The following is a 57,671-nucleotide window of genomic DNA, read 5'->3' as shown; positions in this document are numbered from 1 at the left end:
ATGCGCCAATTATCAGCGCGATCACCGCGCGTGGGATCAGGCCAAAGGCAAAGAAAATCTGCTCAGGCAAAAGGGCATCTGAATCTGCAAAGGGCAGAACCCATTGTGAAAAGGGCAGCGCGTTCAACGCCGCGATACCCCACAAGGCAGCCGAGCATAGAGCGGCAACAAGAAACAGACGGCTCATCTGTGTTCCAAAGCTGTCACAAGGTGATCGGCAAAGCGCAGTGCCGAGGGCGCGCCACCAAAGGGGGTCTTGTCATTCAGATGTAAAACACGTCCCGCGCGCACCGGTTTCAAAGCGGACCAGAGCGCGCTTTGCTCGATGGCCCGGCGTGCAGAGACAGGTAACGCGCCGACAACAACCAGTCGCGCCTCAGGAAAGGCGATAAGTTTCGACAGTGGCACGGGGGCGTTGAAGGCAAATTCAGTGCCGCCGTTCCACGCATTTGAGAGACCGATCCTGGTCAATGCCCCACCATAGATGCTGTCGGTCCCGTAGATTTGAACATGGCGGGCGTCTCCTACCGTCATGAGAATGCAAGGCCTGTCCGAATATTCAGCTGCCTGTTTTGCCAATTGATCGAATGCGGTTTCGTACTCGCCACGGATCTGTTGTCCGCGGGAGCCGAGGTTCAGATGCTCTGCCAAGGCTTCCATGGCGAATAGCACCTTGGGCAGGGTCGGTTCTTGGGGGACAAACAGCTGCCGCGTGTAAACCGGCGCGATACGCTCCAGCTGAGGCTCAACGAAACTGTAGAAATTAGAGGAGAGGATAAGCTCGGGGGCGACGAGGCTCAGCGCTTCGAGATTGGGGGTGCCACGAAGTCCGACGTCGGCGCAGTCCTTTGGGAGTGTGACGGAAGACGCCCGGACGAACTGACGCTTTTCTGCCAATGCCACCAAAGGCAGATGCAAAGCCGCCGCCGTTTCCGCCATCGCCCAATCGATTGCCGCGATGCGCGGCTGGTTGGTTGCCCGCGCAGATGATGCCACAAGAGCCGAAGCTCCTGTGGCAAGAAACGCACGACGCGTTAGGGTCATCAGAGGCTGTTTTACCACTTTTTGGAGAACGTCGCAGAGACCGTGCGACCGTCGCCGTAATAGGTGGAAAAATAGCCGACAGACGACACATAGGCCTCATCGGTAAGGTTGGTCACATTCAGTTGAAGCTCGCTGCCGTTGCCAAAATCATAGGATACGGCCGCATCAAGCAGGGTCACGGATGAAAGCGCATTGGAGTTGGCATTGAAAGCGTAGCGCTCTCCGATGTAGCGCGCCCCTGCCCCAACAGTAAGACCTGCAAGCGGGCCATTCTGGATCTCTTTAGAGGCCCACAGCTTGAACGTGTTTTTCGGCGTCAGGCCCAATTCATTGCCATTATTGTCACCGCCGATGATTTCGCTGTCCGTATAAGAGTAACCGCCGGTTAAGCTCCAGCCATTCACAAAATTGGCACGGCCTTCCAGCTCAAGGCCACGGACGCGGGATTTGCCGATCTGATCATAGACCCTTACCCCTGCACCATTCTGGACATAAACGGCACGGTTCTTTTCATCCAGTTGGTACAGCGACGCGGAGAGGTAGGCGTCGATGGTGGCGGGCAAGTATTTAGCCCCGACTTCCCATTGTTCACCTGTCGTTGGATCAAGCGCGGCACCGGTATCGCCAGGTTCGGCAAAGCTTTTGAACGAAGTGCCATAGGACATATAGGCCGAAACGCCGTTGTCCCAAACATAGCCAAGGCTCGCTTGACCTGTGGTGGCACTATCGTCGCGCGTCAGATTGGTACTGCCTGGATAGCTGCCGGAACCCGGAATGACGTACAGTGTTTCGGACTGACCCTCTGCCTTGTTTTGGTCGTGACGCAAGGCCAGACCTGCGCGCCAGTTCCCAAATTCCAGCTCATCGCCAATATAGACGCCAACTTGTTCCACAGTCACGTTTTTGTCCGCCGACCAGGTTGTGCCGTCCTGAACGGATGTGATGGGGGCATAATCAGGGTTGGTATAATCGATGGTATCCTGACCGTAGTAAAAGATACTCGACGCGGTTTCCTTAAACCGGCTTACATCAAAACCAAAGGTAAGGTTGTGCAGCACATTTCCGGTGTAGGCCTCGCCCTCAAGCCGCATGTCGGTGGCGTAGGTGGTGACATCCTCGTCTTGCAACAATTGCGTGCGTGCCACATCGTTACCTGTAACCGCACCCACCGAGAGGTTGGAATAGGACCAGTCGAATTTTGTGACCCCCGTGTTGCTTACAAGCCGCCAGCCATTGTCGAACTCGTGGGTGATCTGAGCGCCCAGATTGAATGTCTTGCGGTCGCCGTATTCCAGCGCTTCGTTGCCGAAATAGAAATCGCGCAACTGCTCGCTCGAACTGGTCCCCACCAGTGCATTCGGCACACCAGCAGGTGAATCCGGGTCGTCATTTTGGAAGGACCCCATGAATTCAATCGTCGTGGCATTTGTCGGAAGATACTTCGCGGCAAAGCCCAGATAGCCACCGGGGTTGTCATAATCCTTGATGCCCAACACACGGTTGCCTGCCTTACCAACAACGCGATAGGCAAACTGATCATTCACGACGCGATTGGCATCTCCGAACGCATAATAAGAGCCGTTGCTGTCGCCATGCAGCCCCGCCTCATTTGTATCCCCATCAAACTGCGCACGTTTTTGGATCAGGTTCACAAGGCCAGCCGGAGAGCCTGCACCGTAGAGAACGGAGTTCGGGCCACGCAAAAGCTCTACCCGCTCCATGCCATATAGATCCAACGACGGCGCGCCGTAATCCGGCTTGGTCGAGCGGCTGAAATGCACCCCGTTCAGATAGATCTCGTTTTGCAGGTCTGCCCCCCGAACCGAGATCGAGTCAAAGCGCGGGTCGGCACCGTAGGCCTCGGTCACGACGCCCGCAGAATAGCCAAGGGCCTCTGACAGGTTGTTGGCTGCAGTGTCCTCGATCTGGTCCGTGGTCACCACGGTGATCGACGAGGGTGTTTCCAACAAAGAGCGGCCGCTTTTTGTAGAGGCCGTCGTGCCAGCCGCATAGCCCACAACCGGGCCGGTTGGGTCTTCTTCGGACTGAATGACAATCACGCCAAGGTCGATGGCGTCCTGTGCCTGTGCAATGCCGGCTGTCAGGGCCAACGCACTTGTGCCGAGCATGAGGAAAAATGTGAATTTCATGTTAGTTTATCTCGCTGTTCATTTTTCCGAGTAATTAGATCAACTATTAAACGGCGTCTTGAACGTTTCCGCCGTCATTTGTGCCAATCCGTTGGAAACGTATCTCTTGTGTATCGCGCCGCCATTGCGAGGGCGGCAGGCCAACAGAGCGGCGAAACACCCGCGATAAATGGGCCTGATCGGAGAATCCGGTGGCCACCGCAATATCAGCCAGAGGGCGCTGCGGGTCTGCCATCATTTCCTTTGCGGCAGCAACGCGACACTCAGCGATCCAGCGTTGCGGCGAAACGCCAGCCGATTGTTTGAAGACGCGGCTGAACCAGCTCTCGGAAAGCCCCACCACCTTCGCAAGCTCGGCCACTCCGACAGATCGGGCTATGTTTTGTGTCATGTGATGCTCAATCGCGGTCATGTGCTGAGGCGGCAGACCCCCGGATGTTTGTGGATTGGCATTCAGTGGTGGCTCAATGACTGCCCCCAAAAGCGCCTGCAACAACCCTTCCAAGACAAGCGCGCCACGTTGGGGGGCCTCAACTTCGCGGGCGGCCAGCCGCGCCAGGGTCAGCAGCGCGCTGTCGTCAGGGGCAAACATCGCGCTTTGAGGAAGATCCTGTACACCAACCGCCATGAGCCGCGCCTGCAATGCAGAGGCATCAAAATGGAAATCGATATGGCTGAGGTTCTGCGTTTTCCCAAGCCTGGTCCAAAGCGGCACACCTGCCGGCACGAAAAACGCGCGCGTGCCCAGGCCACCAACAGCACCTTCCGCAGTCTTCAGCGCCATTGAGGGCGGGGTTTCATCTAGGAAAACGACCAGACGCGGATCAGGCGCGGTATAATAACCACCGCCGCCTTGATCCCCGGCGACATGCCAGACATCTGCAACCGCTCCGGAAAGCGGTCGGAACCTCAACGGTTTGAGCGTGCGTAAATCACGGGTCTGCGCCTCCATACGGGGGAGGAACGCCCGCGGGGCGCGCAGGGATGGCAGGGTGGCGGAGGGCATAATGATGACTTGGTAAGGCGTCTACTAGGATGAGATTTTTCTTTCCTGACAAAAACAATAAGATAAGTCAATGCCAGCAGTCATCATGGTAAACGCTTAAAGCAACTGACTTCTGAGAACGGCGGACAGCACGCCCCCTCCGCTCGGCACTGCCGCAGACAGTCGACTTTGTGATATCCGTTGCAGGCCCGCGAGTGACTTTGTGACCCGTGCCCCACGTTCCGTCCAGCTTGCGCGGGTCTGGGGCTGTAAATATTGCCATAACAACAATCAGTGCCGCGTCGCGCTCAAACGGCAGAATGCGGCCAAAAATAACCTGCCGAATAAAGGGCTCTACCAGGCCTAAGAGACGCGTACGTATTGCCGGATAAACCAGCTCGACATAGAGCGGTGTGAAGTTCCATAGCGTTTTTCCAAACCATGAAAATGGAACCTACTCCGCTTTCGGGTCTGCTTCTCCGGTCATGCCAAAAACACTCAGTCTACGAATGCCGGAGCACGTTCTGCAAACTCGAAACCCCCAGACCTTCCTCCAGCGTGCTTTGCCAAGAAATCTTCGATCAACCGTGCACGGCGCAATTCGTCGCGCCAATGACGGACACCGTGCCCTGCTTCAGGGAAGTAATAGACCTCGACCTGAGCCCCTAAAACTCCCCCAGATTTGTGTAGAGTCCGCCCAACAAAAGGACGGACAAATGAAGGCACGATTTACGGACGAACAAATCATACACTGCCCGGCAGGGTTATGCGAAGCATGATCCCGAGAGGGGCAATGATCAAGGAACAGGAAGCTGGTGAGAAGACCGCTGATGTATGTCGGCGGCACGGGATCAGTTCGGCGACGTTCTATAAATACAAATCGAAGTATGGCGGCATGGAGCCGTCTGACGCGAAGCAGCTGAGGGCTTTGGAAGACGAGAACGGCAAGTTGAAGAAGCTGTTGGCCGAACAGATGCTCCCCTTTCGCGACATCGCTCCGCGATACCCTATCGGGCATGAGACAATGCGATGTTGCGAGACATCAATTCAAAAAAATGGTGACGCCCTTGGGAAGCGGAAAGCGGTGGTGCATTTGATGGAAGTCCATCAGGTCAGCCATGCCATTGCCCGGCAGGCGATTGCAAAGCAATCTGCCGAGAGGGGACGGGCGTGTGATGTGCTGCAGATTGATCGGTCAACGGTGCGGTATCTGTCGCGCCGTGGCGATGATGCTGAACTGCGAGATGCAATCAAACGCGTGTCTCGTGAACGGCGGCGGTTTGGTTGCCGCCGTGTCCATGTGATGATTGCGCGGGATGGCTTTGAGGTGAACCACAAGAAAGTGAGGCGCATCTACCGTGAAGAGAAGCTTCAGGTGCGCCGCAGAGGGGGCAGAAAGCGGGCTTTGGACGCCCGCAAGCCAATGGTGCTGCCGGATGGCCCGAACCAGCGATGGAACTTGGATTTCGTGTCGGATGCACTGACAGACGGTCGCCGCTTTCGCGTTCTGGCGGTTGTCGATGACTTCAGCCGCGAGAATTTGGTGTTGGTCGCGGATACATCATTGTCAGGTCAACGCGTTGTCAGAGAGCTGGACCGCATAATCGCTGAGCGTGGCATGCCAAAGACGATTGTGTCCGACAATGGCACCGAGTTCACCAGCATGGCGATCCTTAAATGGGTTCAGGAGACTGGTGTTAATTGGCACTATATCGCATCAGGAAAACCTCAGCAGAACGGTTTCATCGAAAGCTTCAACGGCAAATTACGGGTCGAATGCCTCAATGAAACGCTTTTTGGCACATTAGGTGACGCACGCGAAACGCTCGAAGACTGGCATGAGGATTACAATTGGCGCAGGCCGCATTCAGCATTAGTCAATCTGACGCCAATGGAATTCTTGCAGAGAAAGACGATGGACAAAATGGCCGCCTAAGGTCACAGATTTAACCCCAAGGACTCCGCGCAAAGCTGGAGGGAACTTGGGGTTCAGGTCAGTTGCAATCGCGGCGAATGTCGGCTTGGAGCTCTTATTGACGGATGCTGCGAGATGATCGAATGGCGGCTTTCAGTTTAGAGTCCGCGATGCAAAGCCTGCTCCCAAAGGCCTCCAAGCAAGTAGAGCCAATATTGAGGCACCGCCTGCTGCGACTACAAATGGCATCGTAAGCGCTATATTGCGCGCCATAGCGGTTTCAGCACCACTCACTATCAAACCGGACAAGAGCAACCCGATTGGCATCATGCCCCATGCCAGAAGCCGATACACGCTATTAACTCATCCTAGCAGTTCATCAGGAATTGAGCCTACACATTCACCAATTCACTTCTCATCAAATTGTGCCGATTGGTTTAGCTTGAGTCAATAACCAACTGTTATCGTTTACTAATCATGATTTATGCTTGATGATTGACCTCAATGGATCGGAGGGTTAGGCGTAGCCTAATCCCTCCGCCCTCAAAATGCGGATGAATAGAAAAAATACCCACAAGAGTAATTATAAAATATCGCTGTACTTCTAACAATTACGGCCTCAACTAACTATGATAACCAGCTCTCAGAATTTCCCTGTATTCGGCAGTGTTTCGGGTAATCCTGAAGGGTGATCGAGGTTTTTGGTGTGGTGATTCGGCCTTCGCAATGTTAGATTTTTGCGCCATCCGCCCGAAATTGGACCGAAGGAAAGTTGCCCTGTGGTGGGTAAAAATTCCTTAGCGGACCGGAAATTCAGAGCCAACCTTGAAAAGGCCATGAGGCTGGAGCCCAAAAATGGGCCGTCCTTGCTTCTCTGATCGAGACATGCAAACTGAACAACATCGAACCACACTGCTATCTGACACAAACCTTGAGCGCCATCTCCACCCGGCCTAGGAAAAGCCGGATTGAAGAATTGCTGCCGTGGGAGTTGCGGCTTTAACATAAGGGCAAAAATGTCCAAGCAGCATTGCTTTTCCATCTCCAAGATGAACCCAGCACGAAGAAGTACTCTCAGACCTCTTCTGCAGACAAGTTGGTCAGAAACTTACGTGCCCGAGCTTGGGCAGGATATTGTAGCCGAACTTGTTGAGACACTGGCGCACGAAGATATTGGTGGGTTGATCCCGAACAACGACGAAACGGTTTTTGTCGCCAAGCATCAAAACCAGATTTGTGGATGCTCCGTATCAGCGGCTCGAAACGGCGTGACATATCTTTGGGGGTTCTACATTCTACGTGAATTCCAGAGAATGGGAATAGGTCAGAGGCTGCTGAAAAAGGCGGTTCTTGAGCATGATCATGCAAACTCTGCACAGCTCACAGTCCTAACAAGCAGCACTGCGGCAGTGAAATTCTACTCAACCGCAGGATTCAAGCCCCAGGGGAAAACAGAGTTCGAAATTTTTCCGGGGCAACAGCTTCCCGCCATACAGATGTCTGCAAGCGTGCGTGAAATCACTCACAAGTAAGTGGGGCTAGTGCATCCCTAACGGTGAGTGACCAGCAGGTGCCTTCGCATGGTCTACACGAAGGGCCGTTCATGTTCCTCGACACAAAGGGCGAATTCTGTTGAAAAACTCTTGCTTGATCGAGTGCCAATTCGCTGATTCAATTGTCTTTAGCAACGGGGGATAATTTCGATGTTGGGACCAAAGCAAGAAGCACAAGGCGCGCTGTTTTACGAGTTCTCGATTGACGATCATGTGCCCCAAAACCATCTGTTGCGGTCGATTGATCGGTTCGTCGATCTGAGTGACATCCGTCAGTATTTGGCCGAGTTTTACAGCCATACAGGCCGTCCATCGATTGATCCTGAGTTGCTGATCCGCATGCTACTCGTGGGCTATTGTTCTGGTATCCGTTCAGAGCGCCGCCTTTGCGAAGAGGTGCATTTGAACCTTGCCTATCGTTGGTTCTGCCGCCTCGATTTGTCTGATCCGATCCCAAACCATTCAACCTTTTCCAAGAACCGACACGGGCGCTTTCGGGAAAGCAAACTATTGCGTCATCTGTTCGAGAAGACCGTTGCGCGGTGCATCGCGGATGGCTTGGTGAGTGGGCAACGTCTTGCGGCAAACGCCAGTCTAATTGAAGCCGATGCCAACAAGCAAAACTCCTCGCCAAAGGAAGATTGGGATCACAGTGCCCTTGACCCAAACGATGCGCCGCGTGCTGTGAAGGAATATCTCGACGTCTTGGACGATGCGGCATTTGGGGCCGCATCGGAGGTCGAACCCAAGTTCACGTCCCATTCTGATCCGGCAAGCCAGTGGACGGCAGCCCGGAAAGGCCCTGCATTCTTCAGTTATTCGATCAACTACCTGATCGACACCGACCACAGTGTCATCGTGGACGTTGAAGGCACGCGGTCGATCCGACAGGCTGAAGTTGGGTCGGTGCGCACGATGCTGGATCGGATCAAGGTGCAGCATGGTATTGATCCGGAGCGGTTGATCGCAGACAGCGCCTATGGATCAGGCCCAATGCTGGGATGGCTCGTGGGTCGCGACATCAAACCCCACATTCCTGTGCTTGATAAGGCAGGTCGAACAGACGGCACATGGTCCCGCACCGACTTTGAATGGGATCCAGAGAATAACCAATACATCTGCCCCGAAGGTGAACCGCTCAAGCAGTTCCGGCGCAACTACTCGGACCCGAACCGTGGGCCCACTGGCAAGGGCGTGGCCAAGTATCAGGCACTGAAACACACCTGCCAAGCCTGCCCATCGAAGATGAAGTGCTGCCCGAAAGCCGATGCGCGAAAGATCACCCGTGAAGAACATGAAGATGCCCGACAGGTTGCCCGCGATATTGCCAAGACCAAGCAGTATGCGATCTCGATGCGGCGGCGAAAGAAAGTCGAAATGCTCTTCGCGCATCTCAAACGCATCCTTGGATTGGGACGATTGCGATTACGCGGGGCCATACGGTGCAAATGACGAATTCCTCCTCGCCGCAACCGCCCAAAACCTCCGCAAATTAGCCAAGATATTTCCTGCAGCGCAGCAATCGCGCAAAGCCTGATAGGAAAGGCTCTCGTGTTCTATCTGGAGCGCCGCTTTCTGCGGCTGCAACACGTTGTTTTTCCACAGAATCGGCGGAAACCGGACCTTCGCTGCGGTCGCGAGGCATGGGTTCACCGTATGAGAAAGCAGACGTTCGGCCGCTTGTGGAATTATCACCCGCAGCAAACGGCAGCAACGAGCCCAGAGTCCCCAATGCTGCACAGTGCACGAATGTCTGCTACACTATGCCCGAACAGCATCACGGACTGCCTTGATTGAACTTTCCAATTCAGTAGGCGCGAGGCCTCCAAATGCCAGTCTCAGAGCTTGTGGGATCGCTGTAGTTGTCGCAAACGCTTCTGCGCCAGATATTGAAATGCCTTTGGCTTTTAGACGTGCCACGACAGGTGACGCGCGCGAGCCCTCTTGCAATGGCAGCCAAGCAAAGCCCGCATTTGGGTGGGCAATAATAGGCAGACCATCCAGCGCTATCTGGCAAACTTCTTGACGCTTCGCACCGTCAATGCGGCGTCTATTTTCAGACTTTTCCAACGTGCCGTCCTTGATCCACCCCGTGACCAGACTGGAGATTAAGGCGGGCGCATTCCACGTTGTCGCGCGGGTCGCCTCAATCAGTTTCTCGACGTTTTCATCCGGCGCGACGACATACCCAAGGCGTAATCCTGTCGCAAGGCTTTTGGAGAACCCTCCGATATAAACCGTGCGTTCTGGTGCAAGCTGGATCAAAGTCGGTGGTGGATCGGGTTCCAGAAACGCATAGGCTGCGTCTTCGATGATCATCAGATTATGCTTTCGCGCAACGTCAACGATCCGGTCGCGCGTTTGCATGTCCATCACACTGCCAAGGGGGTTTTGCACTGTTGGCATCAGATAGACTGCACGTATTTTGCGGGAACGGCATCGTTTGTCGAGATCATCGGGGTCCATCACACCGTGCATGCCCTTGATCGGTACAAGGTCCAACCTGTGCATCACCGCGACCGATTTGAAACCCGGATAGGTCAGTGCATCCGTGGCGACGACATCGCCTTGTTGTAGCAAACCCAATGCGGTGATGGCCAAACCGTGTTGGCCGCCGGACGTGATCAGTAACCGATCAGGGTTAATCGCGCCAAGCGTTGGGGTGAGGTGGTCCGCGATTATCCTCCGTTCGTGGGGGCGACCGCTGTGTGGCTGATATCGCAGCAAGGCTTCAAGATCACCGCTGGCGGCCAAGCGCCGCAAGCCGTGGCGCAATAGGTCGCTGTCCCCCGCACCGCCGGGCATGTTGAATACCAGATCAATCTGGTCACTCTGTTCTGTTTGGTGAACGCCCAATGTCGGTGGAACGCCTGTGTCCCGCACGAATGTGCCACGACCCGCTTCACCAATGACAACGCCACGCCGTTCGAGTTCCTTGTAGATGCGGGTTGCTGTTGCAACGGCGATATCAAACTTTTCGGCAAAGGCCCGATGCGTCGGCATCTTCGATCCCGGCGCAAGCGTTCCGTCGAGGATCGTCTTTGCGATCATATCCGCAAGCTGCATGTATTTTGGTTCGCGCATGGCCAAACTGTATCTAGGACAATCTAAAAATTGTCATATCATATTGGTCATGCCATTCAAACCTCGAGTCAATAGATGAGGTTTATTCAATGTCGAAAACCCTGCCCGTCTTAATGCTGGCTCTGGGGCTGTTTACGGTTACCTTTGCCGTAAATCTGCAAGCCCCATTGTATGAGGTCTATGCAGCGCAAAGCAATGTGGGCGCGACCGCCGTGACCATTGCATTTGCCGCATATGTGGGTGGCTTAATGCCAACACTTTTGTTGCTTGGCGGGTTGTCAGACCGGATTGGGCGGCGCAGTCCCTTTGCCTTGGCAATACTTCTGGGCGTTGGCGCAACTGCGTTACTTGTCATAGTTCCGAGTTGGACCAGCCTCGTTATCGCAAGGCTCTTGCTTGGTGTCGGAACTGGATTAGCAGCGACCGCAGGCACCGCCTACATGACGGAAATTATAGGTACAGACCGATCAAAAAAGGCTGCGCTGATCGTAACATCAGCCACTTCTCTGGGATTTGGTGGTGGTGCCTTGGCGACGGGCATCAGTCTTGGCGTGCAGGGCCCGACACTGATACCCGCGAGCTACATCGCGTTGTTCATAGCCGGACCCGTTTTGGCGATGATCGCCCTGAAGCTGCCGCGTGTCGATCATCCCAAACCGGTATCGCTGATCCGACTTCCAGTTTTCCCAAAAGGTACATGGATATTTGGTGTCGCTATGGCTCTGGCATGGTCCACAACAGGCATGACGATTGCAGTGGTTCCGCTGGAGTTACAGGCAAACGGATTTGGGGGGTGGACTGGCCTTGTCATCTTTCTTGCCATCTTCGTCGGCTTTCTATGCCAACCGATTGCAAAGCGCATAACTAATACTCAAGCACTGGCTTTGGGCTTTGTTCTCATCCCACTTGGGTTCTTGGTATTGCTGGCTGGCGTCTGGCTAAAGCTCTTGCCGCTCGTCTTAATCGGCACCTGTATCACAAGTGCCGCAAGCTATGGATTCACTTACCTCGCATCCTTGGCAGAGGTGTCGGAGCGTGCGCCAGATGATCGCGCACGCGCGACAGCCGGGTTGTTCGTGTTTGCGTATTTTGGGTTTTCGTTACCAGTCATTGCCACCGGAGCCTTGGCGGATATGTTTGGGCTTTTGACCGCAATGGAAATCTTCGCTGTCATACAGATTCTAATCACAGCATTGATTTTTATCGTTTGGAAACGCTGCTCGCATTTACCCAAAGCCGCCCTTCACTGAGCATGGACTAAAGTCTTCTTCGTCCGCACTGCGGTCACTCGCCCTTCAAAGATGCTGCGCTGAGCATGAACGGCTGATCTGGTGAAGCTGCGGCGCAGCGAAAAGCGCATCGGCCAGTGGCGGCTTTGGGCCGAAAGTGGCGATGCTTTCGGAGCGGAAAAGGTAGCTGGGCTTTGGTCTGATGCAGGCCTATTATACGAGAACAATAAGAGGTCACATCATGCATCGCAGCACTATTCCGGTAATACTAATTCTCATGCTCGTCTCAGGTTGTAGCAATTTTTCCGCTGACCGCACTTCGGTCGTTGGCACTGGGCAGGACGAATTGCTGAAGTTGCGGACAGGTCCGGGGCTGGGCTTTAGCGTCATCTTGGGTCTGCCTGACGGAACCTCGCTCAATCGCCGTGATTGTGTAACCGAAATAGGTCAGCAGTGGTGCCGCGTTTCGCTCACGGCTGCGCCGCAGACCACGGGTTATGTCTCCGCCGATTACCTTTTGAAGCGTTGACTTGAACCTACTGGCGCTGACAGGAATTTTACCAAACAAAATGTCACGCCGCGTTGCACGTATGACTGCAATGAGGTGAGCGCGGCACTGACGTGACCGGTGCGCCGCAGCTTCGGTCCGCTCTTTTCGATGCTTATGAACTCTACTGCGGCGAAATGGCGCATCGTCTTCTGAACGGCGTTTCGTCCAACAAATTGCTGCACGATGCACGAATGGCCGCTCTGACGAACTGCGTCACAGCATTGATCTGTCTGGCAAAGGGCAGGTTTATGCCGGTCGCCTCTGTCGACTCAAGCGGGCGGAAAGCGCCGTTCGATTTTATGCCAAGGCGCGGGTTAAAACATCTCGCATCAGACTCGGATCACGACCTAGAATGCGTGCGAGCGTCGGATCAACGACGGCAAACTCCCCTGCTTGTGCGGCGCGATAATAGCCCAGAATGACGCTTTTGACAGGGGCGGACATGCCCGAGTTTTCTAAGTTCTGGAGCAGTGTGTTTTCGCTAATCAGCTCGCGGGTCACCATCCTGTTTGTTAATGTGCTCGCGATCTGCGCAAGGTCAGCTAGGTCAAGGGATTCACTGCCAGTGAGCGGTGGTGTCGCGCCCTCAAAAACCTCCTGCCCGGCTAGGAGACGTGCGTCAGCTTCGGCCAGGTCTTCGTGGGTCGCCCAAGCCACTTTGCCGTCCTCAGGGCCAACCAGTTTACCGCTCGCGAAGCCTTGTGCGTTCATGCCCATGGCACTCTCTGCGTAGAAGCCATGACGCAGCGCGGTCCAAGCAAGACCAGAGGCAGCCAGCATCGCCTCGGTTGCGGCGTGATCGCGTGCCGGTGGGAATTGGGATTGCGCGCTGCTTGAGGCTTGGCTGGTATAAAATATCCGTTCAGCTCCAAGCTCCTTTGCCACCGTTATGGCTGTTTCATGTTGCTTGAGCGGATCGGTGCCACTGGTCCGTGCATTGGATGAAACAAGCAAAACACGGCTCACGCCTTCCCACGCATGACGTAGGCTATCCGCATCTGTATAATCACCTTGCCGCACACGCACACCGCGCGCCGCGAGAGCTGTCAGCTTTTCGGGGTCGCGTACGCTGACCCCGACTTTCTCCGCAGGGACGAGACGCAAAAGCGCCTCCACCACGAGTGTACCTAGTTTTCCTGATGCACCAGTAACGATCAGCATTCTTCAGTCTCCTGACAAATATTGCGCACCACAGGGCGCAGTGGATGGTGATGCTTGATGGAATAACTGTTCGTTTTAGCGCGCATAACCCGCGCAAATTAGAGTAGGTTGTTCTGTATGAAGAACAGTGTTTCCCCAGATGATCTCTCTGTCTTACTGACTGTGCTGCGAGAAGGAGGCTTTCGTGCCGCGTCTCGCAGGCTGGGAATTGCCCCCTCTAATGTCAGTGCCACCATCACGCGGATTGAAGCACAACTTGGCACGCCTGTTTTGCGCCGCACGACACGAAGCCTGCACCTGACCGATGCCGGGCAGCTCTTGGTGGATCGCGTACGCCCTTTGTTGTCAGCGCTGGAGACAGCCTGTCATGAGGTGGCAACGCTTGGGGGGCAGGTGCAAGGTCGGCTGAAGCTAAACGTGCCGGGCGCGGTCATGCCCGACATCTTGCCATCGCTGCTCGCACAATATCGCGCCAGCCACCCAAACGTCGAGGTGGAAGTCGTCGTTGAAAGCGGCTTGATCGACATCGTTGCCGCAGGCTGTGATGCGGGCATTCGTTATGGCAGCGTACTAGAGCAAGACATGATCTCAATTCCTATTGGACCACCTCGACAGCAGGTGGTGCTCGCAGCGTCTCCCGCTTACTTAGAGACGCGCGGAGTGCCCCAGGCCCCAGAAGATCTCACCGGACATGATGCGATCCGTTATCGTCTGGACGATGGAACTATGTTGCCTTGGCTGTTGCAAAATAAAGGACAGTCTGTGCGTGTTGAACCAAACGACGCGCTCATTCTGAGCGTTGGTGCCCTCAACACGGGCCTGAAATATGCGCAAGCAGGATTGGGAATTATTCACACCTTTCACAATTGGCTGAGGGATGATTTTGATGCCAGACGCCTTGTGCCCGTTCTGCCAGACTGGCGGTCTGAAATAGAGGGGCCACGTCTTTATTACCCCAGCCGCTTCGCCCCAGCACCGTTGCGGGCGCTTATCGAGATATGTCAGAGGGAAACCAAGAAGCTTTAACTACCTGCCAGTGGGGCCTCACGACGTTCTTTTGTTTGGCATCACCAAAGAACCAACATTGAGACTATCACCTTCGTTCAGCAGTTTTGGCCCATACTCATTGGCAATCAAAGTGCGGGCTTTCACAGTTTTCACAGTGCAACAAGGCAATGACGGCGGTGTCCGCATAGGATCATAGATACAGACGGCAGCGAAGGTCGTAATAGCCGGCCATAGGGTTGAATGCCACGTCCTGCCTTTACGCGACTTTTAACGCTTTTTCTGACCAATCGATAAATGCCCGAACGCGTGCCGACTGGTGACGCGCCCGCGGATATAAGATCGACACGGGCGTCGATGGCGGCGGTGTGCTTCCAAGCACTTCTATGAGCCGTCCGGATGCCAAATCAGCTGCACTGGAATAGCGGGGCTTTTGGATGAGCCCCAACCCCAAGCGTGCGCATTCGACAAGTGTATCCGCTGAAGTAACCGTAACCGGAGCTGGCAATGTGACTGTCTTTAGCTCTCCCCGCTGAACAAACTCCAGTGGTAGGACTGCCCCCGTTGCAGTGGATTTAAACCCCACCATCCGGTGACCATCCAGCGCCGCAAGCGTTTGTGGCGTGCCGAACCGGTCCAGATACGCGGGCGATGCACACGTCACCTCCTCGAGACTCGTGAGCTTGCGGATGATCAAGTCACTATCGGCAGGCGCGCCCACACGCAGCACGCAATCCACACCTTCACGCACGAGATCGACAAGGCGATCTCCCTCGCCGATCTCGATCTCTATCTCAGGGAACCGCGCCAGAAAATCAGGCAATGTAGGCAATAAGAAATATCGTGCAAGGATGCCGTGAACATGGACGCGCAGTTTGCCCTTTGGTTTTGCGCCAGAAAATGCGGATTCCGCGTCCTCGACTTCTGACAAAATTGAAAGACAACGGAGGTAATATTCCTCCCCGTCCAACGTAGGGCGCACAACCCGTGTGGTTCGATGTAGCAAGCTCACTCCCAGCCGATCCTCCAGCCGCTTGATCGCATCTGTGAGAGTCGAGCGCGGCAAACCCAGATCGTTGGCGACTTGAGTGAAGCTACGCGCCTCTACAATGCGGGTGAAGACGTTCATCGCGTCGAGGTGGTCCATCATATTGTCCGATAATTTCGAATAGTGATGTCAAACTATGCCTGATTTTCGAAAGAATGTTCAAGGCTATACCCAGAGTATGACAGCCAATACGCATTTCTCAGACAAGGACGTAAACATGACCGATCCGACAATCCGAACAGCCCTCGTGACTGGCGCATCTCGTGGCATAGGAGCCGCAATCGCCGCCCGGCTCGCGCGAGAAGGGTTCAACGTAGTCGTCAACTATGCTGGTAGCGAAGCCGCCGCAGTCGACATCGTGAGCAAGATCCAGGCCGACGGAGGCCGCGCCATTTCCGCCAGAGCCGATGTATCAGACGCCACCGACGTGAAGCGTTTATTCGATTGTGCCGAGACGGAATTCGGGGGGATTGACGTCTTGGTGAACAACGCAGGCATCATGAAGCTGGCCAAAATCGAAGACAGCGACGATGATCTCTTCGACACACAGGTCGCGGTGAACTTAAAAGGCACATTTAACACCTTACGCGAAGCCTCAGCCCGTCTGTCTGACGGTGGCCGTATCATCAACCTTTCCACATCTGTTGTTGGGCTCAAGCTGGAAACATATGCTGTCTATGCAGGGCTTAAAGCGGCGGTCGAAACGATGACTGGCATCATGGCCAAAGAAATGCGCGGCCGTAACATCACCGTTAACGCAGTTGCTCCGGGACCAACCGCCACCGCCCTTTTTCTGGATGGAAAGCCTGAGGAACTTGTTCAGAAAATGTCAAAGATACCCCCATTGGAGCGACTTGCCACTCCGGAAGATATTGCCAATGTTGTAGCTTTCCTTGCGGGGTCCGATGGTGGTTGGATAAACGGACAAATACTACGTGCCAACGGTGGTTTGATTTGAGCAAGGTATCCCAAAGCTGAACCAGAAAAGCACCGCTTTTTCACATCTGCGTAAAGCAGGTTTGGTTGAACGGCTCGCAAAAACCGACGGTGCGCACTTTCAACGAAAGCTTAGAATGTCCCGCAGAGCCGTCATCGACACTCGCGGAATGCTGCACTGACGATCAACGTCCGCTTCGGGCTCATTGCATCGCGGCGACGTTGACTGTTACGAAAGGCAGCTATGGGCCGTTCGTGTTAGTCGGAAACTGTATTAAGGCTCTGCAGAGTACTTTAAAGGATCGCCTTACACTGCTGCGCGACCATCAGAATGCAAGGTTAAACCCGACCTGTACGCCATAGCTTTCGTAGCTGCTGACACCGATACCATCATAGAAGGTCTCAAGCGTCAGTCGGGCACCATTTTCCATCGTGTAATTTGCGCCCATATTCAGCCGCGCACGTATGCCTTCATAGCTGGGGGTCACGCCGCTGCTGTTGCCCGCACCACGGGTGGATGCCCCAATAGCAGCTATCCCGCCTGTCAATTCCAACGATGCTTTGCTGTTTTGCAGCGCGACATCATGGCGAATATCAAGACCAATCGCCGCCTGCCATATCTCAATACCCTGCGACGGGATCATGTTGCCCAGGCCGTCCGTATATGCCGCCTGATCATCCGTGGTATAGGCCAGTTGGACCGAGGGGATCAACGTCGTCGCGTGAAACTGCAATTCGCCCGACACATTCACCTGCGCCAGCCAACGCTCCGTCTCGAAGGTATCGGTGTATGTGCCAATCGGCGACACATCATTTATGGTTTGCCCGTATAGCAGACGCCCATCGATAAACAGGGGATGGTTCGGCACCCGCGTCACCACATAGACACCAGCCAACCACCCTTGACCCTCGACCGTTTCAGCGCCGTCCTGCTGACTGATAAAATCAAATTCGACCATACCGCCGATCAGAATGTTGGGGGACACCGCGAAATGATGGCCAAGGGCACCAAAAACATATTTGGTTTCGCGCGTTTCTTCATTCGTCCAGGTGCCATTCACCCTGACCCACAGCCCGCTTTCGGTCCCCGGGGCGCTCACAAAGTGAAAATTACCCCCCGCTTGGGTCACGACCATATTGAAGCCCCCCGATCCGCTGCCGGATAAAAAGCCGCTTAGGTTGGGTTGACTGCTGATCAGCTGACTGGCCCGCGATTGTAGGACCTGCGCGATGATCTTTTGGGTTTTTTCCACGACAGAGTTTTGAATGGTCACCGTGTTTGACGCCTGACTGGAGTTGCCGGCAAGGTCCGTTGCGGCCCCCGCAGGGACCGAGACCGTGGTATCGCCACTTCCCGTCGCCGTGATCCGCGCGACATAATCCGCGCCGCTGCCTGTGACAGAGTTGACCGAACCGTTGGCGACAACGACATCGCTGGCCTCAAACCCAGTGACGTCTTCGGAAAATTTCACCACGACGTTGAGTGTGGTCGCGCCAGAGACGGCAGTGGCGCTGGTCGAAATGCTGACCGTGGGTGCGGTGCCATCATAGGTCGTGGTCACCTCGTTCGAGGCGGTGTTGGCGTTGCCCGCCGCGTCGGTAAAGGTGGCCGCAGCGACCGACAGTTTGACCGCGCCATCGGCTACCGGCGTCAGAACTGCAGTGTAGCTGGTGCCCGATCCGCTGAGCGTTGCGGTGGCGTTGGTTAACGATAGATCGGCCAGTACGAAATCGGTGCTTGTTTCAGACAAGATAATAACCGCCGTCTGGGTGCCGTTCGCAGCACCTGTGAAAGCCGCGATTGAGACGGTGGGGGCGGTCAGATCTGCGGTGCTTGACACCTCGTTCGAAGCGGTATTGGCGTTGCCCGCCGCATCGCTGAACTTGCCCGCGCCCACGGACAGTTTGACCTCACCATCCGAACTGGGCGTCAGCACGGCGGTATAACTGGTGCCCGATCCGCTGAGCGTTGCGGTGGCGTTGGTTAACGTTAGATCGGCCAGTACGAAATCGGTGCTTGCTTCAGACAAGGTAATAACCGCCGTTTGGGTGCCGTTCGCAGCACCTGTGAAAGCCGCGATTGAGACGGTGGGGGCGGTCAGATCTGCGGTGCTTGACACCTCGTTCGAAGCGGTATTGGCGTTGCCCGCCGCATCGCTGAACTTGCCCGCGCCCACGGACAGTTTGACCTCACCATCCGAACTGGGCGTCAGCACGGCGGTATAACTGGTGCCCGATCCGCTGAGCGTTGCGGTGGCGTTGGTTAACGTTAGATCGGCCAGTACGAAATCGGTGCTTGCTTCAGACAAGGTAATAACCGCCGTTTGGGTGCCGTTCGCAGCACCTGTGAAAGCCGCGATTGAGACGGTGGGGGCGGTCAGATCTGCGGTGCTGCTTACCTCGTTCGAGGCGGTGTTGGCGTTGCCAGCGGCATCGCTGAACTTGCCCGCGCCCACGGACAGCTTGACCTCACCATCGGCACTCGGCGTCAGCACGGCCGTGTAGCTGGTGCCCGATCCGCTGAGCGTTGCCGTGGCGTTGGTCAGAGTCAGATCGGCCGATACGAAATCGGTGCTTGCTTCAGACAAGGTAATAACCGCCGTCTGGGTGCCGTTTGCAGCACCGGTGAAAGCCGCGATTGAGACGGTGGGCGCTGTCACGTCGACGGTGCTGGTCACCTCGTTCGAGGCGGTATTGTCGTTGCCCGCCGCGTCATTGAACTTGCCAGCGCCGACGGACAGCTTGACCTCACCATCGGCACTCGGCGTCAGCACGGCCGTGTAGCTGGTGCCTGATCCGCTGAGCGTTGCCGTGGCGTTGGTCAGATTCAGATCGGCCAGCACGAAATCGGTGCTCGCCTCTGACAGCGTAATCACTGCTGTCTGATTACCATTCGCCGCGCCGGTGAACGCCGCGATGCTGACCGTTGGCGCTGTCACGTCAACGGTGCTGGTCACCTCGTTCGAGGCGGTATTGTCGTTGCCCGCCGCGTCGTTGAACTTGCCCGCGCCGACGGACAGCTTGACCTGACCATCGGCACTCGGCGTCAGCACGGCCGTGTAGCTGCTGCCCGATCCGCTGAGCGTTGCGGTGGCGTTGGTCAGAGTCAGATCGGCCAGCACGAAATCGGTGCTCGCCTCGGACAGGGTAATCACCGCCGTTTGATTACCATTCGCCGCGCCGGTGAAGGCCGCGATGCTGACGGTCGGCGCAACTGTGTCGACAGCGATGCTAACGGAATTATTCGTATCAGACGCGTCTTGATTGGTGACGGCGGTACCTGATTCAAACGCGCCATTGCCGATCTTGATCGTGGCACCGGTCGTGGAATTGGCTGTTGGTGTGAATGTGGCTGTGTATGATGTACCACTGCCAGTGATGGTGCCCAAGCTGCCGCCGGAGGCGGTGACAGCACTTGCATTTGCGACTGTGACGCTTTGATTGAACGTAAAGGTGATTGTGGCGGTTTCCCCCGCCGCAAGGGCCGTCGTGCTGGCGCTGATAGCGGCCGTGGGACGGGACGCGACAGGGCTTGCGCTTTTGGTGAAGTGAGCGCTCGTCGATGAGGCACCAACGATTGCGTATTCATATTCGTAAACATCCGCGCCCCCATTTTCACTAGCGCGCCATTTGATCCCGATATAATCATCCGCAGCATATGTCGCCCCCGACGGGCCAGTTTGCGAGATAATCACCGGTGCCGTATATCCGCACTGGGCCATAGAAGCCGCTGTAATGACGCTGTCGGAATTCGTGATAGTGTTTGAATTCGCCAGCCAATACTGACCGCCGGCCGTTTCGGATTGCTTTTTCTCATGCTGAATTCGTGTATTAGTGCTATCACCGTATGCGCCCCTAAGACAGGCAGAGCCGTTTGGACCAAAGTGATAGGCAAGCTTCGTGTCGCTCTGAAAGGCTTGGGCAGGGCTTGCCATAAACATTGCGGCCAAGACCGCTAACGTCAGGGGTGAGAAAATAGAAAGAGCGTTGCAGGGTTTTCTAGCCTTAGGAAAACAACTATGCGCCAACCGAGATACCGCAGATCGCGCAAGAGATATCTTTGTATCGATAAGGCCGAAGGCGGAATTTTTTGCATGCTTAGACGCAACGCCTAAAACGGTATTATATTCAATCATCGAATCTTCCAATTTGCACAACATTCGAAATGCCGCACCCAGCCAAGGATACCGCAGGTTTCGACCGTGTTGCCCGGACTCCGATGCCGAAATAATGGCAGGAGCATTTTAGTGACGTCGGTCTGATCGCCACAGGTCTTCAAGCAAGATCATAAAGACAGATTTCCGGCACATTGTAAATAAAGTGTTAAGCTTTATGTGCTTACGCACGGGGCTGACGTAGTGCTTGCTATTGCATTCAGTTAAAAACGCCGCCCAGTCGGACTATTCGATAGCATTAATTTCAGCGCGTGCGTGCATAAGCAATCATCCCAGATTTGTGGGGCCTTCGACGCTTTTGTACCGATATCCGCTTTGGGAAAACAACGTTGCACCATTGTGATTTGATCCAAGGCTGGAGGCTAATGCATTAGATTAGGATGATATCCTGTGCCTACACCACGCAGATATGGCAAGCGACTTGGGGGCGGCCTTTGCCAGGCTCGCGGATCATGTTGGAAGTGACTCCAAGCTGGTAGTATTGGCACTGATACCTCGCGGTAATTTTCTGTTGGTGCGTTTAGCCGACATTGGGGCTGCTACAGAGAAAGCTAACTCCGTCCGCTCAGCAGAGCTTTGGCAAACAAAAATGCTGCACAATGTGTCGAACGTCTGCTTCGGTGAAGCTGCAACGCAGCGCTTGGACATCTGGCCAACGGCAGGTCTGGGCCGTGAGCGTTTTAAGTTATTTTCCACGAAATACTTCAAAGCCGGTGCAAACTAAATTTTCCAAGAAACTGAATAGGACCGGACAGCAGTCACTATGAATTATCAGCTTGTCAGTTACCGTTGCTCAAAAAGATTTAAAATCAGGGCAGATTTCCACTGCGATCCTCGTATGTCGATTGCTAGCGACCCATAGGTTTTCTGCCACGACTGAGGCACCTTCTAGCGCTGATAGACCGGGGGAATTTCTATATCCTTGCCGCAGACGATGAACTGATTTTATCCTAGCCGGAGCTCTGTGCTCGTCATCCAGCGAACTCTTCTTCACAAGCGTACCAAAGAAAAAAGGGAGCCCAAGGGGCACCCTAAGTTTCGCATGGCCAAGCTCATCGTTAACCGCTCGTTTGTTTTATGCCTGCGGCTTGGCCGTCGTTAGGGGCTAGCGCACCGGCCCCCTGTTTGATGGATTGAACGAGGAAACTAGCTCCTCTCTCAAACCGAAACTGCGTATGAAATGACACCGAGAAATGCGTAATCATATGCCGTCTCGAAGCTCATGCCCCTTTAGAAGTCCCGTTTCCCCCACCTGATCGCCGTACTAAACCATCAAACTACATAGAAAATCGGCACCCAGTTCGCGTCAATAAAATCAACAACTTACGTGAACTGGGCGCTAATCACCTTGTAAATGGCCGCCGAAACACCCCGAAATGGGCTATATATGCTTGGCGTTTCAAACCTTCCAACCACTCAATTACTTAGCTACAGCCAGACGTGCCGCCACAGGTGTTGCACTTCATGCAGGTGCCGTTACGGACCAGCGTGTAGTTGCCGCATTCGCCGCAGGCCTCGCCTTCATAGCCTTGCATCTTGGCCTTGGTGCGGGCGTCGATACCGACCGCGCCGCTGGAAATCGCGGTGGTCGATTCCACTGACGTGGTGACCGACTGCGCGATCGCAGCAGTGCCGGCGTCCAAGACAGCAAGGTCAGACATCCCCTGCCCGCCTTGCATCAAAACCAGTTCCTGCGGCATGCGGTTGCGCAAATACCCGGTCGAGCTGATCTGCTTGAGCACCTCCAGAGACCGCGTCGCGGCGTTTTCGGAAATCTCGGACACGTTGCGCACGCCCTCTTCCTCGCCGCGACCGATGGTGTCGAATGTGGCCCCTTCGGGTTTCACATGGGCCAGATCGGTGCGGTCCAGATAGGACACAGCCAATTCGCGGAAGATGTAATCAAGGATCGATGTCGCGTTCTTGATGCTATCGTTGCCTTGAACCATGCCGGCGGGTTCGAACTTGGTAAAGGTGAAGGCGTCGACAAATTCTTCGAGCGGCACGCCGTATTGCAGGCCCACGGACACGGCGATGGCAAAGTTGTTCATCATCGCGCGGAAACCGGCACCTTCTTTGTGCATGTCGATAAAGATTTCGCCGAGCGTGCCGTCACCATATTCGCCGGTGCGCAGGTAAACCTTGTGCCCACCAACGATGGCCTTTTGGGTATAGCCCTTACGGCGCTGAGGCATCTTTTCGCGGTGCGATTTGACGATCTCTTTGACGATGACTTTTTCGACGATCTTTTCGGCCAGAACCACGGCTTTTTCGTGGATGTTACCGGATTCGAGCGTTTCTGCCGCTTCGTCGTCGTCTTCGACCAAGGCCGCGGCCAAAGGCTGTGACAGTTTCGATCCGTCACGGTACAGCGCGTTGGCTTTCACACCCAAAGACCAGGACAATTCATACGCCTGTTGGCAATCTTCGATGGTCGCATCGTTGGGCATGTTGATAGTCTTAGAGATCGCACCCGAGATGAACGACTGTGCGGCGGCCATCATGTAGATGTGGCTGTTCACCGACAGATACCGCGTACCTTTTTTACCGCAGGGGTTGGCGCAATCGAAGATGCTGTAGTGTTCTTCTTTCAGGTGCGGTGCACCTTCTAGCGTCATGGTGCCGCAAACGTGGTCGTTGGCCGCGTCGACGTCTTTCTTAGAAAAGCCCAAGGATTTAAGCAGGTCAAACGTAGGGTCGTTCAGCATTTCTGCCGGAATACCAAGGACTTGCGTGCAGAATTCCTCGCCCAGGGTCCATTGGTTGAACACGAAACGGATGTCAAAGGCCTGCGCCAATGCCGCGTCGATCTTGGCCAGTTCGTTCACACCAAAACCGTGGCCGACCAATGTGGTGTGGTTGATACCCGGCGCATTTCCGATGCTGCCGTGACCCACGGCATGGGCGACGATTTCTTCGATCTGGGCCGATCCATAGCCTTGCTTTTCGAGTGCTGCTGGCACGGATTGGTTGATGATCTTGAAGTACCCGCCACCGGCCAGTTTCTTGAACTTCACGAGGGCAAAGTCAGGTTCGATCCCTGTGGTGTCACAATCCATCACCAGACCGATGGTGCCCGTGGGGGCGATCACCGATACTTGGGCGTTGCGGTACCCGTGCTTTTCGCCAAGGCGCAGCGCTTCGTCCCAGGTCGAGGTTGCAACCGCGATCAGGTTTTGCTGGGGGCAGTTTGCGTGATCCAACGGGACCGGCTTTACGGCAAGGTTCTCGTAGCCATCGGATTTCCCCAATGCTGCGTTGCGGTGGTTGCGGATGACGCGCAGCATGTGGTCGGCGTTTTTCTTGTAGCCCGGGAAGGCCCCCAATTCGCCCGCCATTTCAGCGGATGTGGCATAGGAAACGCCGGTCATGATCGCGGTCAGGGCACCACACAAGGCGCGGCCTTCGTCGCTGTCATAGGAATAGCCCATGTTCATCAGCAAGCCGCCGATGTTTGCATAGCCCAGACCCAAGGTGCGGAAATCGTATGAGCGTTGCGCGATCTCCTTGGACGGGAATTGCGCCATCATCACAGAGATTTCCAGCGTCACAGTCCACAAACGCGAGGCGTGCATGTAGTCTTCGACCTGGAATTCGCCGTCTTTGAGGAAGGTCAGCAGGTTCATCGACGCCAGGTTGCAGGCCGTGTCGTCAAGGAACATGTATTCGGAACAAGGGTTTGACCCACGGATCGCGCCGTCTTCGGGGCATGTGTGCCATTCGTTAACGGTGTCGTGGTACTGGATGCCCGGATCGGCACAGGCCCATGCGGCGTGGCCAACCTGTTCCCACAGGTCGCGTGCACGGATCGTTTTCGAAACGCGGCCCGTTGTGCGGTCCAGCAATTCCCAATCGGCGTCTTTTTCAACTGCGTGCAGGAATGCGTTGGTGACGCGGATCGAGTTGTTGGAGTTCTGGCCGGAAACTGACGAATACGCCTCGGAGTCCCAGTCGGTGTCATAAGTCGGGAATTCGATCGACGTGTGGCCCTGCTTGGCATAATCCAGCACGCGCTTGACGTAAGTCTCGGGGATCGCGCATTTTTTCGCGTCCTTGATTGCGGCTTTCAGTTGTTCGTTCTTTGCGGGGTCATAGGCGTCGGCCTGAATGCCATCCCATGCTTTGATCGCTGCAAACAGCTTGTTCAGCTCGCGTTCGTGCATTTTCGAACCCGCGACGATGGACGCCACTTTCTGCTCTTCGATGACCTTCCAGTTGATGAAGTCTTCGATATCGGGGTGGTCCGCATCGACGATCACCATCTTGGCCGCACGCCGCGTGGTGCCGCCCGATTTGATCGCACCAGCAGCGCGGTCACCGATTTTCAGGAAACCCATCAGGCCGGATGATTTACCACCGCCCGACAGCCCCTCGCCCGCACCACGCAGGCTGGAAAAGTTGGTGCCTGTGCCCGAGCCGTATTTGAACAAACGTGCCTCGCGGACCCACAGATCCATGATACCGCCATCGCCCACCAGATCATCGGCAACGGATTGAATGAAACACGCGTGGGGCTGCGGGTGCTCGTAAGACGATTTCGAGCGTGTCAGCTTGCCGGTCTTGTAATCCACATAATAGTGGCCCTGCGCTGGACCATCGATGCCATACGCCCAGTGCAGGCCGGTGTTGAACCACTGCGGGCTGTTTGGGGCACCCGACTGGGACGCCAGAATGTGGCGCATTTCATCGTAATAGGCTTGGGCGTCGGCTTCGGTGGTGAAATAGCCACCCTTCCAACCCCAATAGGCCCATGCGCCTGCCAGACGGTCGAATACCTGCTTGGATGACGTCTCGCCGCCCATGGTCGCATCATCGGCAGGAACCGAGCGCCACAGGAACTCTGGCACGCCCTTTTCTTTGATCTTTTTGGTGGCCGAGGGCACGCCCGCTTTGCGGAAATATTTCTGGGCGATCACGTCCGAGGCGACCTGGCTCCAGCTGGAGGGGACTTCAACGTTATCGAGATGGAAAACCACCGATCCGTCCGGGTTACGAATTTCAGAAACGGTGCTCACGAAATCCAGCTTGGCGTATGCATCTTGCCCGGATGTCGTGAATTTTCTTTCGATTTTCATATCTTTCGCCCCATTATCTCAGCTCATTTATACGAGGCCAAATCTGACATTGCAGACCGCCCCAAGACCTATTGACCAAAACAGAGAACGTATCACGCAAGGACCAATACGGCCCGTGATAAGCGTTCAAACATGCGCCAAAGCTGCGTTTGCCTCATCTGCCTCATCGGTCCGCCGCCTAATGTTAACCACTAGATATAGTGGCGTGACCGTCAATCCACACAAACTGACGTAGATGACCCTAGTCGGTCAACGAAAATATTCACAAATATTCGCAACTAGAGGCTTGACCGAAGTGGGATTTTTTGAGGCACCCAGCCCCGCAGTGATTCAAGGCGAAAATATGCACAAGCGTTCACTATTTGCCGGCCGCGCCCTGACCTGTGGATAAGTCAATAAACGCCAAGGTTTAGCGCGCCCCCCTCATCTATCACTTGAGATACCCACAAAGAACTGCACAGCCAGTTGGGGGCATTTCCAAAATCAGCCTGCGATAGAAAAAATATTAGGCACAGGGAATGAAGAGCTGATTTTGCGCAAGACAACGGGAGATAGGAACCGGACTGATACCCATTGAACACAAATATAGCGTTCTGACCTGCACGAAGCAGATCAGGAACACTATATGTGGTGGTTCTTAAAGTGGTCGGGGCGAGAAGATTCGAACTTCCGACCCCCTGTACCCAAAACAGGTGCGCTACCAGGCTGCGCCACGCCCCGACTGCGGCCTACTTAGCTACAAGTGATCTGATTGAAAAGCCCTAACTTCACAGAAATCGACCGAATTAGCAGGGCCATGCCGGGTTGTGTGCCGCAAACGCCGGATGACGCAGCTCGGACCCTATTTTAATGCCCATCCGTCTGGCCAAACCGCCGTTTATCTCAAGCACAGACAGCAAATTTTTACCGCCATAAATCATAGTTTCATCCAAAGGCACGGCGTTTTCGTGAATATGTTTCACAACACCACGGGAATCAATGAACAGCATATCCAAAGGAATCAGCGTGTTGCGCATCCAGAACCGCATGGTTTGCGGGTTTGTATAGACAAACAACATGCCCGCACTGCTGGGCATCGATTCACGAAACATCAGACCTTGGGCGCGCTCGGCGTCGTCATCGGCGACCTCAACAGAGAATCGCGCCTGCCCCCAGTCCCCCCGCAGCAAAACTGCGTCGTCAGAACAGGCCGCTGACGCCTGCCCCGCAAAACTGGCGGTCAGGGCGAACAGCAATAATAAGGTTTGTGCTATTCGGCGTCCGGCTTGGTTAAAATCACAGTTTCCCACGCATATACCTCTGCAGCCATCTTCCCGCGCTCGCCCGATATGACGCGCATTGCCAATGCCTCACCCGGTTGTACATCGGACAGCCCCGACTGACGCAATACTTCTACATGTAAAAAGATATCATCGCTTTTACCAAATACATTGGCAAAGCCGAAACCTTTGGATTTATCAAACCATTTAACCCGCGCTGGTTCAATTGGGACCGCTTTCACAATGGCGGGATCAACTCCGACGATTTCTTCCAGCGGGCTGGATAGCCCCATGTCGGGGGGATGAATTGCGTGAACGTGAGTGGCCTGCACACCGCGGCTGGTTTCATGGGCCGTAATTTCAACCCGCGCCCCATCCGCGATCGAGCTTTGGCCATAGTTTCGCAACACATTCACATGCAGCAAGATATCAGCCCCGCCGTCATCGGACACAACGAATCCGAAACCCTTTGCAGGGTCAAACCATTTTACAGTTCCCGAAATGACGGGGGCGATATTATCTAAATCTGACACAAATGTCCTTTGGTACTCTAAATTCTTGCCCAGCGGATTAATTAACTTTCTGTCTCATTTAGGCCTTATTATGGGCTTAACCTCGTGACAGTCCAGCCCGATCCTAAATCAGGCCGACGCCAAACAAATCGATCATGCAGGCGAAACTCGCCATCTGCCCAAAATTCAATCTCTAACGGGGCTAATCGATAGCCGCCCCAAAATGGCGGGCGCTTGGGGTCAGGCCCTTGTTTTACCGTCACTTTTGCAACCTCGGCCATCAAGGCAGCACGGCTAGACAACGGGCTTGATTGATCCGACGCCCAGGCCCCCAGCCGGCTTTTCAGCGAACGCGACCGATAATACTCATCCGCCTTCGGTCCGTCTTCCTTCGTAATGATTCCACGCGCACGTATTTGGCGACGCAGCGATTTCCAATGCATGACGAATGCGGCTTTTCCGGCCTGATCCAATTCGCCGGCCTTTGCGCTGGTATAATTCGTATAGAAGACAAATGCGTCGTCTTCGATCTCTTTCAAAAGCACCATACGGGCGTTCGGCATGCCCTGCGCGTCAACCGTCGACAGCGCAATCGCGTTAGGGTCATTTATTTCGGCGTCAGTCGCTTCGGACAGCCAACGTTGCGCCATTTCAAACGGATTATCCCCCGCAAATTTACCTTTGCGTGTTTCAATATCTCCCAATGAACTCTCACTCCCTAAGCCCAAGCTCGCATTAGCAGCCGTCTATAACATTTGACACAGCCAAACAACGAAAAGCCGCGCGCGAAATAATAAATGCTCGCATGGGTTGCTTGCAACACACCCCAGACGCACAGCCTTGCCGAAAAACAATCAATCGCATAAACCGTCTTCAACACAACGATAAATTCGAAGGAAATAGAATGGCAAATGACCTGATGGCAGGCAAGCGTGGGCTCATCATGGGTCTTGCGAATGACAAGTCGATTGCCTGGGGCGTCGCGCGCACCTTGGCAGACGCAGGTGCTGAGCTGGCTTTTTCCTATCAGGGCGACGCGCTGAAAAAACGCGTTGATCCGCTCGCTGCGCAATTGGGCAGCGATATGGTTCTGCCCTGCGATGTGGGGTCAGAAGAATCCATTGATGCGCTATTCGACGGCATCAAGAAACGCTGGGACAATATTGACTTTGTCGTGCATGCCATTGGTTTTTCAGACAAGAACGAGCTGCGCGGGCGCTATGTCGACACCAGTCGCGGTAACTTTGCGATGTCGATGGATATCTCGGTCTACTCGTTTACTGCCGTCATGCAGCGTGCGGAAAAGATGATGAACAAAGGCGGCAGCGCCGTGACCCTCACCTATTATGGCGCGGAAAAAGTCATGCCGCATTACAATGTCATGGGCGTGGCCAAGGCCGCACTTGAGGCCTCCGTGAAATATCTTGCAGAGGACCTTGGCAAAGACGGCATCCGCGTCAACGCGATCAGCGCAGGCCCGATAAAAACGCTTGCGGCCTCTGGTATCGGTGATTTCCGCTATATTATGAAATGGAACGAATATAATTCGCCCCTGCGCCGTAACGTCACGATCGACGAAGTCGGCAAATCGGCACTGTTCCTGCTCAGCGATCTGGGATCAGGCACCACCGGCGAAAACCTTCATGTGGATGCGGGGTATCATGTGGTTGGCATGAAAGCCGTCGATGCACCCGATATGGCAAAGGACTAACCAGATGAGCAAAGATCCGTCGCGCCTGCCCCACGAAAAAGGCTTTCACATCAGCTGGGACCAAATCCACCGCGATAGCCGTGCGTTGGCATGGCGGTTGGATGGGATGGGACCGGACGATGGTGCATGGCGCGCGGTCGTTGCCATTACACGCGGCGGCATGGCCCCCGCTATGATCGCCGCCCGCGAGCTTGACATCCGCACCGTGGATACGGTCTCGATCAAGTCTTATGACCACCAAGACCAATCCGATGCTGTTGTTCTCAAAGCGCCAGACGCTGAACTTATGGGCGATGGTACCGGGATCTTGATCATCGACGATCTGGTCGATTCCGGAAAAACTCTCGAGGTGGTGCGCAGGCTCTATCCCAAAGCGCACCTCGCCACGGTTTACGCAAAACCAAAAGGCCGCCCGCAGGTTGATACCTTCATCACCGAAGTCAGCCAGGATACATGGATTTTCTTTCCATGGGACATGGCCCTGCAATACGTCGAACCCTACCGCGGCAAAGATTAAGCAAAAAGATTCTATGCCTTCGGCGAGGATTTTAGACCATTTGGAATGAAGACGCGCGCCGCGCCTCGCTTCTCTGGCTCTTAAATATCCTCGCCGAAGGCATCCGCCCTTGATCACAGGAACCTACATCCGATGTTGACGCGTACTGCTTCCACCTTTGCCCCGCCTGTCATGGAAGCCCGCCGCTGGTTAGACGGTGTTGATTTCCCCGCAGACCGCCCCTTGATCAACGTCAGTCAGGCCGCCCCCGTCGATCCGCCCCCGCAGCCCCTGCGCGAGGCGATGGCGCAGGTCGCGTTGACCAATGACGATGCCCATCTTTATGGTCCGGTGCTGGGGTTGTCAGAGCTGCGAGCCGAATTGGCGTTGCAGACGTCGGCGCATTATGCGGGCCAGATTGACCCCGCGCAGGTTGCAATCACATCCGGGTGCAATCAGGCATTCGCCGCCGCCATCGCGACTTTGTGCAGTGAGGGCGACGAGGTCATTTTGCCGACCCCATGGTATTTCAACCATAAAATGTGGCTTGATATGTCTGGGGTGAACACGGTTGCGCTCAAAACCGGGCCTGATCTACTGCCCGATCCCGAAGCCGCTGCTGCATTGATCACCGATCGCACCCGGGCGATTGCGATTGTCACGCCGAATAATCCCGGCGGTGCCGAATACCCTGCCGCACTGGTTCAGGCGTTCTTTGATCTGGCCCGTGCCCATGGCATTGCCCTGATCGTGGACGAGACCTACCGCGATTTCGACAGCCGTTCTGGCCCGCCGCATGCCTTGTTTCAAGACCCCGATTGGCATGACACGCTGATCCACCTTTATTCCTTTTCCAAAGCCTACCGCCTGACCGGCCACCGTGTGGGGGCGCTGATTGCATCCCGGTCACGACTGGCTGAGGTTGAGAAATTCTTGGACACGGTCGCCATTTGCCCCGGCCAAATCGGCCAGCATGCGGCGTTGTGGGGGATGCAAAACCTGTCGCAATGGCTCGCAGGCGAGCGCGACGAAATTCTAGCGCGGCGTAAAGCGATCACCGATAACATGCCCAAACTTGCAGCCAAGGGATGGCGGCTTTTGGGTCTTGGTGGCTATTTTGCCTATCTCGAGCATCCGTTTGAGGAACCATCTGATCAGCTCGCGCAGCGCATGGTGCGTGATGCAAGCATTCTATGCTTGCCCGGAACGATGTTTTGCCCCCAAGACGACCCCAGCGGGGCGCGGCATCTGCGGATCGCATTTGCCAATCTGGATGCAGACGGTATTGCCGTGCTCTTTGACAGGATGGCGCAGCTTTAACGGCCCTCTTGCCCCCCTGCCGCGCACCGCATAGATAGGTTCAAACGCGCTAAAAGGGTAAGATCATGAAAGCCAAAGGCAATAGCCTCACGAAAACCGCAGTCTGGGTATTGATGGGCCTGCTGATCCTTGGCCTTGGCGGCTTTGGCGCGGTCAATCTGTCCGGTAATGTGCGCACCGTCGGCACCGTGGGCGACAAGGAAATCTCGGTCGATAACTATGCCCGGGAACTGCAGCAGCAGATCCGCACGATTGAATCCCAAACCGGTGAAACCATGCCCTTTCAACAGGCGCAGGCCATTGGCCTGGACCGCGCGGTTTTGCAGCGTCTTGTCCGTCTGCGCGCCCTTGATAACGAGGCCGACCAGATGGGTCTGTCCATCGGCGATGAAAACTTGCGCGAGCGGATCGTCGAAATCCCCGCGTTCCAAGGGATCAACGGTGGCTTTGACCGCGAGGGATATCGTTTTGCCTTGCAGCAATCCGGCCTGACCGAAGCCGAATTCGAGGTGTCCCTACGCGAAGAAGCGGGCCGCACATTGTTGCAGAACGCGATCACAGGTGGCGTTGCCATGCCGGATGCCTATGCCAAGACCCTTGTCGATTATGTTGGCGCGAAACGCAGCTTTACCTGGGCTACTTTGAACGAGGTTGATCTGGCGGAACCCGTGCCTGCCCCGACCGATGCGCAATTGCAGGCCTATTACGACGAGAACACCGACCAGTTTATGCTGCCAGCCAGCAAATCCATCACCTATGTCCTGATGACCCCCGGCGATCTGCTGGACGAGGTCGAAGTGTCGGATGCAGATTTGCAAAAGGCGTATGAGGACCGTGCAGCCGAATATATCCAACCTGAACGGCGTTTGGTCGAACGGCTGGTCTTTGGCGATCAAGCAAGCGCCGACCAAGCCGCAGCAGCACTTGAGGTCAATGGGACAACCTTTGAGGCCCTCGTTCTGGACCGTGGGCTGACCCTTGAGGATGTCGATATGGGGGATGTGGCCGCGCAGGATTTGGGTGCCGCTGGTGATGCGGTATTTACAGGCGACGTGAATGACGTCGTTGGGCCAGCGCCCACCAACCTTGGGCCGGCGTTGTTCCGGATCAACGGTGTTTTGCCGTCGTTGAACACCACATTCGAGGAAGCACGCCCTGCCCTGCAACAAGACCTTGCCGGGGATCGCGCAATCCGCCAGATCGAAGTCCGCGCCCGCGATCTGGACGATCAGCTTGCAGGCGGTGCCACGCTTGAGCAGTTGGCCGAAGAAAGCAAAATGACCCTTGGCCACATCGACTGGACCCAGAACAGCGACGAGGACATCGCCGCCTATGCCGGTTTCCGCGAAGCTGCCGCAGCCCTGACCGCCGATGATTTCCCCAAGATCGATCAGCTTGAGGACGGCAGCGTCTTTGCCATGCGTCTGGACGGCACCTTGGACGAACGTGCCAATCCGTTTGACGATGCACGTGCAGATGTTGTTGCCGCATGGACCGCTGATCAGGTTTCGCTGGCGCTGCATGCGCAGGCCGAGGCGCTGAAGCCCGAACTTGAGAATGGTGCGGATTTCGAAAGTCTCGCGCTGACGCCGACAGTGCAGACCGACCTGACCCGCGACGCGCTGATCAATGGTGCGCCTGCCGATATGATGACCGCCGTTTTTGATGCCGCCATCGGCGATATTCTCGTGATCGACGGCGACAATTCGGTGGTGATCCTGCGTGTCGACGCGATTGCAGACCCTCAGGAAAGCACGCAAAACCAGCAGCTTCTAACGCAGCTATCCGCCCAACTGGATCAACAGCTCGGCCAAGACGTGTTTACGATCTACGCAAGCGATGTCGTGCGCCGTGCAGGTCCGATGGTCGATCAACAGGCGATCAACGCCGTCCATGTGAACTTCCCATAACGAAGGCCGACCATGTCACTGACCCCTGACTATGACAGCTTTGCCGCAGGATATGCGGAAGGCAAAAACCAGATTGTTTATACCCGTTTGGCCGCTGACCTGGATACGCCGGTATCTTTGATGCTCAAGCTTACGGGGGCTGCGGAAAACGCCTTTGTCCTTGAATCCGTCACGGGCGGCGAGGTGCGCGGGCGCTATTCCATCATCGGGATGAAGCCTGATTTGATCTGGCGCTGCAATGGTAAGACGTCGGCCGTGAACCGCGCCGCGCGCTATGACGGTGACGCGTTCGAGGACGTGCCCGGCAACCCGCTGGACACCCTGCGCGGGCTGATCGCTGAATCAAAAATCGACCTGCCCGCCGACCTACCCCAAGCCGCTGCGGGTCTGTTTGGCTATCTCGGTTATGACATGATCCGGCTGGTCGAACACTTGCCGAATGTAAATCCTGATACGCTGGGCCTGCCCGATGCGATGATGGTACGCCCGTCGGTGATTGCCGTGCTGGACGGCGTCAAAGGCGAGGTCACAATCGTGTCGCCCGCATGGGTATCCGACGGCCAATCCGCCAAGGCCGCATATGCGCAAGCGGGCGAACGTGTGATGGACGCTGTGCGCGATCTGGAACGGTCCATGCCCGGCACCAGCCGTGATCTGGGCGAGGCCCACGAGGAATCTGCCCCGGTCAGCAATTTCACCCGCGAGGGCTATAAATCCGCCATCGAAAAGGCCCGCGACTATATCGTTGCGGGCGACATCTTTCAGGTGGTGCCGTCGCAACGCTGGGCGCAGGGTTTCTCGCAACCGCCTTTCGCCTTGTACCGCAGCCTGCGCCGCACCAACCCGTCGCCGTTCATGTTCTATTTCAACTTTGGCGACTTCCATGTTGTGGGGGCCAGCCCTGAAATCCTTGTCCGGGTCTTTGGCAAGGAAATCACCATTCGCCCGGTTGCAGGCACCCGCCGTCGCGGTGCCACCCCAGAGGAAGACCGCGCCCTTGAGGCCGATCTGTTGGCCGACGAAAAAGAGCTGGCCGAACATCTGATGCTGCTGGATCTGGGCCGCAACGATGTGGGCCGTGTCGCCAAGATCGGCACCGTGCGCCCCACCGAGGAATTCATCGTCGAACGCTATAGCCACGTGATGCATATCGTATCCAACGTGGTGGGCGAATTGCGCGATGACCGCGATGCGCTGGATGCGTTCTTTGCGGGCATGCCTGCGGGCACCGTGTCAGGGGCCCCCAAGGTCCGCGCGATGGAGATCATCGACGAGCTGGAGCCGGAAAAACGCGGGCTTTATGGCGGCGGTGTCGGCTATTTCAGTGCGGGCGGCGACATGGACATGTGCATCGCCCTGCGTACCGCCGTGATCAAGGATAAAACCCTATATATTCAGGCCGGCGGCGGTGTTGTCTATGACAGCGACGCCGAGGCGGAGTATATGGAAACCGTGCATAAATCCGACGCAATCCGCCGTGCGGCTGCCGATGCGGCGCGGTTCTCGGGACAGGGCAACAGCTAACAATGCCGAACCGTGACCCTTTTGAAATCGCAGGTCAAAAGGTTGCCTCCGGCACCCGTGCCCAAGTTGATCTACCCATCTCAATCCTGCCCGATCACACGCCTGTTGGCCTGTCGCTTGAAGTCATCCATGGCAAACGGCCCGGCCCCACCATGTTTGTCAGTGCAGCCGTGCATGGGGATGAATTGATCGGGGTCGAAATCGTGCGCCGGCTGCTGCGGACGCCCCAGCTCAAGTCCTTGCGGGGGACGTTGTTGGTGATCCCCGTGGTCAATTCGTTCGGGTTTCTAAACCGTTCACGCTATCTGCCAGACCGCCGCGATCTGAACCGCTGCTTTCCGGGCCACCCGTCCGGGTCGCTGGGATCACGGCTGGCGCATATTTTCCTTAACGAGGTGGTGCTGCGTTGTGATTTCGGGATCGACCTGCATTCCGCAGCGATCCACCGCACCAACCTGCCACAGGTACGCATTTCCCCGTCTGATCCGATCACACGGCGCATGGCGATCAACTTTGCGGCCCCTGTGGTGCTGACATCGCCCTTGCGTGACGGATCGTTGCGCGCCGTTGCGTCGGCCATGGGCACGCCCGTGTTGCTCTACGAGGCGGGCGAAGGGTTGCGGTTTGACGAAATGGCCGTGCGTGCCGGTGTTGCGGGTATTTTGCGTGTGATGCGCGCCGAAGACATGTTGCCCGCCAAGGGCATCGCCCCGTCGCGCCGTCAATCGCATGTCTGCTCCAGTTCCACATGGCTGCGCGCGCCTGTGGGCGGGCTGCTGCGCACCTTTCGTGCCGAGGGGGAAACCGTCAAGGCAGGCGATGCCCTTGCCACGGTATCCGACCCCTTTGGCAAGACCGAGGAAGACATCCTAGCGCCCTTTGACGGCATCCTGATCGGCCGCGCGATCCTGCCCGTGGTCAACGAGGGTGACGCGGTTTTTCATCTTGCCAAGCTGATGCCCCGCGCCGTCGTCGACACGGTCGAGGATATGATTACCCAGTTGGAAAGCGACCCGCTGTTCGACGAAGACGAAATTATCTAGCGTTATTCGCCGCTTGCGGCCAGCAATACCGCCGAAATCGGGGCCAAAGCGACTTGGCTCGCACGGTCTTGCAAGCCCCAAACCAACAATGCCGAGATTGTCTCGGGCCGCATCCGGCCCAGCATGATCACCGATCCTTCGATCCCTGCCTTGAACGCGGCTTGGTCCAAAAAGCGGCGGATCACGGTGGGTGTCTGATCTTTGCTGTCAAAGTCACGAAAAATCGGAGATGCGGGCACGCCTTCTTTGACCGCCAGCTTTGGCATGGTGTTCAACCCTTTGTCCTGGCTGACCAACCCGTACCCGCCTTGGGCCAAAATCTCGGTGACCTGATCCGCGACATCGCGGTTAGGCTGCAAGCCTGCGCCCACCCCTTCCAAGACACCGACCACCTGCGGCATCCGCTGGAACGCAACGGCCAAGGTCGTCTCGGCGTCTGACGGCTCTGCGCCCTCGGGCAGGTCAACCATCGCCAAGACCTCGAACCCTTCGGCGCGGTAAATCTCCATCCGTTCGGCGGCGTCTGGCAGGGAAACATCAACGGCAAAACTGATCGGATATGGAAAGCTGCGCAAAGCCGCGATGCCAACTTCGCCGCCCTCAAGATCGCTACCCTGATCAATCAACAATATGCTCATCAACGGTTTTTGGTCTTCGTTTACAAATGCTTGGGCATACATCTCAACCGGGCGGACTGTTGGCTGGGGGCCTGCATCCGCCTGCGGTTGATCCCCCGAATTTGCAGTCGGCAACCGGTTCACGGTGACGTCCGCCCCGGTTTCCGGCATGCCCGCATCCGGCGTTCCCGTAATCGGCGTTCCCGTAATCGGCGGCACCGTGGGTAATGCGCTATAGGCCGGGCGCGTCTCGGGGTCCGCTACGGGGGCATCCTCGGCCTCGACAACAATCGTTTTAATCTCGGGCAGTGGAATGGGGGCGATGGTTGGTTCGGTCTCGGGGGTCACTTCAGCGGCGACAGGCGCATCAGGCATCACCGGGGTTCCAGCGACGGTTTCTTCGATCTCGGCTTCTTCCGTAGCAGGTTCCTCGATCGTAGCTACTTCCGCCTCAACGTCCGCCGCCTCAACTTCCACTGTCTCCACTTCCGTTGGCACCACCGCAATTGGGTCAGCGGTTTGGGTCTCGACATCCACAGCATCAGGGGCTTGCGGTTCCATCGGGGCCAAGGCCATCGGATTTGGCAAAACCGGATCATCGCTGGAAATCTCGGGCACTGTGCTCTCGGCAGCAGGTGCAGGTGCCTCGACCGCTTGAACCATTTCGGGCGGTGTCAGCGGGGCCGTCGCCATTTCGCTTGCCACATCGTCCAGACCGTCCGCCTCGGGTGGGGCCATCGCCACGACAGGCTCTGCCACGGGCTGCGGATCATCCATTTCCGGCAGGACTGCGACAACGCCCGCAGGGTCGGCCGCGTCAATTTCGAGGGGGCCCGCATCGGTAATTTCAGGCGCAGTGCTGATTGGTACGAAAAACGACACGACACCAACCAAGACAACGCTGAACGCGCCACCAATCAAGACACCCCCTAGAAATCCGCGTATCATGCCTGAAATACTCCTGCTATTTGTTCTTGCATTGGCCCTTGCACGGACCTGGCACCCTTGACGATGGCTCTTAAGCCTGAACATGTATTGGCGAACATTGTACTGTGGTTTCGCGGCATTCCTCTAGCCCTAAACCCCGCCTGAATACAAAGAATTGCCTTATGCTGCTACTGATAGATAACTACGACAGCTTCACCTACAATTTGGTGCATTATCTAGGCGATTTAGGGGCCGAGGTCGATATTCGGCGAAATGATGCCATTTCGGTTCAAGACGCAATGGCGCTGAACCCGGCGGGTATTATCCTGTCGCCCGGCCCCTGTGACCCAGATCAGGCCGGCATCTGTTTGTCGCTAACCAAAGCCGCCGCAGGCGCTGGCATCCCGTTGTTCGGGGTGTGTTTGGGGCACCAGACGTTGGGCCAAGCGTTCGGCGGCAAGGTCGTGCGCGCCGATGACATTGTGCACGGCAAGATGGGGCAAATGCACCACACGGGCAAAGGCGTGTTTGCCGGCCTGCCCTCGCCCTTTGCGGCGACACGCTATCATTCACTGGTGGTAGAACGGGCGACATTGCCCGATTGTCTGGAAATCACAGCCGAGCTTGAAGACGGGACAATCATGGGTCTGCAACACCGCGAACTCCCCATGCACGGCGTCCAGTTTCACCCTGAATCGATCCGCTCAGAGCATGGCCATAAAATGCTTCAAAACTTTCTTGATCTCGTAAAGGTGCCCGCATGAGCGAACGTCTCAAACCGTTGATTGATGCTGCGGCGAATGGCCCCCTGACCCGTGATCAGGCCGAAGAAGCCTTTGGCATTTTGTTCGACGGCGAAGCAACCCCAAGCCAGATCGGCGGCTTTCTGATGGCCCTGCGCACGCGCGGTGAAACGGTTGACGAATACGCAGCCGCCGCCCATGTGATGCGCGCAAAATGCAACCCGGTCGTGGCACCTGCGGGCGCGATAGACATCGTCGGCACCGGCGGTGACGGCAAAGGGACATTGAACATTTCAACCGCGACCGCCTTTGTGGTGGCAGGGGCTGGCGTTGTTGTGGCCAAACATGGCAACCGCAACCTGTCGTCCAAATCCGGTGCCGCGGATGCCTTAACGCAAATGGGCCTAAAAGTAATGGTAGGCCCGAAAGTGGTTGAGGCTTGCCTGAACGAGGCCGGTATCGGCTTTATGATGGCCCCCATGCACCATCCGGCCATCGCGCATGTGATGCCAACCCGGTCAGAACTGGGCACCCGCACGATATTCAACATCCTTGGCCCGCTGACAAACCCCGCCAGCGTGAAACGCCAATTGACCGGCGCATATCGCCGCGATCTGATCCGGCCCATGGCCGAAACCCTTGGTGCTTTGGGGTCCGAGAAAGCATGGCTGGTCCATGGGTCGGACGGCACCGACGAATTGACGATCACGGGCGTAAGCTGGGTCGCTGCCCTGAACCCCGACGGCACGATCACCGAATTCGAGATCACGCCAGAAGACGCAGGCCTGCCCGTGCATCCGTTCGAAGACATCGTTGGCGGCACACCCGAAGAAAACGCGATTGCGTTCAATGCCTTGCTTGACGGCGCACCCTCTGCCTACCGCGATGCCGTGTTGCTGAACGCTGCCGCTGCTTTGGTTGTTGCAGACGCGGCCCCCGATCTGAAGGCGGGCGTTGAAATGGCCCGCACCAGCATCGACAGTGGGGCTGCCCGCGATAAGATCACCCAAGTGGCCCGCATTTCGAACGCCGGTTGATGTTCGACCTGTCCGCCCTTGGCGCATGGCGCGATCTGCCGTTTTTCGACGATACCCTGCCCGCGATCGAAACCGCATTGGCGCAAGACGAACGGGTGATCCTGCCCCCCCGTCATCAGGTATTTGCGGCCTTGCAACAGACCCGGCCCGATGATGTGCGTGTCGTTATCTTGGGCCAAGACCCCTATCCCACGCCCGGCCACGCCCATGGGCTGGCTTTTTCGGCCGAGGCTGACACCCGCCCGTTCCCCCGATCTTTATCCAATATCTTCAAAGAGATGCGCGAAGATATCGGAACCGCCCCAGCCAATGCCGACCTGCGTTTTTGGGCACAACAGGGGGTATTATTGCTCAACACCACGTTGACCGTGCCCGCTGGCGCTGCGGGCGCACATGCGAAACTGGGGTGGCAAATCTTGACCGCGCAAATCCTGCGCCGCCTGTCTGATCGCCCCCGCGTGTATTTGCTGTGGGGCGCGCATGCGCAGAAAGTCGGCAAAGACGTCGACCCGCAGGCAAACCTCAAAATCGAAACAGCACACCCGTCACCCCTGTCCGCGCGGCGCGGCTTTTTCGGCTCGCACCCCTTTTCGCGCAGCAATGACTGGTTGCAGGCCCAAGGGCAAACCGCCATAAACTGGGCAACCCCGGAGACATCATGACAGATACCATCCTAGACAAGATCAAAGCCTATAAACTGGAAGAGATCGCCACCGACAAAGCCGCAAAACCGCTTGAGGCCGTCGAGGCAGACGCCCGCGCCGCATCCACCGTGCGCCCCTTTGCCGACGCGCTGTTTGACGCCGCCCGCGAAGGCTACGGCCTGATCGCCGAGATCAAGAAAGCCAGCCCTTCCAAAGGTTTGATCCGCCCCGATTTTGACCCAGCCGCACTGGCAGCCGCCTATGCTGCGGGCGGGGCGACATGTCTGTCTGTTTTGACGGACACCCCCAGCTTTCAAGGGGCCAAGGAATATCTGGTCGCCGCCCGCGAGGCTTGCAGCCTGCCCGTCCTGCGTAAAGATTTCATGTACGACACCTATCAGGTGGCCGAAGCACGCGCCCTTGGGGCCGATTGTATTTTGATCATCATGGCATCCGTCAGTGACGCGCAGGCGCTAGAGCTTGAAGCCGCCGCCGCCGAATGGGGCATGGATGCGCTGATCGAAGTTCATGACAAAGCCGAGCTTGACCGCGCGGCACTGCTGTCCAGTCGGATGATCGGGATCAACAACCGCAACCTCAAGACCTTCGAGACGTCGCTGGATACCACCCGCAGCCTGTCAAAATACGTTGATATGGATAAGATGATCGTGTCGGAATCCGGGTTGAACACACCGGATGACCTGTCTGAAATGGCCAAGTTCGGCGCGCGGGTTTTCCTGATCGGAGAAAGCCTGATGCGGCAAGACGATGTCGAGGCGGCGACACGTACGCTGCTTGCCAATCCGCTGCGCCCCGGAGGCATGTAAATGGCCCTTACGCATTTTGACGGCAAGGGCGACGCCCATATGGTTGATGTCTCGGATAAACCTGTAACATCGCGGATCGCAGTGGCCGAAACCCACATCAAGATGCAGCGCGAAACCTTTGATATCATTACCGAAGGGCGTGCAAAAAAGGGCGATGTTCTGGGTGTTGCGCGTCTGGCGGGGATCATGGCTGCCAAGCGCACTGCCGACCTGATCCCGCTGTGCCACCCCCTGCCCATCACCAAAGTGTCGGTCGAACTGACACCCGACCCCGACCTGCCCGGCATCCGGATTGAGGCGACCGTAAAAACCACCGGCCAAACCGGTGTCGAAATGGAAGCCCTTACAGCCGCATCCGTCACCGCACTGACCGTCTATGACATGGCCAAAGCGGTGGACAAAGCCATGGAAATCGGCGGCCTGCGCGTCCTGCTCAAAGACGGCGGCAAGTCGGGCCGGTTCGAGGCCAGTTGAGGATGGACGCTCGATCACTTGAGCTGTTCTTTATCGATGGGCTGCCCGACGGCATGTTGACGGCAGAAGTCTTCAACTGGACTGGCCATGTATTGCGTTTCCCACGCACCAAATTTCGCGAAGCGTTACGCCGCCCAGAAGCGCAGCATACTGGTGTTTATGTGCTGATTGGCGAACAAGACGGCAGCCCATTGGCCTATATCGGCGAGGCCGAGAACATCGCAGAGCGTATGCGTGGCCACATCACAAACAAGGATTGGTGGGATAGTGCAGTCTGCATCAGCACGACTGGGGATTTGCTGCACAAGGCTCATGTGAAATACCTAGAAAGCCGTTTGGTAGAGATCGCCCGCCAAATCGGATCGATGCCCTTGGAAAACGGCAATACTCCAACGCGCAGCAGCCTAAGCGAAGCCGCACAGGCAAATATGGAAAGCTTTCTGGAAACGCTGGGGATTGTGTTGCCCGCGATACGGGTTGATATGTTTTTGAACAAGGCCCGCAGTGCGCCGAAAACTTCCGACGTCGTAGCAAGCCCAGCGGAGCCTTCAGAGGAGAGATTTATCTTACAAACGCCCAAACACGATTTGTATGCTGAAGCCATCTTGCGCGATGGCGAATGGATTGTGCAGGCGGGCGCTCGGGCACGTAGCAACTGGGAGGGTTCGACAGATGCGAAAACCCACTACGCAAACCTCCACCGTGAGCTCGTTACGAACGGCATTCTCGTCATGCAAAATGGCTTCGCCACTTTTCAACAAGACTATGCCTTCTCAAGCCCTAGTGCGGCTGGTGCGATCATTAATGGGCGCTCTACGAATGGGCGGAAAGCGTGGAAACATGCAACCACCGGCCAAAGATACGCCGATTGGGAAAAAGACCAAATCACAGCAGAGGCCACATCATGATCTCAGTTGAAGACGCCCTGTCAAATCTGTTTGATCTTGTCGCCCCCATGGGCGTTGAGAAGGTGAGCTTGCGCCATGCGGTGGGGCGTGTGTTGGCGGAAAACGTCACCGCCAACAGATCGCAGCCGCCGTTTGATGCGTCGTCGATGGATGGTTATGCCTTGCACCGGGCCGAGGTTGAACCCGATGCCATGTTCAAGGTGATCGGCGAAGCCGCCGCGGGGCACCGGTTTGACGGGATCGTAAAACCCGGTCAGGCCGTGCGTATCTTTACCGGTGCCCCCATCCCCGACGGGGCCGATTTCGTTGTTATTCAAGAGGATACGACCCGACGCGGCGATCTTTTGATGCTTGGGCATGACATCGACGGTAAAACCAACATCCGCCCGGCAGGCGGTGATTTCAAAGCTGGCGATGTGATGGATGCGCCACGCATCTTGCGCCCCGCCGATATCGCCTTGCTGGCCGCGATGAATATTGCCGAAGTGCCCGTTCACATCGCCCCCCAGATCGCAATTATCGCAACGGGGGATGAGTTGGTGCAACCGGGTGAGACGCCCGGACCTGACCAGATCATCGCGTCAAATACCTATGGCCTTGCTGCCATGCTGGAACAACTGGGCGCGCAATGCCGGATGGTCCCGATTGCCCGCGATACCGTGCCCTCGCTGACCCAAGCGTTCAAGATCGCCCAAGGGGCCGATTTGATCATCACCATCGGCGGGGCGTCCGTCGGGGATCACGATCTGGTCGCCCCTGTCGCTGCCGAAATGGGCATGGAACAATCGTTTTATAAGGTCGCAATGCGGCCCGGCAAACCGCTGATGGCGGGCAAACTGGGCGAAACGCCGATGATCGGCCTGCCCGGAAACCCTGTGTCTGCCATGGTCTGCGGCGTGGTGTTTGTGGCACCGGTGGTCCGCAAAATGCTGGGCCTGCCCGCGCAACCCGCCCCCCGACTGTCCCTGCCCTTGGCCGTGGATTTGCCCCAAGGCGGGCCGCGCGCACATTATATGCGCGCCTTGGTCACCGACGGTGCCGTCCACCCAGAGAACAATCAAGACAGTTCGTTGCTCAGCGTTTTGGCGCAGGCCGATGTGCTGATGATCCGGCCAGCAGGCGATCCGGCGCGGCAATCTGGCGATATGATGGACTGTATCGTGCTGTAGCGTTGACACAAAACAAGAACATCACTAGAACAAACCCAAACCAATAATCTCAGGGAATGTTCGGATGCTCACGAAAAAACAACTCGACCTGCTGGCTTTCATTCACAAGCGTGTTCAGCGCGACGGTGTGCCACCCAGCTTTGACGAGATGAAAGAAGCATTGGACCTGCGATCGAAATCCGGCATCCACCGTCTGATTACGGCCCTCGAGGAACGCGGATTTATCCGCCGCTTGGCCCACCGTGCCCGCGCCATAGAAGTGGTAAAATTACCAGATAGCATGGGCGGCCTGCCAAAGCCCGGGTTTACGCCCCGCGTCATTGATGGCGATCGCCCCGATAGCCCGCCCCCCGCCACCGCGCAATCGGTGTCTGGATCGTCAACAGATATCCCGATGATGGGCCGGATCGCTGCCGGTGTCCCGATCGAGGCGATCAGCACCATGACACATTCGGTGGCCGTGCCGGGAAACATGATCAGCGGCAGTGGCGAACATTATGCCCTTGAGGTTAAAGGCGATTCGATGATCGAGGCGGGAATCAACGACGGTGATGTTGTGGTGATCCGCGAAACATCTGTCGCGGATGACGGTGATATTGTGGTCGCTTTGGTCGAGGATCACGAGGCAACGCTCAAGACCTTTAAACGGCACGGCACCTCAATTGCGCTGGAGGCGGCGAACCCGGCCTATGAAACGCGGGTGTTCCCGTCGGATATGGTCAAGGTTCAGGGGCGTTTGGTGGGTTTGATCCGCACATATTAATCGGAATGCATTGGCCAGATCACATGTCTGGCCATTGCGTCCAAAGCCGCGTGCCCGCCATTTGACGGGCCGTTTGCATTTTTAGCCCCCCGTTTTCGAGGTGCATCGCAATTGCGCCGGTCTTGCGCAGGTCGGTCGGGTCAAGGATCAGGCAATCACCGATGTGGCGATCAATCTCAACCGATGACACAACGATCTGCCCCGCCGTACATCCAGCAAAGGCCGCGACCGCGCGTTTACCGGACAGGTGGATGATGTCTTGGCCTGCGATACGCATATTTGGGCCCCACCGCGCGGCAGCATACTCTTGTTCAGCACCGTCCCCGTCATTTTCCAGCCAGTTTCGGGCGACAAACCCTGCCCCTTTGGCCTTGCTCAGCGCGCGGCCTTGGGCTGTCATGACGCCAACCAGATTACCCGTATCCGCGATCAAGATCGTGGGCCGCGCCGCCTGATGCCACAGGACGAATGCGGCAGCCACGACCGCAAGCCCTGCAAAACGCAGCCGCCCCTGCCACAATAACAGCCACAAAAACCCAAGCGCCAACATGGGTAGCACCCACACACCCGGCCCTTTGACATGCCCCTGCGCACCATCAAGATCGGCAACGAATGCCGCCACCGCCAAGATCCAGCGCAGGCCCAACCCCATGATCCACAGGGGCAAATGATCCAACCCGAAGGGGGCTACAACCAACGCAGCAACCGCCGCAGGCATGACCAGCAGGCCCATCAAGGGCACCGACAACAGGTTCGCAACCAACCCGAAATGCGCAATCGAATTGAAATGCGCCGCCCCCACCGGCGCGGTAAAGCCCCCCGCAACCGCCGATGAGATAAAGGTCGCGACCGCCGGAGCGAGCCATTTCGGCCCCAGTGACAGATCAGCCTCGCGCAGCCAGCCAAAGACGGCCACCAACGCCGTGGTCGCCGCAAAGGACATCTGAAACCCCGGCCCCATCAACGCCTCGGGTCTGAGGGTCAAAACGATTGTCGCGGCAATGGCAACCGCGCGCAGGCTCAGCGCGCGCCGTCCCAGTATGAGCGCCCCCAACGCCACGGCAACCATCACAAACGCGCGTTCCGTCGCCACGTTACCGCCCGACAGCGCAAGATACCCCGTTGCCGCAATCAAGGCACCAGCCGCCGCGATGCTGCGCGTCGGCCAGCGCAGGGCAACCCATGGGATCAAGCTTAGCACCAGCCGTAGCGCGCCAAAGACGACTGCGCTCAGCAACCCCATGTGCAGGCCGGAAATCGCCAGCAGATGCGCGAGATTACTGGCGCGCAGATCGAATAATGCGGTTTGACTGATCGCACTGCGATCCCCCGTTGTGATCGCTGTCGCAAACCCGCCAATATCCCCTGCAAGGGCCGCCTGCACCCGTTCAGATGCAGCCATGCGCACCCGCAAAACCACCAGATCGGCGCGACCCTGCGATGCTGCGGCGACGCCCAACATCGGGTTGCGGGTATAGCCCACAGCGCCAAGTCGCGCGAACCACGCGTGGCGTTGAAAATCAAAGCCACCGGGTTCAACCGGGCCACTGGGGGGCGATAAATGCCCCGTTGTCATCACCCGCAATCCCGGCTCTGCGGCAATGCTGCGGCTTTGATCCCCGTGCAGCGATACCCGTACCCGCGTTGGGGTGCGGTCGCGGGACACCCTTTCCAATACGACGCGGTCTAGCGTAAGCCGCAATGCGTCCGACTGGCTGCGGTCAATTCCGACAATACGCCCTTCGATCGCACCGTAATAGCGCCAGCCCAAGACTGGCCCACCCACCGCATGGGCGCGCAACGCGGCCAGATCAAACCCGATCATCCCCAAGGCAAGGGCCACTACGACGGGGCTGACCCCTTCGGATAGAAACCGCTGTATCCAGATCAAGACACCCGCCCCCGCGATCAGCCCGATCAGGACAGGCAGACCGGGTTCAACCCTAAGCATGAAATAGCAGCCAATACCGCAGGCAAGGCAGACGGGAACCCAGGCAAACAGATGCCCGCGCTGCTGTAACATCATCAGCGATAGACCTTGCATCAGGCCCATACTTGCCCCCGATCCCCGCACTGGATAGATAGACCCTGACGCTAGCCGCACCATGGTTAGCAAAAGATAAACGGTCCCCCACCCATGGGGGTATCCGTGCCATTTCTTCTGAAAGGACGCCGCACATGACAAAGCCTGTCGTCACCCGTTTCGCCCCATCGCCGACCGGCTATCTGCATATTGGCGGGGCGCGTACGGCCCTGTTTAGCTGGCTTTATGCGCGTGGCCGTGGCGGCAAATTCCTGCTGCGGATCGAAGACACGGACCGTGTGCGCTATACGCCCGAAGCCACCGATGCGATCTTGCAAGGGATGGCGTGGCTTGGGCTGGATCACGACGGCGATGTGGTCAGCCAGTTCGACAATGCGTCGCGTCACGCCGAAGTCGCACTTGAACTTCTTGCCGCTGGCAAGGCCTACAAATGCTTTGCCACCCAAGAAGAAATCGCCGAATTCCGCGACGCAGCAAAGGCCGAAGGCCGCAGCACCCTGTATCATTCGCCGTGGCGCGATGCCGATCCCGCAACCCACCCTGATGCGCCCTATGTCGTGCGCATCAAAGCCCCGCAAAGCGGTGAGACGATCATTCGTGACCGCGTGCAGGGCGATGTTAAGATCGGCAATGACCAGCTGGATGACATGGTTTTGTTACGTTCCGATGGTACGCCCGTCTATATGCTGGCTGTTGTCGTCGATGACCATGATATGGGTGTGACCCATGTGATCCGCGGGGATGACCACCTGAACAATGCCGCGCGTCAGATGATGATCTATAACGCGATGGGATGGGATGTGCCGGTCTGGGCGCATATCCCCCTGATCCACGGCTCAGATGGCAAGAAACTGTCGAAACGTCACGGTGCTTTGGGCGCACAGGAATATCAGGCGATGGGCTATCCTGCCGCCGGTATGCGCAACTATCTTGCCCGCCTGGGCTGGAGCCACGGTGACGACGAATTTTTCACCGACGCGCAGGCAAAAGAATGGTTCAATCTGGATGGTATCCGCAAAAGCCCGGCCCAGTTTGACCTGAAAAAGCTTGAAAACATCTGCGGGCAGCACATTGCCGTCAGCGATGATGCTGCATTGCGGAAAGAGATCGAGGCCTATCTCGCTGCTGCCGGCCTTCCTGCGCTGACATCGCAACAAGGTGATGGGCTGGAACGGGCGATGTATTGCCTTAAGGAACGCGCGAAAACCTTCCCTGAACTCCTTGAAAAAGCTGAGTTTGTGCTGGCCAGCCGCCCCATCGTTCCGGATGAAAAGGCAGCCAAGAATCTAGATGATGTATCCCGTGGTATACTGAGAGAATTGACGCCGCAGTTGCAGAATGTTAACTGGGTCCGAGAAACGCTGGAAGACGCGCTGAACGGCTTTGCCGCCGCACATGATACCAAATTTGGCAAACTGGCCGGACCATTGCGGTCGGCCCTTGCTGGTCGGGCTGCGACCCCATCGGTATTTGATATGTTGCTGGTTTTGGGCCGTGATGAAAGCCTTGCCAGATTGCAGGACGCAGCTAATTGAGAGATGCTTAAGCAAATCTCAACCAAGCGCGAGATAACACAACGCACATGCCAATTCAGGCAGGTGCCGGACGGTGGGCAAAACGCACACCGCCAACGGTAGAAAGGGACTTCATGGCCGAGAGTACAAAATCAGCAACGTTGACCATCGACGGAAAAAGCTTTGAATTGCCTATTCATTCCCCGACGGTCGGCCCGGATGTCATGGATATCCGCAAGCTTTATGCGCAGGCTAACGTCTTTACCTATGACCCGGGTTTTACGTCTACGGCGGCCTGTGACAGCACGATTACGTTTATCGATGGTGACGAAGGTGTGTTGCTGCACCGTGGATACCCCATCGATCAACTGGCCAGCCAGTCGCACTATCTCGAGGTGTGCTACCTGCTGTTGTACGGTGAACTGCCTTCGCCAGCGCAGTTGGAAGAGTTTGAAAATCTGGTGACCAACCACACCATGATCCACGAACAGATGATTAATTTCTTCCGTGGTTTCCGTCGTGATGCACACCCTATGGCCATCATGGTCGGCGTTGTTGGCGCGATGTCTGCGTTTTATCATGACAGCACCGACATCAATGACGCGCACCAACGCGAGGTCGCGACGATCCGTTTGATCGCCAAGATGCCAACAATCGCAGCCATGGCGTATAAATACACCATCGGCCAACCCTTTGTTTATCCACGCAATGACGTCGACTATGCCGGTAACTTCCTGCGCATGTGTTTCGCCGTTCCTGCCGAAGAATATGTGGTTGATCCGATTCTGGCCCGCGCGATGGACCGTATCTTTACCCTGCATGCCGATCACGAACAAAACGCATCGACATCGACCGTGCGCTTGGCTTCGTCCTCCGGTGCGAACCCGTTTGCCTGTATCGCTGCTGGCATCGCATGTCTTTGGGGCCCTGCCCACGGTGGCGCGAACCAAGCATGCCTTGAAATGCTCAAGGAAATTGGCACGCCGGACCGCATTCCAGAATTCATCGCACGGGCGAAAGACAAGAACGATCCGTTCCGCCTGATGGGTTTTGGCCACCGCGTTTACAAAAACTTTGACCCGCGCGCGACCGTGATGAAGGAAAGCGCCGACGAGGTTCTTGAACTGATGGGCGTTGAGAACAACCCGATCCTGCAAGTTGCCAAAGAACTTGAGAAACAGGCTCTGGAAGATCCGTATTTCGCAGAAAAGAAACTGTTCCCGAACGTCGATTTCTATTCCGGCATCATTCTTGAGGCCATGGGCTTTCCAACGTCGATGTTTACACCAATCTTCGCATTGGCACGCACTGTCGGCTGGATTTCCCAATGGAAAGAACAGATTAGCGACCCACAGCTTAAAATTGGCCGTCCGCGCCAGCTGTACTTGGGCGAAGGCCAACGCGACTATATCGACATCGAAAAACGCTGATATCAGCGCCAGTATGATTTTAACGCTCCGCCATTTGGCGGGGCGTTTTTTTTGTGGGGCTACGTTATGCTCGGCAAAACTCTGGACGGTTCATCCCCCAAAGCCGCCCTAATCCGCACCGTTAGAATCAACCCGCAACAGCGGCCGTGATCAAACACGCCCGAAAGCCCTAATTGTTTCCACTCATTTTGCGCCATTTCGAAACCAAACCACCAAGACTATGGTGGTTCTGCATTTTTGTTTCCTCATGTTGAACAATTAGCGAACTTGATTGACCCACGTCAGCGACCGCCAATAAACTAAGGAAAATTGCGAGGACCGCGCATCTGTCTTTGCTGAAAATCGTGCAGATTTTCACGGGCGCGCAGGCATCTTGCATCGAAAAACAGAGAGTTGCAGCGATGGCAGTTTCAGGGTCAGAGGCCGGTCTACAATGGGACAACGCGACCAGCTTGAAATCGGTCGCGGCGCTGAAACAGGACTGCCCGCAGGGGTCTTTCGTTCATGATGTGCATCACAACTGCGACCAGATCGCTGTCATCTATAATAAGGGCCAGACACCTCCTCACATCACGGTAAAGAAGGTGTCCAGCTCTGTTCAAACGGTTCTGGCGGATGGTGTCGCGGTGGCTGTTGTCGCCTGCACATCGCGCCCGACACTTCGCCCCGACGACGTTCTATTGATTGAACGTTCGATTTAGGGGCCGTAGTTACCGCCCTTCAAATTTGGCAATCCGCTTTTGTAGGAACGCGATAACGCCTTCCTTGAAATCACGCGATTGGCCGCATTTCCCCTGCTCGCGCGCCTCCAAAGCGAGTTGATCTTCGTAAGAATTATCCCAGCTTTCACGGATGGCTTTCTTGGTCGATGTATAGGCCAAGGTTGGGCCGCTGGCCAATTGAGCGGCTTTTGCGCGCCAATGGGCGTCGAACTCGGCATCCGGGACAGCCTCCCAAATCATACCCCAATCATCGGCCTGACGGGCGCTGACCTTATCCGCAAAAAGCGCGGCCCCCATCGCCTTAGCCATGCCCATCTGGCGCGGCAATGTGTATGTTCCGCCCGCATCCGGGATCAACCCGATGCGGGTGAACGCCTGCAGAAAGTACGCCGATTCAGTGGCGATAACGACGTCCGCAGCCAACGCAAGATTGGCCCCGGCCCCCGCTGCAGCACCATTCACAGCGGCAATCGTCGGGACCGGACAATCTGAAATCGCGCGCAGCATGGGGGCGTATTCGTCACGCAGGGTCCGCTCGAGGTCCATGGCCGCGCCACCGTTGCTATCGCCCAGATCTTGGCCCGAACAAAAGGCACGCCCTGCCCCGGTCAGAACCGCGCAACGTGCCTGCTTGCCCGCTTGACCAAAGGCATGCTCGATCTCGGCGCGCATCTGTGTGGTCAGCGCGTTCATTTTATCGGCGCGGTTCAAGGTGATAACGGCAAGGCCGTCGGCCACGTCAAAGGTTAAGGTCTGGTAATCCATCGGTCAGGTCCAATCTGCAGGTTTGCCCGCACTGTACCCAATGCTGCCCCTAGGACCAGTAAAACCACGCGTTACCTTTTTAATATTTCGTCCAAACGGGCCTGTTCTTCGGGGCTGAGCGGGGTTTGATCCGTTGCCGCTGCCACGGATCGCCCGCGCAAATAGCCATAGCCCAAACCAGCAGCAAGCAGCAGCATCAGCGGCCCAGCACCCCACAGCAGCCACGTCGACCCCGACGCAGGGGGATTAAGCAGAACATATTCACCGTAACGTGCGACAATGAAATCAACGGCCTCTTGATCGCTATCGCCTGCAACCAACCGTTCACGCAACAAAATCCGCAGGTCACGGGCAAGGCTCGCGTTGCTCTCGTCGATGCTTTCGTTGCGGCAAACAAGGCAGCGCAGCCCCTTGGACAGATCCCGCGCCCGTTCCTCAAGCACCGGATCTGACAGGATTTCATCCGGTTGCACGGCCCAAGCGGGCGTGACCAGCAACATGAGCGCTATCAAAAGCGCCCTCATTCCGCTGGCACCGGTGTTGCGCGTTTCGCCGCACCCGCAGCCACCCGAAACCGTCTGTCCGTAAGGCTAAGCAAACCGCCCAAAGCCATGAGCGCGCAGCCGATCCAGATCCAGTTTGTCAAAGGTTTGACATAGGTTCGTATGACCCAACCGCCGGTGTCTTGTTCATCCCCGATCACCACATAGACGTCGCGCAGCAGGTTGTAATCAATCGCCGCTTCAGTCGTTGGCATCTGCGCCACCGGATAGAACCGTTTTTCGGGGCGCAGTTGCGCAATTTCAACGCCATCTTGGAACAAGGTCACATAGCCGGTGGTCGCGACATAGTTCGGCCCCTGCGACCGTTCAACATTATCAAGCTGAACGGAATAGCTGCCCACATCAATCGTGCCACCGATGGGCACGGCGCGAATGTCATCAATGTTCCAAGCCATCAGGCCCGCGATCCCGGCCATGGTCACGCCAAGCCCCGAATGCGCGGTCACCTTGCCCCAATCAGCCCGTGGCAGACGTGACAGGCGACGCAACCGCCCCTGCCCGCGCCCGGTACGGCCCAACAGGTCAACGACTGCACCCATCACGATCCATGCACCCAAGAACATCCCAACCGGGCCCAAAAGGCTGCGGCCGGTCTGTATCACATAGGCCAAACAGCCAAGCGCCATCGCCAGCACGAAAACATAGCGCAGCGGTTTCAGCACGCGGCTGATCTGCGCACGTTTCCACGGCATCGCCGATCCAATCGGCAAGAACAGCCCTAGCAGTACCATAAAGGGCGTGAACGCCGCGTTAAAGAACGGCGGACCCACGCTTAGCTTACGGTCAAAAAACATCTCGGCCAGCAGTGGCCACATCGTCCCGATAAACACGACGAAACACGCAACTGCGAGCAACACGTTATTCACCAGCAAAGCAGATTCGCGGCTGACGATGCTGAACACGCCCTTCGCCTCAAGGGCGGAGGCACGCATCGCGAACAACACCAAAGCACCGCCCATGAAGAACGCCATGATCATCAAAATGAACACCCCGCGTTCAGGATCGTTGGCAAAGGCGTGGACCGACGTCAGCAAGCCCGAGCGCACAATAAATGTGCCGATCAGTGAAAAGCCGAACGCAAGGATCGCCAGCAGGATCGTCCAGCTTTTCAAGCTCTCGCGTTTTTCCACCACAACGGCAGAATGTAAAAGCGCAGCCGCCAAAAGCCATGGCATAAAGGAAGCGTTTTCAACGGGATCCCAGAACCAGAAACCGCCCCAGCCCAGCTCGTAATAGGCCCACCAGGACCCAAGCGCGATGCCGATTGTCAGGAAAATCCAGGCCGCCAATGTCCAGGGGCGCACCCAACGGCCCCACGCGGCATCGATGCGCCCTTCGATCAGGGCGGCAACGGCAAAACTGAATGTCATCGACAGGCCGACATAGCCCAAATAAAGGAACGGCGGGTGAAAGGCCAAGCCCGGGTCTTGCAACAGCGGGTTCAAATCCTGCCCGTCAAAGGGCGGTGTCGCGAGGCGCAAAAACGGGTTCGACGTGAATAGAATAAACGCATAAAACGCAACGCCGATGGCCGCCTGAACCGCCAAAACGCGGGCGCGCAAGCTTTGCGGTAAGTTGCCGCCAAACCACGCGGCCATTGCGCCAAACAGCGATACGATCAGCACCCAGAGCAGCATCGATCCTTCGTGATTGCCCCATGTGCCGCTGATTTTATACAGCATCGGCTTCATCGAATGGCTGTTCAAAACCACCAAACGCAACGAGAAATCCGAGGTGATAAACGCCCACATCAATGCGCCAAAAGCCAGCGCCGTCAGCGCGAATTGCGCGCCGGCGGCGGGCTCTGCGGCGGCCATCCAACCGGGCCAGCGTTTATAGGCACCGATCAGCGGCACAACCATCTGGAAAATGGCCACACCAAAGGCAAGGATAAGGGCGAAATGTCCGAGTTCTGTAATCATACTGCATTATAGGCCGCAAACGCGCACCTTGCCATGCCCATTCACGCCCCCTTGGCGCGCAAAGCGTCGCAGCTAGGCCGCTGCTTTGCGCCATTCTTCAAGCGCGGGGTTTTCCGCATCCTCGATCACCGCCAAAGACAGGGCCGCATCTGCCCCTGTCGCAGCCACCTGAACCGAATCGTGGCGCAGGGCATTGATCGACCTGATGTTGCCCACCACCTGAGGCACCTGCGCGATCGTACGCACGATAGAGCGTTGGAATTCCTGGGTTTTCACCTGATGCCGTGCACCGAAATAGAACGACACGATCACGCCCAGCAACCACCATAACGGCTCGGGCACCAGCGCAATCCCTTGCATGCGCGCGGCGAACCAGATCGGATCGACCATGGCTGCCACGAACAGCCCAAGCGTGCCAAGCGCCAGCGCGGGGCGCGGCACCCGGTTCAACCCGTCCATAAAGCGGTCAAACCCGCCCTTGCGTTCAATCGCAAACTCGGCGGCATATTGCGCCATTGCCTGATCCTGTGCCGCCGCAGACCGCTGCGCGCCCTTTTCGGCATTTTCGCGGAACACTTCGACCGTGTCGCGCACCATCGTGCCGCCGTTGCCGAATACCAACCCGATCACCTTGTCGATCACCCCCATGACGCTGTCCTTTCACTGAATGCTGATGCGCTAAGGTGGTATTTCGGGGCAATGAATTCTTCAGCCCGTTTGATCCACCCGCCTTTGCCCCCCGCCCTTGTGCGCGCGTATTTGCGGCTCGCCGGGCGGCGATCTGCCAGCCTGAAATAGTAATTCCGCCGCGCGATACCGTAGGCGTCTATCATCTCCTTTGGTGCCCGCGCATAGGCGTCGTGGGCGGCCGTATGGCTTTGGGTGCCAAGCGCGCCATCGACAGCGATGTCGTATCCCATTGTCCGCAAGAGCCGTTGCAAGATTTTCACCGCATTGCCCCCGGCGTTCACATACATATCGAACACGCTTGCGTGCAGCGCCTCGGGCAGGCCCGCGATCTGGGGTGCGTGGAAATAGTGTTGGATGAATATATCGACCGCGTCGTTTTGCGTCAGCTGTTGCAGATCATGCTGATCAACCACGCCGTCATCGTTCAAATCAATACCCAAGCGGCGCATTGTGTGAAGTGTGACGCCAAAATTCGTGACCCCGCCCGGATCATCCGGGTCGTTCACGAACCCGCCTTCACGGGCTACAATGGCTCTTGCGATGTCTTGGACCGAAATCATCTGCCCACCCCTTTGCACGTTTCAGTGGCGCAAAGGTGCAGGGTCTTTCGTTAACGTATGAAAAGCGGTCCGTTCGGTCCTAGCTTTCAGGCTCCACGTAGACGCCTTGATCTTTCAACGCGTCAATGACTTCCTTGGGCATATAAGTTTCGTCATGTTTGGCAAGGATTTCAGTCGCTTCAAAGACGCCGTTAATGTAGCGCCCCGTACCAACCATGCCTTGTTTTTCCTCGAACAAATCGGGCAGCACGCCGGTATAGGTCGCAGGAACAATTGCCCCGCCATCGGTCACGGAAAAGCGGATTGTCTCGCCATCTCCACGGATCAGCGACCCTTCCACGACCAAACCACCGATCCGAAACACCTCGTTCGGGCCCGGTGGTTCTGCGATCACCTGACTTGGGGCGCGGAAAAAGTTAATGCCGTCGCGCATTGCATAACCGATCAATGCGGTGGACAGCACCAATGCCACCACCGCCACTGCGATTACTTGAATCCGACGCTGCTTTTTAAGACTTTTCATGCACCCTCAGGGAAATAGTGGGGCCATCATCAGCCCCTCGGTCTCTTCAATACCTAACATCAGATTGGCATTTTGCAACGCTTGCCCGCTTGACCCCTTCGTGAGGTTATCCAGCGCGGCAACCACGATTGTGCGCCCGTCAATGCGGTCGGCAACAACGCCGATGTGGCAAAAATTCGATCCGCGAATATGCCGCGTGCTCGGTGCTTCGCCCTTCGGCAGTACTTCGATGAACGGCTCGTCCGCATAGGCCGCCGCCAATGTATCATGAATCACCTGCGCATCGCCTTTGACATAGACGGTCGCCAGAATACCGCGGTTGGCCGGGATCAGATGCGGGGTAAACTGCACTTTGACCGGGCGACCTGCGATGGCTGAAAATTCCTGATCGAACTCGCCCAGATGCCGGTGCGTCCCGCCAACGGCATATGCATGATACCCCTCTGACAGCTCCGCATGCAGCAGGTTTTCCTTGAGCGACCGACCTGCACCAGACACAGCACATTTCAGATCAAGGATGATATCATCCAGATCAATCACGCCCTTTTCAATCAGGGGCCGCAGCGCGAACTGCCCTGTCGCCGCATTACAGCCCGTCCCTGCAACCAGCCGTGCTTGGCTGATCTCGTCACGGTAGAATTCGGTCAACCCGTAAACCGCCTCTTTCTGCTGCTCTAACGCAGCATGGGGGTTGCCGTACCATTTTGTGTATTCCGCAGGGTCGCGCAGCCGGAAATCGGCGGACAGGTCCACGATTTTGAGGTCTTTGGGCAGGGCCGCGATGACCTCTTGGCTGGTTTTATGTGGCAGCGCGCAAAAGCACAGATCGATCTGAGAGAAATCAATTTCCTCGATCAAAACCAGCGATGGCAGGTCCAGATGGCGCAGATGCGGGAACACCTCGGCCATCGTTTGACCCGCTTTAGAGTTCGCGCCCAAAGCCTTGATTTGCATGGAGGAATGACCGGCGATCAGCCTGATCAGTTCGGCACCTGTGTACCCGGAGGCACCAAGAATAGCGATATTATACATCATGTCGGGTTCCGTTTGGAAAAGAAGTAAAAGTGTTATGCGGCCTGAAATGTCAGTGGTCGTCGCAAGAATTGCGTCGCGCGGCTGCTGACTTTCTTGGGGTCACCCGTGGTCAGGAATGCGGCCGTGCCGGTCCCCATCATATTGGGGTGACGCTTCAGATAATCGCCCAGACTGCGCGCCACAAGATTGGCCTGACTGAACACTTTGACGTCCGGGCCAAGCGCATCGCGAAAGGTTTCTTCCATCAGCGGGTAATGCGTGCAGCCCAGAATAGCCGCTTGCGGATGTGGCATTTTGCGTTGCAACGCATCCACATGGCTACGCACCAGCGCCTCGGCGAGGATGAAATCACCGTCCTCGATCGCATCCACAACGCCACCACAGGCTTGGGCCTCGACGTCGACGCCGATCGCCCGAAACGCCAACTCGCGTTGAAATGCCCGGCTGGCGACTGTCGCAGGCGTTGCAAACAGCGCCACATGTTTCAGATCAACCTCGCGCGGGGGGGAATTATCGCCCCATTCGCGTTCGGTCATCGCCTCGATCAGGGGGACAAAGACACCCAAAACGCGTTTATCCGACGGCACCCAGGATTCCTGCATCCGCCGCAAGGCGGCAGCCGATGCGGTGTTACAGGCCAAAATCACCAGATCGCAGCCCGCGTCAAACAACCGCTGGGTCGCGGCAGCCGTCAAATTATAGATGTCATCCGCCGTCCGCACGCCATAAGGCGCATGCGCGCTATCGGCCAGATAAACGAAATCCACATCGGGCAACTGCGCCTGCACAGCGTCCCAAACGGTAAGCCCGCCAAGGCCCGAATCGAAAATACCAACTGCCATTTTTTCTTGCCGTCACCTGTCGGCGCGATGCCGATCTTCAAATTCAAATCCCAGATCAAAGATTTTGCCCGGGTCCGGTGACAAGTCATACGTGGCTTTGCGCAGGAAATCCATCATCGCTTTTGCGTCTTTTGACAAAGGGTTCAGCACGTTTCTGCCAATCGGGTCGCCGATCACAACACGCACGGGCGTATCGACCCGTTTGCGGAACTCCTTGATCAGCAGGCCCATGCGCAAACTGCTGTGCAAGTGGCTGGCAATCTGGAACATACGGCTGGTGTGGCCTTCGAAATAGATAGGCACAACAACGGCTTGCGACTTGGCGATCATCCGCGCGGTAAAACTGCGCCAGCTTGGGTCCATTGGTTTGGAAAACGGGCGCGCGCCGGTGCTGACGGTTCCCCCCGGGAAGATGCCCACGGCCCCGCCCTGCCCCAGATAATCCAGCGCCGTCTTGCGGGTATGAAGGTTTAGCGCGATTGCCTCTTTGGTTTCGTCAAAGCTGATCGGCAGCAGGTGTTTGTTCAAATCAGGCGCGCGGTTGAACACCGAATGCGCCATGATCTTAAAATCAGGCTGCGTACGCGACATGATGTGACCCAACATTAACCCGTCAAGAATGCCGTATGGATGGTTGGCAAGAAAGATGACGGGGCCCGTGGCAGGAATACTGTCCAAACCACCGCCCACAACATCCAAGCTCAGCCCGTAGCGCCGCGCCATAACATCAAAAAAGCACCCGCCGGCAGCCATATCCTGTTCATAGCCCGACGCCCGTTTCATCAGCGCCAATCTGCCGGTGGAGTTTTCCATCAACCGGATGAAGGCACGGCCCGGTTTGCTGCGCGCCGAATAGGCATAACTGATTTCGCGGGCAGAAAGCGGCTTGAGCTGGCCCATTTCAGGCTCCTTATTGGATAACAGCTCAGCCATATGCGGATTTCATGACAAATACATGACAAACAGCCGCTATTCTGCCGCTTTTGACGTCGTTGTGCCCCCTGCGCGGATCACGCTCAGCAACTCCTCGCGCCGTTTGGCCGCCTTTGCCTCGTTTGCCTGTTTCACCGGGCCAAAGCCACGGATTTGCAAGGGCAGTTCAGCCAGCGCGATAATGGCATCGCGGGTTTGATCGGTCAATTTGGGCAACACGTCTTTCATGTCGGCCTCATACTGCTTGATCAGCGCCCGTTCCATCCGGCGCTCCTCGGTCCGGCCAAAGGGATCAAACGGCGTGCCGCGCAGGAACTTGAATCGTTTCAGCACC

49 protein-coding genes, 1 tRNA gene and 1 pseudogene (2 of these 51 running past the window's edge) are annotated in these 57,671 nt (G+C 56.6%); 26 read left to right on the top strand and 25 right to left on the bottom strand.

The genetic code is table 11. The features are described 5' to 3' along the window. The 4 genes in view from fhuB to KZZ06_RS01485 are tightly spaced (at most 46 nt apart) and all read right to left on the bottom strand, a layout consistent with a single transcriptional unit that may run on beyond the window. A protein-coding gene (gene fhuB / locus KZZ06_RS01500) for a Fe(3+)-hydroxamate ABC transporter permease FhuB (RefSeq protein WP_219578253.1) crosses the window boundary here: on the bottom strand, positions 1-187 show its 5' end (the start). Its footprint begins 1,781 nt before the window's first position; only the first 187 of its 1,968 coding nucleotides appear in the window; the start codon lies at positions 185-187; its stop codon lies beyond the left edge, outside the window. Then, positions 184-1,044 carry an ABC transporter substrate-binding protein gene (locus tag KZZ06_RS01495; RefSeq protein WP_219578252.1) on the bottom strand — a complete coding sequence of 287 codons (861 nt, stop codon included), beginning with the start codon at positions 1,042-1,044 and terminating at the stop codon, positions 184-186. The genes fhuB and KZZ06_RS01495 overlap by 4 nt, the downstream gene beginning before the upstream one ends. 11 nt (positions 1,045-1,055) lie before the next feature. Further along, positions 1,056-3,194: a TonB-dependent siderophore receptor gene (locus KZZ06_RS01490; protein WP_219578251.1), complete on the bottom strand. Its 2,139-nt coding sequence runs from the start codon at positions 3,192-3,194 to the stop codon at positions 1,056-1,058. A 46-nt stretch (positions 3,195-3,240) separates the two neighbouring features. Continuing rightward, positions 3,241-4,200 (bottom strand): AraC family transcriptional regulator, encoded by a 960-nt coding sequence (locus KZZ06_RS01485; RefSeq protein WP_257884148.1) that lies wholly within the window; start codon positions 4,198-4,200, stop codon positions 3,241-3,243. Positions 4,201-4,972: 772 nt separating this feature from the next. Between KZZ06_RS01485 and KZZ06_RS01480 the strand changes: the two genes are divergently transcribed. The 4 genes and pseudogenes from KZZ06_RS01480 (at position 4,973) to KZZ06_RS01465 (ending at position 9,184) form a co-directional block, all read left to right on the top strand. Further along, positions 4,973-6,115 (top strand): IS3 family transposase, encoded by a 1,143-nt coding sequence (locus KZZ06_RS01480; protein WP_257884147.1) that lies wholly within the window; start codon positions 4,973-4,975, stop codon positions 6,113-6,115. Positions 6,116-6,968: 853 nt separating this feature from the next. Continuing rightward, positions 6,969-7,097: a transposase domain-containing protein gene (locus tag KZZ06_RS01475; RefSeq protein WP_219578631.1), complete on the top strand. Its 129-nt coding sequence runs from the start codon at positions 6,969-6,971 to the stop codon at positions 7,095-7,097. A gap of 13 nt (positions 7,098-7,110) precedes the next feature. Further along, a complete protein-coding gene (locus tag KZZ06_RS01470) occupies positions 7,111-7,626 on the top strand; it encodes a GNAT family N-acetyltransferase (RefSeq protein ID WP_219578249.1) in 516 nt (171 codons plus the stop codon). Between the two features lie 171 nt (positions 7,627-7,797). Beyond that, positions 7,798-9,184 (top strand): annotated as a pseudogene (locus tag KZZ06_RS01465) (transposase). 224 nt (positions 9,185-9,408) lie between these two features. Here KZZ06_RS01465 and KZZ06_RS01460 read toward each other — a convergent pair. Next, a complete protein-coding gene (locus KZZ06_RS01460) occupies positions 9,409-10,731 on the bottom strand; it encodes a PLP-dependent aminotransferase family protein (protein WP_219578248.1) in 1,323 nt (440 codons plus the stop codon). Positions 10,732-10,820: 89 nt separating this feature from the next. Between KZZ06_RS01460 and KZZ06_RS01455 the strand changes: the two genes are divergently transcribed. Next, a complete protein-coding gene (locus KZZ06_RS01455; protein WP_219578247.1) occupies positions 10,821-11,981 on the top strand; it encodes an MFS transporter in 1,161 nt (386 codons plus the stop codon). 220 nt (positions 11,982-12,201) lie between these two features. Then, on the top strand, positions 12,202-12,489 hold the full coding sequence (locus KZZ06_RS01450) for an SH3 domain-containing protein (protein WP_219578246.1): 288 nt from the start codon (positions 12,202-12,204) through the stop codon (positions 12,487-12,489). A 318-nt stretch (positions 12,490-12,807) separates the two neighbouring features. Here KZZ06_RS01450 and KZZ06_RS01445 read toward each other — a convergent pair whose 3' ends face one another. Then, complete coding sequence (locus KZZ06_RS01445) at positions 12,808-13,671, bottom strand: SDR family oxidoreductase (protein ID WP_219578245.1); 864 nt, start codon at positions 13,669-13,671, stop codon at positions 12,808-12,810. Positions 13,672-13,788: 117 nt separating this feature from the next. Between KZZ06_RS01445 and KZZ06_RS01440 the strand changes: the two genes are divergently transcribed. Next, positions 13,789-14,697 (top strand): LysR family transcriptional regulator, encoded by a 909-nt coding sequence (locus KZZ06_RS01440; protein WP_219578244.1) that lies wholly within the window; start codon positions 13,789-13,791, stop codon positions 14,695-14,697. Between the two features lie 238 nt (positions 14,698-14,935). On the opposite strand, the gene KZZ06_RS01435 is transcribed toward KZZ06_RS01440, so the two are convergent. After that, positions 14,936-15,826 (bottom strand): LysR family transcriptional regulator, encoded by an 891-nt coding sequence (locus tag KZZ06_RS01435; protein ID WP_219578243.1) that lies wholly within the window; start codon positions 15,824-15,826, stop codon positions 14,936-14,938. 34 nt (positions 15,827-15,860) lie between these two features. Between KZZ06_RS01435 and KZZ06_RS01430 the strand changes: the two genes are divergently transcribed. Continuing rightward, positions 15,861-16,682 carry an SDR family oxidoreductase gene (locus KZZ06_RS01430; protein WP_257884146.1) on the top strand — a complete coding sequence of 274 codons (822 nt, stop codon included), beginning with the start codon at positions 15,861-15,863 and terminating at the stop codon, positions 16,680-16,682. Positions 16,683-16,986: 304 nt separating this feature from the next. On the opposite strand, the gene KZZ06_RS01425 is transcribed toward KZZ06_RS01430, so the two are convergent. Next, positions 16,987-20,382 (bottom strand): Ig-like domain-containing protein, encoded by a 3,396-nt coding sequence (locus KZZ06_RS01425; RefSeq protein ID WP_219578242.1) that lies wholly within the window; start codon positions 20,380-20,382, stop codon positions 16,987-16,989. A gap of 934 nt (positions 20,383-21,316) precedes the next feature. Here KZZ06_RS01425 and KZZ06_RS01420 point away from each other — a divergent pair. Further along, complete coding sequence (locus KZZ06_RS01420; protein ID WP_219578241.1) at positions 21,317-21,559, top strand: hypothetical protein; 243 nt, start codon at positions 21,317-21,319, stop codon at positions 21,557-21,559. A gap of 700 nt (positions 21,560-22,259) precedes the next feature. On the opposite strand, the gene KZZ06_RS01415 is transcribed toward KZZ06_RS01420, so the two are convergent. From KZZ06_RS01415 to pdxH, 5 genes are all read right to left on the bottom strand, one after another. Then, positions 22,260-25,910 (bottom strand): vitamin B12-dependent ribonucleotide reductase, encoded by a 3,651-nt coding sequence (locus KZZ06_RS01415; protein WP_219578240.1) that lies wholly within the window; start codon positions 25,908-25,910, stop codon positions 22,260-22,262. A 643-nt stretch (positions 25,911-26,553) separates the two neighbouring features. After that, positions 26,554-26,630, bottom strand: a tRNA-Pro gene (locus KZZ06_RS01410). A gap of 65 nt (positions 26,631-26,695) precedes the next feature. Next, positions 26,696-27,145 carry a DUF192 domain-containing protein gene (locus tag KZZ06_RS01405; protein ID WP_219578239.1) on the bottom strand — a complete coding sequence of 150 codons (450 nt, stop codon included), beginning with the start codon at positions 27,143-27,145 and terminating at the stop codon, positions 26,696-26,698. Positions 27,146-27,159: 14 nt separating this feature from the next. After that, a complete protein-coding gene (locus tag KZZ06_RS01400) occupies positions 27,160-27,702 on the bottom strand; it encodes a cold-shock protein (protein WP_219578238.1) in 543 nt (180 codons plus the stop codon). Positions 27,703-27,770: 68 nt separating this feature from the next. Continuing rightward, the gene (gene pdxH, locus KZZ06_RS01395; protein WP_219578629.1) at positions 27,771-28,376 is read right to left on the bottom strand and encodes a pyridoxamine 5'-phosphate oxidase; all 606 of its coding nucleotides are present in this window, start codon (positions 28,374-28,376) and stop codon (positions 27,771-27,773) included. 209 nt (positions 28,377-28,585) lie between these two features. Here pdxH and fabI point away from each other — a divergent pair, with 209 nt between their 5' ends. The 6 genes from fabI (at position 28,586) to KZZ06_RS01365 (ending at position 35,685) form a co-directional block, all read left to right on the top strand. After that, complete coding sequence (fabI, locus tag KZZ06_RS01390; protein ID WP_219578237.1) at positions 28,586-29,392, top strand: enoyl-ACP reductase FabI; 807 nt, start codon at positions 28,586-28,588, stop codon at positions 29,390-29,392. Between the two features lie 4 nt (positions 29,393-29,396). Continuing rightward, positions 29,397-29,909: a xanthine phosphoribosyltransferase gene (gene gpt / locus KZZ06_RS01385; protein ID WP_219578236.1), complete on the top strand. Its 513-nt coding sequence runs from the start codon at positions 29,397-29,399 to the stop codon at positions 29,907-29,909. A 132-nt stretch (positions 29,910-30,041) separates the two neighbouring features. Beyond that, the gene (locus KZZ06_RS01380; RefSeq protein WP_219578235.1) at positions 30,042-31,208 is read left to right on the top strand and encodes an aminotransferase; all 1,167 of its coding nucleotides are present in this window, start codon (positions 30,042-30,044) and stop codon (positions 31,206-31,208) included. Between the two features lie 65 nt (positions 31,209-31,273). Further along, entirely contained in the window at positions 31,274-33,118 is a 1,845-nt protein-coding gene (locus tag KZZ06_RS01375) for a peptidyl-prolyl cis-trans isomerase (protein ID WP_219578234.1), read from the top strand. 12 nt (positions 33,119-33,130) lie between these two features. Further along, positions 33,131-34,642, top strand: coding sequence for an anthranilate synthase component I (gene trpE / locus KZZ06_RS01370; protein WP_219578233.1), 1,512 nt, complete (start codon positions 33,131-33,133; stop codon positions 34,640-34,642). Positions 34,643-34,644: 2 nt separating this feature from the next. Beyond that, on the top strand, positions 34,645-35,685 hold the full coding sequence (locus KZZ06_RS01365) for a succinylglutamate desuccinylase/aspartoacylase family protein (protein ID WP_219578232.1): 1,041 nt from the start codon (positions 34,645-34,647) through the stop codon (positions 35,683-35,685). 2 nt (positions 35,686-35,687) lie between these two features. Here KZZ06_RS01365 and KZZ06_RS01360 read toward each other — a convergent pair whose 3' ends face one another. Then, positions 35,688-37,250, bottom strand: a complete 1,563-nt coding sequence (locus tag KZZ06_RS01360) for a divergent polysaccharide deacetylase family protein (protein WP_257884144.1) — start codon at positions 37,248-37,250, stop codon at positions 35,688-35,690. A gap of 161 nt (positions 37,251-37,411) precedes the next feature. On the opposite strand from KZZ06_RS01360, the gene KZZ06_RS01355 reads away from it, so the two are divergent. The 8 genes from KZZ06_RS01355 to lexA all read left to right on the top strand — a co-directional run bounded on the left by KZZ06_RS01355 (position 37,412) and on the right by lexA (position 43,794). Beyond that, on the top strand, positions 37,412-37,993 hold the full coding sequence (locus tag KZZ06_RS01355; RefSeq protein WP_219578230.1) for an aminodeoxychorismate/anthranilate synthase component II: 582 nt from the start codon (positions 37,412-37,414) through the stop codon (positions 37,991-37,993). Next, entirely contained in the window at positions 37,990-39,009 is a 1,020-nt protein-coding gene (gene trpD / locus KZZ06_RS01350; RefSeq protein WP_219578229.1) for an anthranilate phosphoribosyltransferase, read from the top strand. Before KZZ06_RS01355 ends, trpD begins: the two co-directional genes overlap by 4 nt. Then, positions 39,009-39,671, top strand: a complete 663-nt coding sequence (locus KZZ06_RS01345; protein ID WP_219578228.1) for a uracil-DNA glycosylase — start codon at positions 39,009-39,011, stop codon at positions 39,669-39,671. Before trpD ends, KZZ06_RS01345 begins: the two co-directional genes overlap by 1 nt. Next, the gene (gene trpC / locus KZZ06_RS01340) at positions 39,668-40,480 is read left to right on the top strand and encodes an indole-3-glycerol phosphate synthase TrpC (RefSeq protein ID WP_219578227.1); all 813 of its coding nucleotides are present in this window, start codon (positions 39,668-39,670) and stop codon (positions 40,478-40,480) included. The genes KZZ06_RS01345 and trpC overlap by 4 nt, the downstream gene beginning before the upstream one ends. After that, positions 40,481-40,954, top strand: coding sequence for a cyclic pyranopterin monophosphate synthase MoaC (gene moaC, locus KZZ06_RS01335; protein ID WP_219578226.1), 474 nt, complete (start codon positions 40,481-40,483; stop codon positions 40,952-40,954). A gap of 53 nt (positions 40,955-41,007) precedes the next feature. Further along, a complete protein-coding gene (locus KZZ06_RS01330) occupies positions 41,008-41,862 on the top strand; it encodes a GIY-YIG nuclease family protein (RefSeq protein ID WP_219578225.1) in 855 nt (284 codons plus the stop codon). Beyond that, on the top strand, positions 41,859-43,031 hold the full coding sequence (gene glp, locus KZZ06_RS01325; RefSeq protein WP_219578224.1) for a gephyrin-like molybdotransferase Glp: 1,173 nt from the start codon (positions 41,859-41,861) through the stop codon (positions 43,029-43,031). Before KZZ06_RS01330 ends, glp begins: the two co-directional genes overlap by 4 nt. 64 nt (positions 43,032-43,095) lie before the next feature. Beyond that, complete coding sequence (gene lexA, locus KZZ06_RS01320) at positions 43,096-43,794, top strand: transcriptional repressor LexA (protein WP_219578223.1); 699 nt, start codon at positions 43,096-43,098, stop codon at positions 43,792-43,794. Between the two features lie 19 nt (positions 43,795-43,813). On the opposite strand, the gene KZZ06_RS01315 is transcribed toward lexA, so the two are convergent. Further along, a complete protein-coding gene (locus KZZ06_RS01315) occupies positions 43,814-45,847 on the bottom strand; it encodes a ComEC/Rec2 family competence protein (protein ID WP_219578222.1) in 2,034 nt (677 codons plus the stop codon). Positions 45,848-45,972: 125 nt separating this feature from the next. On the opposite strand from KZZ06_RS01315, the gene gltX reads away from it, so the two are divergent. The 3 genes from gltX (at position 45,973) to KZZ06_RS01300 (ending at position 49,483) form a co-directional block, all read left to right on the top strand. Next, positions 45,973-47,373 carry a glutamate--tRNA ligase gene (gltX, locus tag KZZ06_RS01310; RefSeq protein ID WP_219578221.1) on the top strand — a complete coding sequence of 467 codons (1,401 nt, stop codon included), beginning with the start codon at positions 45,973-45,975 and terminating at the stop codon, positions 47,371-47,373. A gap of 113 nt (positions 47,374-47,486) precedes the next feature. Continuing rightward, positions 47,487-48,782, top strand: coding sequence for a citrate synthase (gene gltA, locus KZZ06_RS01305; RefSeq protein ID WP_219578220.1), 1,296 nt, complete (start codon positions 47,487-47,489; stop codon positions 48,780-48,782). A 401-nt stretch (positions 48,783-49,183) separates the two neighbouring features. After that, positions 49,184-49,483, top strand: a complete 300-nt coding sequence (locus KZZ06_RS01300; protein WP_219578219.1) for a hypothetical protein — start codon at positions 49,184-49,186, stop codon at positions 49,481-49,483. A gap of 9 nt (positions 49,484-49,492) precedes the next feature. Here the strand turns inward: KZZ06_RS01300 and KZZ06_RS01295 are convergent, their stop codons facing one another. The 10 genes from KZZ06_RS01295 to KZZ06_RS01250 all read right to left on the bottom strand — a co-directional run. Next, a complete protein-coding gene (locus tag KZZ06_RS01295) occupies positions 49,493-50,269 on the bottom strand; it encodes an enoyl-CoA hydratase-related protein (protein ID WP_219578218.1) in 777 nt (258 codons plus the stop codon). Positions 50,270-50,340: 71 nt separating this feature from the next. Next, the gene (locus KZZ06_RS01290) at positions 50,341-50,793 is read right to left on the bottom strand and encodes a cytochrome c-type biogenesis protein (protein ID WP_219578217.1); all 453 of its coding nucleotides are present in this window, start codon (positions 50,791-50,793) and stop codon (positions 50,341-50,343) included. Continuing rightward, on the bottom strand, positions 50,790-52,754 hold the full coding sequence (locus tag KZZ06_RS01285) for a heme lyase CcmF/NrfE family subunit (RefSeq protein ID WP_219578216.1): 1,965 nt from the start codon (positions 52,752-52,754) through the stop codon (positions 50,790-50,792). Before KZZ06_RS01285 ends, KZZ06_RS01290 begins: the two co-directional genes overlap by 4 nt. Before the next feature lie 72 nt (positions 52,755-52,826). Continuing rightward, positions 52,827-53,402 carry a holin family protein gene (locus KZZ06_RS01280; protein ID WP_219578215.1) on the bottom strand — a complete coding sequence of 192 codons (576 nt, stop codon included), beginning with the start codon at positions 53,400-53,402 and terminating at the stop codon, positions 52,827-52,829. Next, entirely contained in the window at positions 53,393-54,004 is a 612-nt protein-coding gene (locus KZZ06_RS01275; RefSeq protein WP_219578214.1) for a holin-associated N-acetylmuramidase, read from the bottom strand. Before KZZ06_RS01275 ends, KZZ06_RS01280 begins: the two co-directional genes overlap by 10 nt. Positions 54,005-54,083: 79 nt before the next feature. Further along, a complete protein-coding gene (gene ccmE, locus KZZ06_RS01270) occupies positions 54,084-54,527 on the bottom strand; it encodes a cytochrome c maturation protein CcmE (RefSeq protein WP_219578213.1) in 444 nt (147 codons plus the stop codon). A 6-nt stretch (positions 54,528-54,533) separates the two neighbouring features. After that, on the bottom strand, positions 54,534-55,562 hold the full coding sequence (gene argC, locus KZZ06_RS01265) for an N-acetyl-gamma-glutamyl-phosphate reductase (protein WP_219578212.1): 1,029 nt from the start codon (positions 55,560-55,562) through the stop codon (positions 54,534-54,536). Between the two features lie 32 nt (positions 55,563-55,594). After that, the gene (locus KZZ06_RS01260) at positions 55,595-56,404 is read right to left on the bottom strand and encodes a glutamate racemase (protein ID WP_219578211.1); all 810 of its coding nucleotides are present in this window, start codon (positions 56,402-56,404) and stop codon (positions 55,595-55,597) included. Between the two features lie 12 nt (positions 56,405-56,416). Beyond that, complete coding sequence (locus KZZ06_RS01255; RefSeq protein WP_219578210.1) at positions 56,417-57,304, bottom strand: lysophospholipid acyltransferase family protein; 888 nt, start codon at positions 57,302-57,304, stop codon at positions 56,417-56,419. Positions 57,305-57,373: 69 nt separating this feature from the next. Beyond that, on the bottom strand, positions 57,374-57,671 hold the final stretch of the coding sequence (locus tag KZZ06_RS01250) for an indolepyruvate ferredoxin oxidoreductase family protein (RefSeq protein WP_219578209.1). The gene runs 3,119 nt beyond the window's last position; the window shows 298 of its 3,417 coding nt (coding positions 3,120-3,417); its start codon lies off the right edge, out of view; the stop codon is at positions 57,374-57,376.

This window comes from Sulfitobacter sp. CW3 (genome assembly GCF_019392245.1).
Taxonomy (GTDB): Bacteria; Pseudomonadota; Alphaproteobacteria; order Rhodobacterales; family Rhodobacteraceae; genus Sulfitobacter.
This window is presented reverse-complemented; position numbering and strand designations above follow the sequence as displayed.

What these genes read in the sequence shown, in the direction of transcription:
- KZZ06_RS01360 (WP_257884144.1), bottom strand. Translation starts at nt 37,250, where the DNA reads ATGATACGCGGATTTCTAGGGGGTGTCTTGATTGGTGGCGCGTTCAGC.
- moaC (WP_219578226.1), top strand. Translation starts at nt 40,481, where the DNA reads ATGGCCCTTACGCATTTTGACGGCAAGGGCGACGCCCATATGGTTGAT.
- KZZ06_RS01275 (WP_219578214.1), bottom strand. Translation starts at nt 54,004, where the DNA reads ATGATTTCGGTCCAAGACATCGCAAGAGCCATTGTAGCCCGTGAAGGC.
- KZZ06_RS01480 (WP_257884147.1), top strand. Translation starts at nt 4,973, where the DNA reads ATGATCAAGGAACAGGAAGCTGGTGAGAAGACCGCTGATGTATGTCGG.
- KZZ06_RS01375 (WP_219578234.1), top strand. Translation starts at nt 31,274, where the DNA reads ATGAAAGCCAAAGGCAATAGCCTCACGAAAACCGCAGTCTGGGTATTG.
- KZZ06_RS01285 (WP_219578216.1), bottom strand. Translation starts at nt 52,754, where the DNA reads ATGATTACAGAACTCGGACATTTCGCCCTTATCCTTGCCTTTGGTGTG.
- glp (WP_219578224.1), top strand. Translation starts at nt 41,859, where the DNA reads ATGATCTCAGTTGAAGACGCCCTGTCAAATCTGTTTGATCTTGTCGCC.
- KZZ06_RS01470 (WP_219578249.1), top strand. Translation starts at nt 7,111, where the DNA reads ATGTCCAAGCAGCATTGCTTTTCCATCTCCAAGATGAACCCAGCACGA.
- KZZ06_RS01440 (WP_219578244.1), top strand. Translation starts at nt 13,789, where the DNA reads ATGAAGAACAGTGTTTCCCCAGATGATCTCTCTGTCTTACTGACTGTG.
- KZZ06_RS01295 (WP_219578218.1), bottom strand. Translation starts at nt 50,269, where the DNA reads ATGGATTACCAGACCTTAACCTTTGACGTGGCCGACGGCCTTGCCGTT.
- KZZ06_RS01290 (WP_219578217.1), bottom strand. Translation starts at nt 50,793, where the DNA reads ATGAGGGCGCTTTTGATAGCGCTCATGTTGCTGGTCACGCCCGCTTGG.
- KZZ06_RS01460 (WP_219578248.1), bottom strand. Translation starts at nt 10,731, where the DNA reads ATGCGCGAACCAAAATACATGCAGCTTGCGGATATGATCGCAAAGACG.
- ccmE (WP_219578213.1), bottom strand. Translation starts at nt 54,527, where the DNA reads ATGAAAAGTCTTAAAAAGCAGCGTCGGATTCAAGTAATCGCAGTGGCG.
- KZZ06_RS01495 (WP_219578252.1), bottom strand. Translation starts at nt 1,044, where the DNA reads ATGACCCTAACGCGTCGTGCGTTTCTTGCCACAGGAGCTTCGGCTCTT.
- KZZ06_RS01260 (WP_219578211.1), bottom strand. Translation starts at nt 56,404, where the DNA reads ATGGCAGTTGGTATTTTCGATTCGGGCCTTGGCGGGCTTACCGTTTGG.
- KZZ06_RS01315 (WP_219578222.1), bottom strand. Translation starts at nt 45,847, where the DNA reads ATGGGCCTGATGCAAGGTCTATCGCTGATGATGTTACAGCAGCGCGGG.
- KZZ06_RS01345 (WP_219578228.1), top strand. Translation starts at nt 39,009, where the DNA reads ATGTTCGACCTGTCCGCCCTTGGCGCATGGCGCGATCTGCCGTTTTTC.
- fabI (WP_219578237.1), top strand. Translation starts at nt 28,586, where the DNA reads ATGGCAAATGACCTGATGGCAGGCAAGCGTGGGCTCATCATGGGTCTT.
- KZZ06_RS01485 (WP_257884148.1), bottom strand. Translation starts at nt 4,200, where the DNA reads ATGCCCTCCGCCACCCTGCCATCCCTGCGCGCCCCGCGGGCGTTCCTC.
- gltX (WP_219578221.1), top strand. Translation starts at nt 45,973, where the DNA reads ATGACAAAGCCTGTCGTCACCCGTTTCGCCCCATCGCCGACCGGCTAT.
- KZZ06_RS01445 (WP_219578245.1), bottom strand. Translation starts at nt 13,671, where the DNA reads ATGCTGATCGTTACTGGTGCATCAGGAAAACTAGGTACACTCGTGGTG.
- KZZ06_RS01280 (WP_219578215.1), bottom strand. Translation starts at nt 53,402, where the DNA reads ATGGGGGTGATCGACAAGGTGATCGGGTTGGTATTCGGCAACGGCGGC.
- KZZ06_RS01355 (WP_219578230.1), top strand. Translation starts at nt 37,412, where the DNA reads ATGCTGCTACTGATAGATAACTACGACAGCTTCACCTACAATTTGGTG.
- KZZ06_RS01455 (WP_219578247.1), top strand. Translation starts at nt 10,821, where the DNA reads ATGTCGAAAACCCTGCCCGTCTTAATGCTGGCTCTGGGGCTGTTTACG.
- KZZ06_RS01450 (WP_219578246.1), top strand. Translation starts at nt 12,202, where the DNA reads ATGCATCGCAGCACTATTCCGGTAATACTAATTCTCATGCTCGTCTCA.
- trpE (WP_219578233.1), top strand. Translation starts at nt 33,131, where the DNA reads ATGTCACTGACCCCTGACTATGACAGCTTTGCCGCAGGATATGCGGAA.
- KZZ06_RS01425 (WP_219578242.1), bottom strand. Translation starts at nt 20,382, where the DNA reads ATGGCCCAGTGCGGATATACGGCACCGGTGATTATCTCGCAAACTGGC.
- KZZ06_RS01255 (WP_219578210.1), bottom strand. Translation starts at nt 57,304, where the DNA reads ATGGGCCAGCTCAAGCCGCTTTCTGCCCGCGAAATCAGTTATGCCTAT.
- KZZ06_RS01435 (WP_219578243.1), bottom strand. Translation starts at nt 15,826, where the DNA reads ATGATGGACCACCTCGACGCGATGAACGTCTTCACCCGCATTGTAGAG.
- argC (WP_219578212.1), bottom strand. Translation starts at nt 55,562, where the DNA reads ATGATGTATAATATCGCTATTCTTGGTGCCTCCGGGTACACAGGTGCC.
- trpC (WP_219578227.1), top strand. Translation starts at nt 39,668, where the DNA reads ATGACAGATACCATCCTAGACAAGATCAAAGCCTATAAACTGGAAGAG.
- KZZ06_RS01490 (WP_219578251.1), bottom strand. Translation starts at nt 3,194, where the DNA reads ATGAAATTCACATTTTTCCTCATGCTCGGCACAAGTGCGTTGGCCCTG.
- KZZ06_RS01380 (WP_219578235.1), top strand. Translation starts at nt 30,042, where the DNA reads ATGTTGACGCGTACTGCTTCCACCTTTGCCCCGCCTGTCATGGAAGCC.
- gpt (WP_219578236.1), top strand. Translation starts at nt 29,397, where the DNA reads ATGAGCAAAGATCCGTCGCGCCTGCCCCACGAAAAAGGCTTTCACATC.
- KZZ06_RS01330 (WP_219578225.1), top strand. Translation starts at nt 41,008, where the DNA reads ATGTTGACGGCAGAAGTCTTCAACTGGACTGGCCATGTATTGCGTTTC.
- KZZ06_RS01415 (WP_219578240.1), bottom strand. Translation starts at nt 25,910, where the DNA reads ATGAAAATCGAAAGAAAATTCACGACATCCGGGCAAGATGCATACGCC.
- KZZ06_RS01300 (WP_219578219.1), top strand. Translation starts at nt 49,184, where the DNA reads ATGGCAGTTTCAGGGTCAGAGGCCGGTCTACAATGGGACAACGCGACC.
- gltA (WP_219578220.1), top strand. Translation starts at nt 47,487, where the DNA reads ATGGCCGAGAGTACAAAATCAGCAACGTTGACCATCGACGGAAAAAGC.
- KZZ06_RS01430 (WP_257884146.1), top strand. Translation starts at nt 15,861, where the DNA reads ATGCCTGATTTTCGAAAGAATGTTCAAGGCTATACCCAGAGTATGACA.
- lexA (WP_219578223.1), top strand. Translation starts at nt 43,096, where the DNA reads ATGCTCACGAAAAAACAACTCGACCTGCTGGCTTTCATTCACAAGCGT.
- KZZ06_RS01365 (WP_219578232.1), top strand. Translation starts at nt 34,645, where the DNA reads ATGCCGAACCGTGACCCTTTTGAAATCGCAGGTCAAAAGGTTGCCTCC.
- trpD (WP_219578229.1), top strand. Translation starts at nt 37,990, where the DNA reads ATGAGCGAACGTCTCAAACCGTTGATTGATGCTGCGGCGAATGGCCCC.